Raw genomic sequence first — 52,563 nt, 5'->3', positions numbered from 1 at the left:
TTGACTTCAATATCTTTTGCAACTTTAGCATCTGCTGCACTACCAGTAGTAGCCTCAGAACCGGGATCAAGATTAGCATCTGTTGCTAATTGATTTGCAGCACTTCGTTGAAAACCAGATAAATCAGAATGAGGATTATATTGTTCTACATAGAACGGGAAATTAGCCTTAATCGAATACCACATATCTGACGAGGCTAAATTAGCTAATGCAATTTGATAATCAGCAACATCAACCAAGAGACTATTAGAAATTTCCAAGATAACAAATGGTATCTCTTTGAGTTTAAGCATCTCTAGTCCAGTAACTTCACCCTCTCTACTAAAAAATGTTACTGATACACCCTCGGGAACTACTTCAAGGAGCCTAAAAGTCATAGTATTATCACAAGGTAATCCGAAGATAGGATCAGAAGTATAATTATTATCCTGCAACATTAATTTTAATAACTTTCCTTCAGAGTCATATACCCAAGAAATGATAGACTCAGCAGCATAGAGATAAATATATGGGTGCTTATTCATAGCCTTGACCTGATTAATAGTCAACATTTTACCAAATCTAGCCTTATCTATATACACACCTACTTTACCAATTGAAAGTAATTCAGGCAGAATCAATCTACCAATATAACCAGTCATTGTATTACCAGTAAAGTCTACTCCACCCTTCTCACCTTTGATGGCTAATTGATAATTCTTAGGTCCACCTACCCTTATTACGTCTACCATTCTCTGATAGATTGCATTCTTAATCTCATTAACTGCTGCTTTTGCAAAAGCAGGACAATATGAAATATTCAGTCTATCTGCATAGTCATTAAGATTTTCACGTGTGCTAAACTGGACAACATACTCTTCAATAAATTCTCTACCACCGTGGTAGGTAAAACGAAATTTTTCCCAATCAGAAATATTGGCACAATAATCGGGATGCCTGATCTTAGAAATATCTAACATTGCTGTTTTCATTAGCCTACCTTAATGCTGTAATTGTTTTCCATTGCCATACATAATTTCAAGGCAACTTCTGCATAATTACGAGCATGTCCAAAGTGATCTGGTTCATTGCCTGTCTCATAATGCGAGATAATGTTACCATCCTGATCTTTAGAATACACTTTAACTTGCGCTTTAATCTGTTCACGATAATCAAGTGAAACATCTTTAGGCAACACGATCTTCTTCTTCTTGAATCTGCCTAAAGATATATCTAACCAAGACGTTCTATCAATCGAAATAGTACAAGAGTCCTCATCATAGAACTTAATATCCTTACCTTTAATATCTTTACCATAATAGCAACAATGCACTTTACCCGGCCAACGTTTTGCAAACTCAAGTGATTTACGTCTCTCAGGTTGGATATCTACTGTAGCCGCTTTAATATCAAATCGAAGCATCATATCATCCAATTCTTCAAACTCTAATACTGTTCCTTCAGACAAGACACGGGGAGTAGCAACTAAATTAATATCATTTGCTTCAATATCATGATCAATATACCATTGATCTATTTCATAGTGTAATACCTTACCTACGTCTATTCCCATAGTTATAATCAACCCAGGCTGGGCCTGTTCAACTTTAGTATAATTACCTTTACAGTCTTCAATTTGCTGATCTGTAACCTTAGCACCCTTAACTGCATGTACTTTACCAAGTTTTGAGTTATAAAACTCTTGTTCCTCAGCAGGGTCTATTTGAGACTTAAAGAAATGTTTAACTATTTCGACTGGATTCACCGTCATAGAATAGAGTTGATTGATATTAAATCCACGACAGTCCCTAATTTCAGTATGACTTGGTACCCATATACCCTTAGAAAGATAATCATATTTGGTCTTATGATCTAAAGCATGTTTGCAATTTGTACAGATGAGATGAGACTTATTAACATTTGGGTCCATATAGTCTTGGCCACAAATATTGACACTTTCTGGGAAAGTTAAATTAATAAGCTTACTACAGTGTGGGCATGGGAAGAAGAATTCTTCCATACTTGAAGACTTATAATAGCTATTAATACCCCTATTTGCAATAGTCGGAGTCGAAATCAGAAACGAACGTTTCTCAACCTGTCCTGCCATACGTTCAAATGCCAATGGAATATTATTTACTACCATTTCGTCTACTTCATCCAAGACAACGAAACCAACTGGAATCGATTTTAATTGAGACCTGCTACGAGAGCCGCGTATGTACAGATTACTATTACCTGCACGTTTGTGTCCAAGATTTTTTACGTCTGTAAACATCCTTGTTAAATGCGGAGATAACATTACAGCGGGGTCAAATGCTCGTGCAGAAAAATCGTGTGCATCGGGAGTACTTGCTGGTAACACATAGAGGCAGGAAACTCCTTCTATGTCCATTTTAAAGAAACACTTATTCAAAGCTACTTCAGTAAATCCCATCTGAGCAGCTTTTTGACCCACTACCTGATCACACCAACAATCCAACATTTCTTGGAGCCAAGGGTGATGGTCTGTTTTCCAAGGGCCGGGAAACGGTTGACCCATGATTCTATAAAGTTCAGCCCAACGACTAACAGAGATAATAGATTTCCTTTGCAGCCCTGCCTGCACTTTTAAAGCAAGATGTTGTAATAACTGTTGATTCATTATTTAGACTTTATTTGCCCGATCACCACGCGGTCGGCCACGCCCACCGTAGACGTGAGCATGCGCCCCAGAATGCGGGACTCGTTTCGGACCATTGCGACCAAGACGACAGTGTTCGGCATGGATGCTTCCTTCCCTTGCTTACGAGGTAAACGCTGCAGCCGGTGGCGTGAAGTCAGCGGTGTACCGCGCGCCGTCGGAACCGTCGAAGTGGCAGAGAAACAGGGTATGCGGGTCCCAGCGGAAATGTAATCGTCTATGAAGTGTTTGTTTCATTATGCCGGTTATTCCCATTCAGTAGTAGGCGTAGACGTTTTCTTATACTGAATAAGAACAAACAAAAGTCTTGCTAATTTGTCATAGTCATCAGCTGATTCAATAGCTGCTCGATAAAATTCCCAGTTTACTAAGCTAAGTGCAGCCGGAGTACCTGCAATAGTTAATGCATCAGTTGTATTTGTAGTATTGTTATCACCATCTGTATTATGTGTATCTGTTACAGTTTGTTCAGTACCAAAAGCAGCATCAAGTGCATCACTATCATTTGATGCTTTAGCCCTTGCAGCCCAAACAGCTGAACCAGTACCCCCGGTTTCACCATTTGTCCAAATGAATTTGACACGAACAGTACCACCATCATAATCCTCTGGCATAGCATCTGTAAATTGAACAGCTTGCTCAGTAGCTGTATCAAAATCAAACCCATCAATCATTACATCATTTGTTGCAAGTTCAGTAGTTACTTGTGTAGCACCAGCAGTAGTTCGTGTTACCATTGCTGCGGCAGGAATACGTATGACACCATAATCATTCATCAAAGGTCCAGTAGGACCAGTAATTCCTTGATTACCTGTTACTGCTTGATCACCAGTAATACCCTGATCACCAATAGGACCAGTTGGACCTGTAATTAAATCAGCTGGACCAGTCGGGCCAGTAATATAACTAGTTGGCCCAGTATTACCAGTTGGCCCAGTTACTTCACTCGTTGGACCAGTAAGACCAATATTACCAGTCGGACCTGTAACTAAGTCCGCAGGTCCGGTAAGCCCAGTATTACCAGTTGGACCTGTTATTTCACTTGTCGGACCAGTTGGACCAGTCACAGCTTGGTCACCAGTGACACCCTGATTACCAGTCGGACCAGTCGCCCCATCTGTACCAGTCGGACCAGTCGCCCCATCTGTACCAGTCGGACCAGTCACAGCTTGATTACCAGTGACACCCTGATTACCAGTCGGACCAGTCGCCCCATCTGTACCAGTCGGACCAGTCGCCCCATCTGTACCAGTCGGACCAGTTACAGCTTGGTCACCAGTGACACCCTTATCACCAGTGACACCCTGATCACCAGTAGGGCCAGTTACTTCACTTATCGGGCCAGTAAGACCAGTAGCACCATCGATACCAATGTAACCACTAGGACCAGTTGGCCCAGTAATCAAGTCTGCGGGACCTGTCAAACCAGTATTACCAATTGGTCCCTGATTACCAGTAGGTCCAGTAAATCCATCAGTACCAGTAGGTCCAGTAATACCGGTATCACCTTGATTACCTTTAGATCCAGTCTCGCCACTAGGACCAGTAATACCGATATTCCCAGTGCCACCAGTATTACCAGTGACTCCAGGAGTACCACGATTACCAGTTGGTCCAGTAATCAAGTCTGCAGGCCCAGTCGGACCCGTAACTGTACTTGTCGGACCAGTGATTCCAGAAGGGCCAGTTTGACCAGTAGCTCCAGTCGGACCCGTAACTGTACTTGTCGGACCAGTTTGACCAGAAGGGCCAGTTTGACCAGTAGCTCCAGTAGAACCCATTACTTCACTTGTCGGACCAGTAACACCTTGATTACCAGTTTGGCCAGTCGGACCCGTCGGACCCGTTACTTCACTTGTTGGACCAGTGATTCCAGAAGGGCCAGTTTGGCCAGTCGGACCCGTCGGACCTGTAACTTCACTCGTAGGACCAGTTTGACCACTAGGTCCGGTCTGCCCTGTGATTCCAGTAATAGTACTAGTTGGCCCGGTAGGTCCAGTAATCAAGTCTGCAGGACCTGTGCGTCCAGTCGGACCCGTTACTTCACTTGTCGGACCAGTAACACCTTGATTACCAGTTTGACCAGTCGGACCCGTCGGACCTGTAACTTCACTCGTAGGACCAGTAACACCTTGATTACCAGTTTGGCCAGTCGGACCCGTCGGACCTGTAACTTCACTCGTAGGACCAGTGATTCCCGAAGGTCCAGTTGGACCCGTAACAGTACTTGTCGGACCCGTAACAGTACTTGTCGGACCCGTCGGACCCGTAACAGTACTTGTCGGACCCGTAACAGTACTTGTCGGACCCGTCGGACCCGTAACAGTACTTGTCGGACCCGTCGGACCCGTAATCAAGTCTGCAGGACCAGTTAAGCCAGTTGGGCCAGTAAGATTCCCAGTCGGACCTGTATTTCCAGTAGTGCCAGTAGTTCCACGATTACCAGTCGGCCCTGTTGTATCCCCAGTCGGTCCCGTGATACCCGTGATTCCTTGATCACCCTTAGCACCAGTACCACCAGTATTACCAGAAGGACCAGTAACCGTGCTCGTAGGTCCAGTAATACCAGTAGCACCGTCGATACCAGTTAATCCAGTAGGGCCAGTAAGATTCCCAGTTGGACCTGTGGCACCGATGTCCCCTTGATCACCCTTAGCACCCGCTCCACCAGTAATACCAGAAGGACCAGTAACTGTGCTCGCAGGACCAGTAACGCCTGTATCACCTATATTTCCCTTAGGACCAGTTGGGCCAGAACTACCCGTAGTACCAACACCAGTGACACCAGTATCACCCTGATTACCCTTAGGCCCGGTCTCGCCACTAGGACCAGTCACTTCACTTGTCGGTCCCGTGGCACCAGTATTACCTTGAGAGCCAGCATTACCCGTTAGGCCAGTTTGACCCGTCCCCCCAGTAGGTCCAGTGATACCGATTCCCGTATCTCCACGTGGGCCAGTGCCGCCCGTGACTGTGCTAGCGGGTCCCGTAGGGCCAGTCACGAGATCAGCAGGGCCAGTAGGCCCAGTAACTGTACTTGTCGGACCCGTAGGGCCAGTAACTAAATCAGCTGGACCCGTTTGACCAGTCGAACCCGTTTGACCAGTCTCCCCGACTCCCGGACCTGTAGGACCAGTTACTGTACTAGTTGCACCAGTAGGGCCAGTCGAGCCTGATTCGCCCTTAGCGCCAGTACCACCAGTAGGCCCAGTAACTTCACTTGTCGGACCAGTTGCGCCAGTATTACCTTGGCTACCTGCAGTACCAGTCGGACCAGACGGCCCTGTGATTCCAGTTGGACCTGAGGCTCCCGTAACTCCCTGATTACCAGTAAGCCCAGTTACACCTGCACCCGTCTGACCAGTCGTGCCCGTTTGACCAGTCGTGCCCGTTTGGCCAGAGGCCCCAGTCGGCCCAGTCAGACCTGATGGGCCCGTTTGGCCTGTCGTGCCTGTCGGACCCGTAACTAAATCGGCTGGACCAGTTGGACCAGTAACTGTACTTGTCGGACCCGTAGGACCAGTAACTAAATCCGCTGGCCCAGTGACACCAGTCTGACCAGTCGGGCCTGAGTTACCCGTGATAAGATCGGCTGGACCTGTTGGACCTGTTGAACCATTTTGATTACGGAAGATTTTCATTAGTTCTTCCCCTCAGTATAGGTAATGTTCAATATGCCACTCACGGCAGTAGTGCGAATAGCACGAAAATCCCGCAACTCGTTACGGTTTTCCAAGAGAATCATATCACCGGCACCCACTACATGTCCCAAAGAGGCTGCTTCCGGTAATCCGCCATCTGTACGGAATCTAATAGGTGCGGTATCAACAGTGATCTGGGCACCATCACAGGTATCCTTTTGTGGAATCCCTGTTGCCACGTTCGTTACCGTCTGTGTGTCAAATGATCGTCGCATGGTCTGTCCTTTGCTACCCCACCTTGGTAGCTTCTTCAGACTTACTACTGATCCTGTTGATTACCTCGATCAAGGAATTTGATACACTATCGAGCTTCTCTGGAGGGATCACTTCGGTAATCTGAGTAATCCATTCCTCTGCTACTCGCGTGAGTAAGGTCTTATCGAGAACGGAGCCGGTCTTAGTTTCGAGTGCTTGGCAACTCGCTACAACTTTCTCGACTTTCATAACGAGATCGCTAATATGCTGAGACTGTAGTACGAGGTCTGTTTCAGTCTCGCATCTCTGAATCGTCTCTTCGAGGACCATACGTAGAATACCGATTTCTTCACGAAGTGACTTAACTACTGGGGAATCAGCGTAACCTTGGATTCTTGCTGCCCATTTCGTGAATCTGAAATTCCTGATACTTTCTGCAGCAACCTTGTCATCAGCCTTATTGCCACCGTGAATCGGACAATAAACTGAATTAGGACCATGCTGATGTGGGCACTGTCCACCATGGAATATGGCTTGGCACCTGAGTGGATCTGCATCGTGTGTGATTTTAGTTATTTCAGCCATCGCGTCCCGCGCCTTTTAATCACTGGAAGTGTGATTCCGATTTCTTGTCAGATTTGATAATCAATCCTTATCTATCCGGTGTATATAACGTATTATTCTGGGAAATATCTACTTCACCAAGAAACCGGAATCACATGACCTAGATTCAAGAGGCAAGGACCTTAGAGACAAGAATCTTGGAGACAAGATCCGAGAATTTTAGATTTGATCCTAATTTGACCCTCCGTCCTACGTTAAGTATCGAGATTCTAGATTCGAGATTCTTACAAATTGGGGTTCTAGATTCGAGATTCGAAAATTTTAGATTCGAGAGCCAAGAATTCTAGATTCGAGATTTGAAAATCTTAGATTCGAGATTCGAGAATTTTAGATTTTATAAATTGAGAATCTTAGATTCGAGAGTCTTGGATTCGACCCTTATTTAACCCTCCCACCTGTTTCGAGTAGCGAGAGCCGATAGGGGTAAGGGACTTTTAGCTATTTCCATTTGCTCTCATTTACTATTATAACCCTCCGTCCCCTGTCATTTACTCTCGTCCTGGCTACTAGTATACTATACTACTGTGCCCTTTTGTGCCATATTGTCACTGTGACGTGTCACACTGAGACAACCTGTCCCGATTTGTTCTATTGCGTTAGAACATGGAAACCAACTCACTAGTTGGGTTTCCCTCTCAAATGTGCTTTTCTTCATGCTTTTTGGCGTTTGGCATACGTCCTGCTATATAGGAGGCATGAAACACGATATCACAACAGAGACGCACGAGACGGCACGGCAAGCCTTGTCCCGTCTGTCTCGCGACGTGACGGCTAGACCCGTCGCGTCCGAACGTGGCACCGTCGCCACGTTGGCCAGCCTTGGCACGTGGCGACACGTTGCACAAGACGACGCGCCAATATCAGCATTCAAGACTGCCATACGCCCGCGCGGTGTCAAGGTTCGCGTATTCGAGACGCCGAATGGGCGTGTCATCGACGCGCCTGGAAAACGTCCCATACAGCCTGTAGGCGAACCGTGGCACGCGCCGCGGACGGCGCATGCCGCGGCCAGCCTATGGAGGCTGGCTAAAAAGGGGCGCCTAGTCATTGATCCGAATAGCCCATCTGGCTACTCGACGCCATCGGCGCCAGTAGCCGAAAAACACGGCGGCAAGGTCGCCGTGTCCGAAAAGGTAGATGAGACGAAAATTCTCCGCTCAGAGCGGAGAATTGATTTCTCCGTGCCGGAAAGTCCGGCACGGTACTGGCGTCAAGACACACTACAATGGAGTATGCCTATGGAGTAAACAAGACTACTCTCTTCCAGCCTGTCAGGCTCGACGCGACCCGTTTAGGGAAGCAGGCACCAAGAAGCGGACAGAAAAGTCCAAATACCGAAGGCGGCACGGATGAGTTGGACCGCAACGGACACCGCATACGGTAGGTTACTGAATAGGCAACCTTGCGTTGTACATCCTCCAGGCAGGCACGATAGCTGAGGATAAGGTGTCTAAGAGTATGGCTTGACGGACTAGGCGATATATTCCCTAGCGCTCCGTCCCGGGTTGCATACTGCTAGTGGCTTTCTAGGGGAGTCAAGGCCTTACAGGTAGTCAGCTAACTACTGACATTCTCTAGCTTGGAAGCTAGGGAATATGACTCCTAAGCAAAAGACCGCCGGAAAGAACGTGACCGGCGGTCTAGATGATTCCGATGAAAGCCACTGGTTCCAGAAGAAAGTCACACATGATCTTCAACAGAGAACATCAGTTCGGAAATGATATCACCTGTATTGATCAGAATGGCAATTGGGTAGTCGTGAAGATACCCATAGATGACTTTATTGACATTCGAGTCATTCAGGGGGATTTCTGGGACAAATGCCTGCAGCGTGCAAGCAAGGTTATCGAAATGGCTTGTGACCCGGAACTAGACTCTCATGAGTTCACTGAAATCAAACGGCGACCACAATTCCCCAAGTAACAAGACTCTGGAACCAGTGGTCCCAATGAAAGCCGCTGGCCTAGCGGGAGAAATCCATGAGCATTCGTGAAATCATTGCCGAAGTAAGTCAGGTCGAAATGGCCTGGCTCAAGAAGCGGGACAAAATTGATCAAGCTTACATGAACCAGCCGGGCGATTGGGCTATGAACCTTGTAGCTCAAGACGCCTGGCACAAGCGACAGGCACAAGTTGATAGGGAGTTGAGCAAACGAGTCCGACGGATACGAATGATGATCTAAGAATCTAGGCCAGTGGTTCCGATGAAAGCCACTGGCCTAGAAGGAAGGTCATCATGCACTCACTGAGAGATCTTCTCAATGATCCCAAGATATATGAGCATTTGTCCATGAACAAGGCCGCGAAATGCCCAATAAAGAATTGCAAGTCCAAGGGACCAGCAACGTGCTGGCGGTGTAGGCTAGCGGAGACCGGGAAGCAAAGGAACAAGAAATAACCAATCTAGGCCAGTGGTCCCGATGAAAGCCACTGGTTCCAGAAGAAGGACAAACATGCACACTTGTGGACAACAACTCGTTATGGGTATCAGACGGCATCAAGCTAATGAGATGCTTGATACCATACATGAGTATCTCAGAGGCCAAACTCACGTAGATCGTGGATCACCGTTCTTTGAGCGTTCAATGCCAGTCAAACAGGCCTTGGCTTTAGTTAAGAAGCAACCTTATTGGGAAAACTTAACCAGACATAAGTTACTTCTTGCAATTGCCAGTAATTATGGTCCAGACTGTTGGATTCGATTTGGCGAAAATTGCTTGTATGTAAATGACATCTGTCACCGTCGTTAAGAATCTGGAACCAGTGGTCCCAATGAAAGCCACTGGTTCCAGAAGAAAGGCAAACATGAAAGTCAAAGAACACAAAATCTCTGCGTCCTTGAAAAGAAAAATCTCAGAGAGTCTACTGATAGGTACCTATTTCAGGTTGTCAGCCGGACTCATATCCGGTAGGCAATTGCCACGAGATCCTGATGGAATCTGTCGTGGCAAGCATTTCATAGATTGTAGCTTCCATGCAGAATGTGACCCACAAACCCATCCAGAATTATTTAAGGACTGCACCTTCGAGTAACAACAATCTGGAACCAGTGGTCCCAATGAAAGCCACTAGTTCACTGGCCTATTCGAGGGACTTGGAATCTGTGGTTAGATCATAGGACATTGATCATGCAGATTCACACTTCCAGTATCGTTACGCTCGACGGGTTGAACTTCTCCCGCAATGGCATCTGCTGGTTCGATTCCTTGAACGACTTGAGCAACCTGGCCCATGAGATGATGACGGGCTATCGGGTCGGCGCCGGGTTCGCAGTGGACGGAGTGAAGATGACCAATGATGAGGCAAAGCGCACGGCCAAGAGCCGTGAACTGCTTCGGGATTGGTTGTTCAGCTTCGTTCTGGCCCCGATCAAGGTGAAGGACGAGGATGGCAACATCCAGACCGTTCACCTGGCCTCGATTCGCGAGGCTTGGGATCTCATGTTCAAGAATGACAAGGGCAAGTACATCGAAGCGGTGTACAAGCGCCTGAGCGGCTGTCGCCGGGAAGTTGCCAGCGTGATTGCGTCGGCCTGTCGGCTTCAGATGAGCAAACAGGTCATCACCGATGTGCCGATGATCGAGCACACCGGGCTGAGCCAGGAGCAGGTCGAGCAATTGGCGAGGGACGAGAATGTTCGCAAGAATACGGGCAGCAGGAAGCTGACCGATGCGGACATGATCTTCACTCTCCAGAAGGTCTACCAGATCAAGGGGTCTCAGAGTGCTCTGGAGAAGGCTGGCAACCTGAGTCACGGAACCGGGCAGAAAGTGTTCACGGCGTTCGTCATCGAACGTCGATTCCCGGAATACGGGATGTTGAGCAAGCTTCTGACGGGTGCCCTGACTCTGGGCAACCTGGACATGACCAAGCTCAAGAGTGATGTCCGGGACAACGGGAGCCTGGAGCAGATCAAGGCAGTCATTGAGGCCAAGAAAGAAGGCAACGAGAAGAAGATGGCCAACAAGACCGATATCGTTGCGGGTGCGACTGTGTGCCCGATCGATTTTGGTCGCGGGATCTTTCAGGCTATCATCGATGATAACCTGACTTCGCTCGGTGAAGTGTACATGAAGGCCAAGGAAATCAACGTCTGTGTCAAGGCCATCATGGACGGTGACCCGATCATCTTGGCGGCCATTGCCAAGATCATCAAGGCCAAGGAAGATGCTGAGGAAACTGCAAAGGCGAAGGCAATGGCCGAAACGCTGGCGATGTCGCCTCGCGTTCCCGCGAAGTAGTCTGTTCGAGTCCGAGTCCGAGTCCGAGTCCGAGTCCCGAGTCTCTAACAATGGTCGCGCACCTACGGGTAGCGCCGCCAACTAACCATTGATTACCAAATCCCTCGAATAGGCCAGTGACTAGTAGGAGAACAACATGGACATACAGCGTTGACTGAATTCATTGTCCTAGTGATAGTGGGCTTCGTGATTGGAGCATCCATCGAGATCCTGAAGTGAGTTAGCTAGTCACTGGTCTGTAGGCCAGTGACCTAAGAAAGACAAACATGAACCTTCTCATCCGTACAGTTCCAAGAACCTATGAAGTGTACACAAAGAAACTAGCAGAAAGTCTTGTGAAAAAGATGATTCGCCAGTCTCTGCCATTTCGTATGGAGTACAAGGTTTCCAGGCAAACTCGAATGGGTCTTGACGGTAAAACTCACTTGGAAATGTACAAGTATCCTTTTATCATCTTTGCAGATGATGATAAAACGAATACCTGGCTATTGAGCCAAGTGAAGTAACCAAATCATCTAGGTCACTGGTCTGTAGGCCAGTGACTGGCAGGAGAAAACCATGCACGCTAAGATCAGAATTATCGGAGATGCCTCACGCTTGCAACGAGCGACAAGTATCTTGAACAAACTTGGCTATTCAACTTATGTCCATGGTCGGATACTTGTGAGTCATGTACATGAATCCCGGTTTCGTAGAGTTATGCACGCCTTGCACTTCATTCAGTAAATGATCGAGTTACCAGTCACTGGTCTGTAGGCCAGTGACTTCAAACTGTAATTAATTTAGGTCATTAGTGACTTAAAGACTTTAGTCAATTGGGGAGAACTATCTTCAATCCAATTGAAGGAATTTAGCCTATCACCCAAGTGGAGGGAACTAATCTTTTTTTAATCCCCGAACCTCGATTACAAATCCCCGAACCTCGATTACAAATCCCCGAACCTCGATTACAAATCCCCGAACCTTGATACAAGTAGCGGGAATTTAGATTTGAGAGCCGGGAATATAGATACAATTATCTAGAATGTAGGTTTGAGAGTCGGGAATACAGGTTTGAGAGCCGGGAGCAGGGAATATAAGGTACGAGAGCCGGGAATATAAGGTACGAGAGCCGGGAATATAAGGTACGAGAGCCGGGAATATAAATTTACCTGCTCATTGGATTTGGCTTTCTGCACAGTGGTAAGAAAAGGCCTTTTTCTTGTGTCGGGAATTTGAGGATAAACCAAAAACACCTTTTTTAGGGCAATAACGGGTTCGATTTTGCGTGCCATTTTGACCCTCCTAAATAAGGCAATTCCCGGCTCTCGAACCTCGACACAATAATCCTTTGTCTCTCTCTATAATCCTTTGTCTCTATAATCCTTTAACATGACATTAAATCTATATTCCCGGCTCTCGGCTCTAATAATCCCTTGGCTCTCGACCGTGCCAAATCTGAGAGCCGATGATTCCGATTTCTTGGCGGATTCAATTTGACTGATTCCGCTTTCTTGCCCGTTTATAGAATCACAAATAAGGCTGGTTTGACTGCGACATTTGAAAGCTGTAACCACATACGCAAAAGTTATTGCCGTTGTGCCACGGTCACGTATACCCCATAGGAACTCGAAATTAGGGCATAGTCCGGTTTACCAGAATAGGACTTACTACTATTGTCCCAAGTCTATATCTATATTCCCCCCTCTCTCTCTCTTTATATAATATTTGTTTTTAAAGTAGTAGTAAATAGTATTAGTATTAAGGACATATACGCCCTTAAAAAATATATTTTGAGCACGAAAGTACCTGTGATTCCGCTTTCTTGGCGGTTTTCAGAATCATTGGTACTATTATAGCACCATATCAGTCAGTCAATTTGCTGTTTTAGTCTAATTAATTTATGATAATATTTTAACATGACTAGTACCCCCGATAGCTAACATTTAATAGTGTTCACCAAGAATCCGGAATCATGGGAATAAGCTCACCAAGATTCCGGAATCTCAGAATAAGATTCCACCAAGAAAGCGGAATCAATCAAAGTCAATAATGTTCACCAAGAATCCGGAATCAACCAAAGGACCAGAGGTCAGAATCCGGAATCATGGGAATAAGCTCACCAAGATTCCGGAATCTCAGAATAAGATTCCGCCAAAAAAGCGGAATCGACCGGAGGTCAAAATGACCGGAGGTCAAATGACCAGAGGTCAAATGACCGGAGGTCATCATCGGAAGATAGGATCATCTAGTCCTTCAGGCCAATCGTCTGAATGCATCCTCTTCCAGATCAAAGTAATCAGGTCTCTTAACTGCATCTGTACTGAGCGTTCCACCTGAAATCGGTAACTCGAGATTCTCAGATCACTATACGGGCCGTCCGAACTAGTGATCTGATCAATGCCCATAACAGTCTCAGTGCCAATTGGCTCTCCAAGAATCCAAGAATACATGCAGAGTTGTATGAGCCAGTCTTGTACCGAGCTGCCAAACTGAGGTAGCATTGCGGTGTTCATCCGAATCCCCTGAACTTCGGTCACTTTACAGGTCTTATAACTGCTGCGTTGTCCCCGAAAACGTGTAACAAGGTAGCCCGGTTTCGGGGATGTCGGGTTCATATACCCATTCACTTTGAAATCATAGATAACCTGTGCCCCAGTCTTAGTCACAAAGTAAAGGTCCGGTTTGCCAAGCATCGGTACACCAAACACAGTATCACGTACTTCGAGTTCCATCCGAGGCTCTGCTACAGCCAGGTTCAGTTCAAGCATGAGGTCTGCAAACGCACCCGAATCTCGATACTCTGTCCAGCAATGTTGACCGTAGGGCAAGGCCTCAATAGAATCACCAATGAGCTGATCAAACACATCGGAATACTTCTTCCCAAGAAGCGCCTCCGAGATTCTCGCCTTCACGATGGCATCGAAGCAAGTGCCGATAGCCATAGGCATTGTCTGCTTGGTCTTAGTCTTGTGTCCAAGCACATAGCGGACATAGAACTCGGTCTCATCACGCAAGTAGGTAAGGACACCTGACGGGCTCAAGTAAGGACTGATCATTTTAGTTCTCCTCGAATCTCGACTCCCGACTCTCGAATCTCGGCTCTCGAATCCCGGCTCTCGAATCCCGGCTCTTAATCACCTGTACCAAGATTTGCATAGCGGCAAACATGGTTCTGGAAACCCTTTATCCAATACTCGCTACCCTGCCAAAGACACTCGGCTCTCGGATAAACAGACTGAATCAGGTTCAACATTCTTTCCGTTGTTCGCAAGTATCGGAGTTCTGCATCTTTTTGTTTACCGGAGATGAACTGTACACTCAAATAACTGGTATGCATATTCCTAAGTGCCGTGATTATATCCTCATCGCACATATGCTGGAAAACAAGATGCGCGATTCCGATATCAGTATTTGGATACTCTTTATCAAAGGAAGTCACCATGTCCGAAATCCCCGACACTCGTAACTGAGCCAACGGCGAAATGTCCACAGAGCATACCCAGTAGCCTTGTGATTTTAAGTAGCGCGCCATGCCTCCGGTGCCAATGCCGAAGTCAAGAATCCTGGCTCCGGCGCTCGGCTCGATCTCATGCATCTTGAGAACGGCCTTAGGATCACTGTCAGTGAGCCACTTCAGATTCCGTGATGCATGCATTTGTTCCCAGAATGCTTTCATACCCTAATCTCCAAATCTTAAGATACCGGAGCAATGCCACAATTACTTCATCCTCGAAATAGATCCTAAGATCGTTTTCCTCCTCCCCGTTACTTGCTTTCAGAATCAGGGCATCATATTCATCTCGCTCTGCGTACACGCCATCGCCTAAGTAAGCTTTATCTTTCATATTACAATCTCCTAAGCATCAATTTCTTGGACAAGTAATCCCGCCACTTCAGATTATGAATGTTTCATTCACTAATCCTCGGCTCTCGGCTCTCTACTGATCCCCAAAGTCTAGCAGATTTCCCTAAAGTTCATATGTTCTTGCTTATAATTCTATCCAGTAATGCATTGAATCCAGGAGACCCGAATGGGAGACAGGTTCCCCGATTCCCGAGAACCGACATTATAGCCTGTGCTCCTTTAGGGTATAGCGAATGCACAATGATCATAGACTTACAGTTCTTGCCAACTTGCCAAACAGTATTAGGGCCATCTGATTCCATGTACATTCCGCCACCAAGGAAGATAAAATCAAATTCATTATATCTCAGAATCCCGATTCCCGCAAATGACTAATTCCTTTTGATATATTGCTTTGACAAACCATTCAATTCTGACAGGGATATCCTCAAGTATGAAGATTCTCACGGTAGTTCCATCTCCTTACTAATTCTTCCAGTGACAGGAATATCGGATCATTGGCTTCATTAATATAACATTCAGAATTGTGATAACCCTTGATTTGATAGTGCCCTGCTGGTGTTATCAGAATTCCAACTGGACAACCACAGATTGGACAAGAACATAGTTTTTGAACAGCTTCCTCAATTGTTAGGTTAGCAACTCTTGCATATTTTGGGTCAGTAGACTCAATAACATAGGCCTGTAAAACATCTCGCTTCTTATTAATTTTCTCTGTAATCCTTTTCAATTGAGCCTTTTCTCTATTAGTCAGGTTGGCAATAATATCGACCCATTTGAAAATCAGGTAGTCTGACATTTATTATTCCTTATGTCAAGAGCCTCATGCAACCGTGCAACGAGGTCAAGTTCCGCGTGCACCCTGTGAATCTCTCGAATAGCGATGGACATACAATGTCATGCATTCTTGCTCCCGTGAACCATCGCCCTGCGCTCCTGGTCGTCGAGCCTTGGCATAATTCAACGTACTCTCGAACCTCGAATCCGTCGCCCATGTGATACTTGACCTTGTTGATTCGCTCCTGGTGTGGGGTCACTTCCCGCCGTGTCGCTCGTCATACAGACCGTCCAAGTCGGTTCCGGCAGTGGTGTGCCAGTGCCGTACGGGTAAATCGGGACAGTGATGGGATACGTCACAACGAAGTTTCGCAGGCAGAACATCGCCCGTAGATCTTCATAGAGTTGCCGCGCCTCGGCTTCGGTCAGCGTGACGCGCGTTTTCTTGTCTCCAGACTCGATGGTGAATAGCCATTCAGTTTTCATTCCCATTGTCCTTTCTCAATTCCCGGCTCTCGAACCTCGAATCTCAATTCCAGACTCTCATTACCCACCAACGGATTAACGAACCTTCCCATGGCCAATCAGAAGGATTCCTGATATAAAGAATCCTGAATCCCAAAGAGAGAATCAGGTTCTCCATGGTCTCCAAGTCTCGGAAATAGTGATGGGTCCACTGTCCATCAGATTCATTAATTAATTCTGCGAACTGGAAACTAAAGATTCCCGACTCTCGCAACTTGATTCTGGAAATTAATTGCTTGATATCTGGCAAGTCCATATGCTGAAAAACCAAATGACAAAGAACTAAGTCCCATGGACCATGAACCTGAATCCCCGACTCTCGTATCCCACGACAACCTACCCGAGCAAGTGCAATATCGCTGATGTCTGTACTCCAAACATGGCCTCCGGCCTTTTGTAGAAACCTATGCATTGACCCATCACCAATACCGATGTCTAGAATCTTGGTTCCTGGTTCAGGTATCGGTAGCCCATGAATCTTGAAAACGTTCTCGGGTTTCGAGCAAGTAAGCCACAACTTGCTATTGTCTTGATGAACCTTATCCCAGAACTTTGCCTCGGTCATTCTTCTACCTCTACTTTCATTGCTTCCAAAGCAGCCAGGAATCCCTTTGTGAAACTTCTAATAGAAGTAGTCGTTACTGCATAGTCAGGATTAAATACTGTCAAATAATTAATATAATGCTCCCAAGATAAGATTATGTCCATTGTTGTCTAATGCATCCCGTAATACTTCTTCCCTAATCTTTCTACCATTAAGGATTCTCATGACTTGGCCTCCGGCCTCCGGCTTTTTTGACTGGATTGATTGCCGTTACCTGATTCCAGTCTTTTACATCAAACTCACCATCTTTATACATGATTGTCTTTTGACCACCTGAGTGAGCCCTTACAAGTAAGGCCTCAACTTTGTTCCCGTCTCGGTATGTCCATACTCTAATCATTGAGTAGGTATCCTGAAATAAAAGCACGAAGTCGCGGAGTGTATGAGTCTGTGGAGTAAAGGACTTTAGATTTTAGCATTTTCAATATATTGATTTGTCGTGGTTTCCAAGAATCCCGCATAAATCTCCTTGAACTGTCTCGGTGTCAAGACATGACCATCCCAAATTGTTATTAGCACTCTTGATGCATGTGCATGAACACTAGAAGCTAAGCTCCCGTCACGAGGATCGGGAGCCAGAAGATATTCCTTATAAGTCTCATACCTAAGGAGCGGGTAGATACTCTCGAAGTGGTCATATAGTTCTCTAATTTGATTCTTAGTTAACATGGTGTTCCACCTTCCTTGTTTCAAAGAGCCTTATAGACCAGAAAAGAATTGTTGCTCGTATTGCTCCGATCTTAGGCCAAAGAGATCGGTATAAGAAGAAATCAGCATCCAGTCGGGATATTGTTCCTTCTTGATAAGCTTAAATTCAATCATTCTTTAGCCCAAAAGTTTTATTTTTTGTTCCTTTAGATACTTCTTATCAATAGATACACTACCCGTTGATACACATTGCTTTCCATTAATATCCTTTTCTGGTTGTTTCAATACAATACAACTTTTACAATGTGGGTCAATTAGCCAATTCTTTCCAAATTGATCAAGAATCATACCAGTGAAATCAAAGTTAAATGTAATTGAAGCCCCAGGTAATACTTTAAATCGTTTCATTTCCAACCTTTCAATCAAAGAGTGGTAAGCCTATTAATCTTTGGCTCTTGACTCAAGTAGCCTGAGACAAAAGCCCAAATTTCCTTGACATATGCCTGATAGTATTTGGAGTGATCAACCAAGTATCTCAGAAACTCATCTTCGGGTAAGGTCTCTTTGTCATAACTCATATGCCTCAAGAAGCCTTCATAGCATTCCCGAAACTGATTCGGCGTCAAGAGACACCCATTCCAAGTCGTAATCAAGACACGAGAAGCATGAGCCTGAGCACTCGCAGGATCAGTTTCCTCTAGCCAACGCTTATAAGTGTTATACAAGACTGTTGGATACAATTCTGTAAATAGCTTGTATAGTTCCCGAATCTGGTTCTCAGTCATTCTCCAAACTCCTTGACTAAAACATCATATAGAATCGAATTGTGCATCTCCCCATTAAGGAATTCCCGAGTCATGTCATAGGCCTCATGTGAAATGATTCTTTCATTTGACCATTTAACAATATACTGAGCTATAGTATCCTCGATTCTCGTATCCCATCTCTTGATAGCTAGCTCTGGTGTACCAGATGCTGGTCCCTTTGCACCACAATGAGCACACCAAATAAAATAAGAATTGTCTATTTGAACCCGAACATGTGTACTACCACAGAATGGGCAACGTTTCATTTCATAGCCTCCCGATTCTTGAAACTAGTTCCATACTCCATCAAGACAGGTCTCTGATTCTTTGGCATCAGTCTCGAAGCATTGGAAAACCAGTCACTATACGATTGCCCTTCGACCCAAGAATCAACAAGTGCAGTGGTAAATGTCCCTCCGCTAGAATCTCCGAACGATGACTTCCCATCTGGACAACCTCCGAAGTGTAAGAGATTTCCAGTACTGGGTACGTCGTTGGGCCTGTATCTGACATTAGTTCCGGAATTACAACTATCAGTGACAAAGAAGGTCCGACAATTAGGCCATAACAATTCATCATCTTTAAGCTCGCCATCCCAGAGACAGATAGTTTCATCTTGGCCATCCTCCTCATCATTATTAATATCCTTGATCTGGCCTCCATGACAAGAGATAAAGAATACGAACAAGTCACCCGGTTCAAGATCCTTTGTCAAGCGAGCCATTTGATTCTTGACCGCGGCTCTTGTTGCTTGTGCATTGATTAGTTTGGTTACAGGATACTTGAACTCTTGACAAAGAATCTCAAAGATTCGAGCATCTGTATCCGTACCTGGACATTCACCATGCCATCCAGAATAGCTTCTTGGATCAACTTCCGTGAGTCCGATAACTAGAGCAACACCGTGTGCTTTTGGCTTGTTGGTTACTTGGCAACCCGAGCAAAACAACAAGACAAAAAGTATCCAAGTTCTCATTTCAGATTCTCCTTAATAATTTTCAGCAAATCAATATCTTTTACCTCCACCATCCTCGCCGACTCCGCCGCCTCCGCCGACTCCGCCGCCCACGCCGCCCACGCCGACGCCGCCGCCGACGCCGCCGACGCCGTCGCCGACGCCGTCGCCGACGCCGTCGCCGACGCCGACGCCGTCGCCGACGCCGTCGCCGTCGCCGATTCCCGAGACCTGTCTTTACCACTCAGCCAATTGTCTGCCCAAGTATTCCAAGCCTGGTCTTTGCAAACTTGCTTGGCACAGATGATCGCAATCTTAATCCGATTCTCAGTACTGATCTCGGGTAAGCTAATCCGACGAAGTGTAGTTGCCTTGGTGCAACCCACTTTGAGCCCATGATCATTCTTGATTACTTCGCCCTCGCCTTCCCACAGATGCATGGTCTTTGGATCAAAATCTCCATGAATCGAATTCAGAAACACTGCCAAGAGAGGGTCTAAATACCAGTGAGTGAATCCCGGCCCACAAAGCTCGCCTTTGCCATCAGTCTCATGTGTAATATTCTCGCCCCATTGGCAAGAATTGTGTGTCTGATCATTTTTGTCTGTCAGTTTATAGAGTTTCATTTTAGTTTTCCTGAATCAGTCTCAATAATTCTTCAGCCTCTGGTGTAATCCAGCCAACATATGCTGGTTGTTCTCCATTGTGTTCCCAAGTCTTGTTTTCAGCTTCCATGAACATAGTCTGTTGATTCACAACAGCTGACAATCCGATAACTCTGACTAGATCATTGATCGTGGATACTATCTCCAATTGATTAGTATCTACAATCTCAAGTCTATTGTCCTTAAGCAAGATCATGGCTGCTCCCTCAGGAGTCAAGCCAACGAACCTTACTTCCTGAGAATAACCGTCAACGGTCCAAGTAGTTTTCATCTTTGCAAATAGTCCAATTCTTCTTGATGTCTACGTTTCATTTCTCTAACTTTTTCCTCTAATCCAGCTTTAGCATCCAAGTTGTTCCAAACATCAATTCCTACTAGTATCTTGTCTCCAGTCAATTGGTATAAATCGATGTCAACAACTGGTGTATCTCCCCGAGACTTGCCATGGTCCTCCCAATACTTTTTGCAAACTTCAATAGCTTGTCCACAATTCTCAGCATCAAAGACTCTGAAGTCTTTATTACAAGCTATTGTGTAATCGCAACCTTCACCTCGACCTTTAAATAATGCTACAAATTTCATGGTCTACCAGTCTCCTAGATCATCAATCCTATTCATTACTCTTTGAAATAATTCAGGAGCAAGTTCCTTAGATAAGATACCTATGATATTTAGTTCCCGATTCGTGATCTGAGCACTCGGATCTCCACTGAATTTAATTTCCTTTGTATCTTCTTCTCTTCGGCTCTTGACTCCTAAACTCTCAGAGTTTCCATAACAGATTGGCTCATCGAGATCAATCATACCAGCAGCCAATACCTTACGGCCATCTGCTACATCCTTGTGATTCTCAGCCGTTCCGAAGATTCGGAATCCATTCTCAAAGATGATATATTTAAATGTTCTCATCAAAGATCACCGGTATTAGTTGTCTGAATTGCTCAAGCAAAGGACACATGATCTCGCGCATCTGAGGATGGGCACGATCACTTGTCCTAAGCTTGAAGACGTGTCGCCACTCACGGAAATTTGCTGTCATCACTAATTCAGTCTTTAGACTGTTCGGAAGCACTGATCGTGCCTGCTCAGGCTTCCAACCTTGAAGTCTTAGTGCTTTATATGCATCCTCTGCACTAATCATAGCGTGCATCCACTCATTGGTAGCAACTAAATACTCCCCAGGTTCAATGGAAACCCAAGGTGGAATCACAAATGTTACTTGACTCTTATTATAGTCACAATAACGCGTACTTTCTTGACTATATGAGGCAAGACGATGACGCACGATTTCGTGACTCACGCCTCGATCACAGATAATTCGAACCGTGGCACTAGCATGTTCAAGTACAGATTCATGACCAAGATTTATAATTTTCTCCGCAAACTTGAGGTTAGACTCTTTAGTTATCTTATCCTCACTTTTGTAACATACCCTTCCAGCCAATTCGATGAGATTCAATGAGAAGACCGATACTGCAAGGACTTTAGAACTGGGTTTGATTAAGATCATGGCTTGGACTCCCAATCTATATCAAATTGATAATGACGCTGGTCTTGTTTAAGTTGCTTCTCGATTCTTTTAATCAATTTAATAGAAAGTTTGCCATCTTTCCTATGCTCCTTGATAACGGAAATCAGAAGGTCATCTCGAATTGCTACTGCATTAGACCAGTCTTGTCCATACATCTTAGATAGTCCTTATTCTAGTATCATTTCATTGCTCCCAGAATCTTGTAAATCGCCCAATATTCAGGATTCATGAATCCTGCGTAGATCAAAGGCAACTCAATAAACACTAAACAAGTAACTAATACTAAGAAAAATCCCCAAAGACACTTGCAAACAAAGACCGAAAATCTCATATCATAATAATCAGGATCAGGCATCTTATATTTCCAGATCAGTCTATATGTAACACAGAAGATATCAATTAGAACCAAGATAAATATAACAGCTAGCATAGAATCGATGTATGCCTGTTTCAGTAGGCATTCCCAAAGAATCTCGACACCCACTCCAAGTTTTTGTGCAAGCAGATTCAGTGTTTCATTAATCATTTCAGATTCTCCTTGATAATCTTCAGCAAATCAATATCTTTTACCTCCACCATCCTCGCCGCCCACGCCGCCTCCGCCTCCGACCACGCCGCCCCCGCCGCCGCCGCCCACGCCGCCCACGCCGCCCACGCCGCCGCCGACGCCGACGCCCACGCCGCCGCCGCCGCCGACGCCGACGCCGCCGCCGCCGCCGCCGACGCCGACGCCGCCGCCGCCGACGCCGACGCCGCCGCCGCCGACGCCGACGCCGCCGCCGCCGCCGCCGCCGATTTCCGAGTCCTGTCTTTACCACTCAGCCAATTGTCTGCCCAAGCATTCCAGGCCTGCTCTTTGCAAACTTGCTTGGCACAAAGGATTGCAATCTTAATCCGATTCTCAGTACTGATCTCGGGCAAGCTAATCCGACGAAGTGTAGTTGCCTTGGTGCAACCTACTTTCAACCCGTGATCATTCTTGATTACCTCGCCCTCACCTTCCCACAGATGCATGGTCTTTGGATCAAAATCTCCATGAATTGGATTCAGAAACACAGCTAAAAGAGGGTCAAGATACCAATGTGTGAATCCCGGCCCACAAAGCTTGCCCTCGCCACTCGTCTCATGTGTAATATTCTCGCCCCATTGGCAAGAATTGTGTGTCTGATCATTTTTGTCTGTCAGTTTATAAAGTTTCATTTCACCTTTCTCCAACTTCCATTAGCTTAATTGTTCCTGGTTTGGGCTTCATACACTGATTACTGATAAGTCTATATTCAAATACTATTGGCAAGACTTTCTTTTCCCTTCTTGAATCCAGCAATCTTGGCTCTACCTGTTGCCGAATTGATTCCTTTGGCTACTTCTGTTAATACCATACGACATTGGAAACACACTTCAATTCCTTCAGAACCAAAGACATACAGTTGCAAGTGTACCATTTCTTTTGATTATGTGTGGCATAGTGTGCACTCATTCATCGCATATACCTCGCTTCTTGTGGCACGCCATCTTCACTAGTATCATTGAACTTATAACTCACTTCACTATTCATTGGGAAAGCAACAGCTGTTACTCCTTCTCGAACTGATTTTTTGCATTCGTTAGGTTCACATGTAGAGTCACTAAGTCTACGTTCCTGGTCAGTGAACCCTGAAAGTTCAAGAATCACTGATTTCGGATCATATCCTTCAATATCGACAATGGTCTCAATGACCAAAGCCCCCATCATTCCATAGAATTTACCTTTCCCATAAGTATAACCAATTACCTTTCCCTTGCCAATTTGCCATGGCTTTGCTTTCAAGAGCCTATGACTACGGCAGCATTCGTAACCTACATCAGGACTCCTGAGCATATAGCCTTCAATACCCTGATTCACACAAGCATCAGGCAAAAGCATCTTCTCAATCAGTGGGTAGGCATCAAACTTAGACCAAGGAAGCCTAACTTGATCCACAATCTTAATAAGATTATGCTCATGAAGTTTTTCCTTCATGAGATCAACCTTAGCCCAGAACGGGGTGTTTGGCTTTGGTGAATACCCTATTTTCTGACTCTCTAGTGGTCCAAGCAAAGCTTGTTTACCCCAAGGAAGCATACTTCCATCAAACATCATTTCGTATGCGGGTGTCTCAAAGACCATGTATTTTACTGGTCCCCAGTTTAGATTATCAAGATCCTTGACAATCTTCATCAGAGACTGGCGCTGTCGTCTCCCGATCCAAAGTTCTCCATCCAATGGCATTTGTGGCATAGTATCGAGCCACCAATCGGGAGCATGAAGTACATTGCCCAATCGGGACCAGAGTCCTGTACAAACTTGATAATCTTTATACCGTTCATCCTTGTCTGTATTTGCCCATGGGATATCAATCTTCTTGAGACCACGGGAGATTCCACCGTCCCAATATGCACGCATCCCATTTAACTTCTCAGAACAAAACCAACCACCAATGGGGTCATCAGTGAACTTATGAGCGAGCATCAGGAATTCACGTTTCATATCGTACCGCCTATCTTTGATTCAAGTTTCTTGACTCTCGATTCCAGGTTCGAGATAATATCTTCTGGAGTCTTAGAATCTCGATTCTTAAGCAGTCTATCAATAGTCTGTTTCAGAGTTAGCCCATAGGCATGCTGTTTATGAGACTTGACAAAGACACTAAAGAAATGTTCTTTAACACCTCCTATAAATCTTGTAGTTTCCTGAATAAGTATTCCTGTATATTCAGGAGCAAATTTATTAATTACTTTAATGGCTTGATCAGTTGTCATACTAAGTCTCCAACTAGCAATAGAAGATTTGCAACTTGATAACCACGGTCAGTTAATTTCCAATCAGTCTTAGTTGAGTCAATTAGTCCCTTTCTCAGAAGTATTTGTAAATCTCTTTCCAATGTGCCCAAATGTCTATCTTTACTAAATCCTTGGCAGATATCAAGCAACAAGACTATTTGATTTGTAGTCATACTAGTTACTTACCTCCTCAATAGCAATTTCGGCTTTAGCTAACTCATCTCCTACACTGAAATATGGCATACCACCAGGGAGAATATTCCACATATCTCTTGGTAACAAGATCTTTGCATACTTGATAGCAATGCCAAGAACGAGTAATTGTTCAATATTGATATGTTCACCCCATTGTCTACCTAACCTGTCTACACAGGCATTAAGAAAACTCCAACCACCACCCTTATCCTTCTGGAAATCCTCTGGCAAATCATTGAGCATTGATATGATGTCTTCTCGATGATTTGACAACCTACCAGGATGAAATTTAAAGTTAGTTATTACTCCTTCAACAAACACTGCTTGAGACTTATCCTCATCTTCAGTGAACAAACAGTCTCTGAGCACATCCTCAACATTCTTACTTGTAAGAACCATGACCTTGTCCTTTCGATAACTCGTTTCTCAGTCCTTCGTTGATATACCTAATCATGATAACTGACAATGATTCAGTTAATACTTTATTGATTTTCTGTGCCACTTCGTCAGTAGTCATACGATCATCAATATCAATCTTGACTTGATGATCATGTCCATTTAATGAGAATCGACAAACTAATATAGCACCCTGTATTTCAGGCCGATCAAATAGGTGCCAAGTACATTCGAATCCATTATCCTTAGTTCTGAAACAAGCAAGCAACTCACTTGTTACCTTTTCCTTTAACTCTTTATAAATCCTAATAGAATCATCTGTTGGAGCCTTTATTTCTGTGATTGTCTGAGGATAAGGTGCAGCTTGTTTCGTGACATATGTATCAAACATGAAATTGATTCCTTATTCCACTTTCTAGAGAAGTAATTGTATTTACATTATACAGATAGTTCCAAGGTCTAGGCAACAAGATGCAATTTCCATCATTCTGCTGCCACTGAACACACTCTAGTTCTGAATCATCAATAAGCAAAGTATCTTTATTTACTAAGATACTTTTCATATCGGTCAGAATCAATGGAAATCCAGCGAATTGGCTAGTTTGCCACCAAAGCCATTTACCTGCTGCGCTTGTTTCATTATAAGGCTTAGAGCAAAGAATCACTTTAACATCATAATCACAGATGATATTCATGATTCTCTTAGCATCTAGTGTCATTGGCAACGTAGCCCAGTCATGGATACTCATATCCCTAAGGCAGTTTGTTCCAAGTGTTTTTTCAATATTGTATTCACCCTTGGGCCAATGGAAACTAGTGATACCCTGTTTGTTCAAGATTCCTTGAACAAGGTCTACAATAACACCATCTAAATCAACGTAGATTGTTTTCATTTGGTACCTCGGGCAAGGGCATCCAGTGAGTAACTATATCTACTATGAAGCTAAAGATATAAAATTGTCCTTCTTTGTATCTTGCAGTCAGAACAGATTCTTTGTTTTTATAGTCACAGGTAAGCACATAGGTGCCTTCTTCTGGCATTTTGTCGTTTACTGATATCCATTTAGTCATTTCAGGTTCTCCTAAGCTAATATATTATTCAATCTTTACGCCGCATGGCGAACCATCGGGCTGTTCGTAGTCCTGTAGCAGGAACTCAAGCGCATAGGTTCGATTATCGAACGCCGCATTTTTCCCCGCTGACGTGATCAAATGCACAATCTATGTGCCTTTGTTGCCCTTGCACCTGATCGCTTTGCCTACCGCCTCCGCTGCCGTCCATGGCCGGTACTTCGGCTCGGGCTTGTCCATCGAACGCTGCCATGTATCAATGGATTCTCTCGTCATGTTGTACTGTGCCATCAGAAATTCCAAACGCTCTGTGTCATCTTTATTTGGCTCTACCAACCTTCGTAGTTGTTTTCAATATTATATAATGAGAGACGATTGCATTGATCTGCTATATTGATAAGCCCGTCTCTCAGTTGTTGATTTGTGTTTGACATTTCTTTATTCCTTTGATTGGTGCCCAGAATGGGAGTCGAACCCATACGAGTTTCCTCGACAGATTTTAAGTCTGTTGCGTCTGCCATTCCGCCACCTGGGCATTGATTAATTAAACACGACTTTTCAGATACTGATCAAGACATTCCTGATATGTTGTACCACGATAGTAACGATTGCCCTTAGCAACCCAAAGTGAATAATCTTTGTGATTATTTCTTGGTGTTCCTTCATGGGACCAATATGTTGTTTCCACACAAACTGACACTTCAGATTCTCGCTTCAAGACCTCTGCGATTACTTGTTTTGCTGTCATGGCTTAAGTCCTTTTAAGTTGTAATATAATCTAAATGCACTATTCCAGAGATTGTTTGCTTTTGTTTTATCATTTACTTGATGGATTTCGTACCCAAAGTAATTCTGTATAATTACTTTTGCTTGAAAATCAGATACTAATTGTATATGAATTTGTTCATTGACATCTATACCTTTATTCCAGATAAGTACTGATTTTATATGCCTGTCAACTTGATAATCTAAACAGCTTACGAAGCCAATTCTAAGTAGGTATAGGTATATATTATTATTATATTGAGTGAAAAAATCCCAATCAGCATTGACTTTTCTAAGATAACGGTGGCTACCAGTAAGTTCAAAAGGAGCCTTATATTCTTGAAGTTTTTGTATTATTTTACCAAAGGGTGAGCCAATTACTTCAATATGCACAGTAAACATGTTCAGGCTCCCAATCTAAATGCTTCATGATTCTTGTTGACTATCTTTCCTTCACGTTCCTGCTTCTCGACAATCGCATCTCGAACCCAGTTGAATGTCTCTATGTCTGCTTGGAATCCTTCTACGTTTTTTCCACAGAAACAGTCACATGGATTATTAGCCATAGGATCAATACCCATCCAGGCTAAGTTAATAAGCCTACATGCGTTTTTGATTGCTTGATGCTTTGTCATAATAGTTTCCCTTGTTTATCTTCTCGATTCATGCACATCTGCTCAAAGATTGCTGATTCCCATCCCCGATACGAGTGCCAAGCTACTCCACCTTTGGGACCAAAGACTTCAAGCTGGACACAAGGTATACCTGCCAATTTATCCCGAATCATGTATCCTGCATCTCGTGCCGAAGTACTGATCACCCAAGTGATCCCCTTTAACATATCCTCAGGACACTGTGTATAGCTTGCTTTTTCTCCATATTCGATTTTGACTGGAAACTTCCAGCACTTCTTTCCTTTATAATCATTTATCCGTTTTGCTTGCATTTTAGTTCCATTATCTTGGGTATAGTCTATCATCATTACGGATTAAACAGTCATAGTCATCCCAAGACATTTCCAAATCATCCTTTTCAACATCTTGAAAAAGCAAAGTTTGTGTATCAGCAAACTTGTCCCATTTATTTGTTATACCCTCAGTTACCCGATGCCAACCTATTGGTATCTTTACATGTCTACCTTTTGGTCCGACTTTAATTGTTTGCATGATTTCAAGCTCCTTTTGATAATTTTCAGCAAATCAATATCTTTTACCGCCGACGCCCTCGCCGCCGCCGCCGACGCCCTCGCCGCTGCCGTCGCCGCCCTCGCCGCTGCCGTCGCCGCTGCCTCCGCCGCCGTCGCCTTCGCCGCCGCCGCCGCCGCCGCCTCCGCCGCCCTCGCCGACGCCCTCGCCGCTGCCTCCGCCGCTGCCTCCGCCGCCGCTGCCTCCGCCGCTGCCGCCGCCGCTGCCTCCGCCGCTGCCTCCGCCGCTGCCTCCGCCGCTGCCTCCGCCGCCGCTGCCTCCGCCGCCGCCGCCTCCGCCGCCGACGCCGCCGACGCCGACGCCGCCCACGCCGCCGACGCCGACGCCGCCCACGCCGCTGCCTCCGCCGCCACCCACGTCGCCGCCGTCGCCGATTTCCGAGTCCTGTCTTTACCACTCAGCCAATTGTCTGCCCAAGTATTCCAAGCCTGCTCTTTGCAAACTTGCTTGGCACAGATGATTGCAATCTTAATCCGATTCTCAATACTGATCTCAGGCAAGCTAATTCGACGAAGTGTAGTTGCCTTGGTGCAACCTACTTTCAACCCGTGATCATTCTTGATTACCTCGCCCTTACCTTCCCACAGATGCATGGTCTTTGGATCAAACTTTCCATGAATTGGATTCAGAAACACAGCCAAGAGAGGGTCCAAATACCAGTGTGTGAATCCCGGCCCACAAAGATCGCTCTCGCCACTCGTCTCATGTGTAATGTTCTCGCCCCATTGGCAAGAATTATATGTCTGATCATTGCCATCTGTCAGTTTATAGAGTTTCATTGTTTCAAGCTCCTATAGATTGCACATCCCTCAGTATAACCAAGTTCCTTGAGCTTCTGATACATAAGGATATCAGCTTGCCAACGTCGATGATCAAGAGGTTCTGGAATCTTTGATATCATTTCCATGTCTCTTGTGAACCTAGCCACATCTGCCAGTTTAGTACAGCAGGGGCAAATCGATTGGTCATTGAGTTCACAACCATTAGCTAAAGGAGCATGACCACATTCCTTACTGGAACCATGGCATCCACACCTAAGACATGCGGCCCACTTAACTTCAGATTCCCGTGATTGGTTCTTCTGTACCCAGGCTTGATGCAATTCGTGTAATGTCTGCATACTCTAAGTCTCCTGTGTCTTGATATTTCTTCCGTAGTTCCCGAATCATTTCTCGTTGTTCCTGAGTGAAACAGTGACTGGCTGCTTGATCAAGGTGGCCAATAACTAGAATCCGATCCTCAGGATACCCATTTCTTGTCTCTTCATATAATACGTAAGCTGAACCGAGATGCTTAAATACACATTCATTACATTCTCGTTTGTGGTTCATTAGGTTATTTACCTTCTAACAATTTGGTTTGATCCTCCCAGTATTTATAATTTATGGGACCTACTTTAATTACGTTCATAACCCTAAGTTCAAATGTAAGTCGATCAATAGCTTCAATAAGCATAGACATAGGTTCATCTATTTTAACACCCATACTTTTTTCTAGTTCTCTATTGTTCATTTCAGATTCTCCTTGATAATCTTCAGCAGATCAATAGCTTTTGCCTCCGCTGCCCACGCCGCCCACGCCGCTGCCCACGCCGCCCACGCCGCCGCCGACGCCGACGCCCACGCCGCCGCCGCCGCCGACGCCGCCGCCGCCGCCGCCGCCGACGCCGACGCCGCCGCCGACGCCGCCGTCGCCGATTTCCGAGTCCTGTCTTTACCACTCAGCCAATTGTCTGCCCAAGTATTCCAAGCCTGCTCTTTGCAAACTTGCTTGGTACAAAGGATTGCAATCTTAATCCGATTCTCAGTACTAATCTCGGGCAAGCTAATCCGACGAAGTGTAGTTGCCTTGGTGCAACCCACTTTGAGCCCATGATCATTCTTGACTATTTCTCCCTTGCCTTCCCACAGATGCATGGTCTTTGGATCAAAATCTCCATGAATTGGATTCAGAAACACTGCTAAAAGAGGGTCAAGATACCAGTGAGTGAATCCCGGCCCACAAAATTTGCCTTCACCACTCGTCTCATGTGTAATATTCTCGCCCCATTGGCAAGAATTTTGTGTCTGATCATTTTCGTCTGTCAGCTTATAAAGTTTCATTTTAGTCTTCCTTCAGCATTTTAATAATATCAGTTTCACTCTGATTTCTTTTCATGCTACCTTCCTCATAGAGGACGAAAGCCGATCCCAAATATTTGATAACACATTTATTAGACCGTATCTTACTTTCCTTTTTTGTTTACCTGATTCATAGCAACTACAACACAGTGATTTCCCATTTCCTTCACCTTCGGTGATGCCACCACAAACAAACACCTTTTCATGTTATCTCCTCCCTATCGCTACGTCGTTTTCGTGCATGTCGTGGTCGAAACTTAAATAGCATGATGAACTTGTCTTGGATTCCACGGAATATTTTGCTAACCAATGGAAAGGTATAGCCAGTCAGGTCAGAAATCTCTTGATAAGTATAGCCCATTAGTTTCAATTGAAGAACCTTAATATCCCGCTCATTGAGACCCATCTCAATATATGTACCTTGAAGATCAGACTCTACAAAGTCTCGATGTTCAAGTAGATGGTCAATATCGGTCTCGAATCCAGATGGCAAGATGGTAATTGGCGTAAGTCTAGGAAAGTCTTTAAGTCCCTTACGCACTGTGGCTCTGCCAATGGGTACAAGATGATCATGATTGACAAAATCAAGTATTGCACCCTTGATACAAACTACTAGATAGGGTGTAATATTGTTGTCTCTCAAGATTGGAGTATCTGTTCCGGCTGCCTCATAAATTCGATTTATGGATGCAACAAGTCCTTCCAATCCTGCTGAGAGACATTCCCCACTTCGATACCCAAACTGCAAAGTAGTTTGTCCTGCGAAGTGTGCAGTTAAGGGTATATGATGCAGAATCAATGGCTTCATAGCCGACTCATTATGCTCTCGCAATAGAGATGTCAATCGGTATAGTTCTTCTTCTGAGAGCATGTCAACATGTAAATATTTCTTGAGTTCTATCATCGTGCTAATTCCCAATTTGAGTTGATGTTAGGATTCAATTTGCATCTTGATTTGGCTACGACCTTACCTCCATTCTCTTTCATGAAGTCTTATATTCCCATCCAGAAACAATCTTAGTTCCTCGAATCACATACCACTTGTAGTCTGGATTGTTAATCATACCCAGTTTTCATCCTTATTGGGATCTAATTGATCACAGAGAAGCCTGTGTGCAAACACATCAACCTTATAATTCTCTGACTTGGTAAATGCAATCCAATCTGCATCTTCTTTGTATGCATACCCTCCGAGAATCTTGATTTCGCCATTGTGATTTCGCACTACATACCATTCAAATCTTGGGTTGTTCTTCATGATTTCCGAATCCTCCTTTGCATAATCAAATCAACCTCTATACTGTAGAATGCCCTACTAACCTAATATACACGCTAGCAAACGACATTTCCACCTATTTTGAAAATATATTTTTGGCTTGATTTGATTACTATTCCATCTTCCTAATCAGAAAAAACATAGTCAGGTTATCATATACATCTGACAGGGATTTCATAATCCCATTTGGATCAAGTACGTATGTACCATTCCAAGCCAATGCATGATTCCCTGTTACAAGAAGAGCATCTGTATTAGCCAATAGCTCATGTACATGTGTGTATGTTAATTTAATTGGAATCTGTGCACCCGTGTACGGTAGCGTAGGCGAGAGAAAGATTTCTTTGTAATAACAGATCATTGCCAATTTCATGCTATAGGCTATGTCAATCAATTCAAGAATATGGTAATTGCGATAACAGTGTGGCTCAGGAAGTTCAGGCCAAACTTTCTCATTACCCTTATTCCCGAGTCTCGCTTCTAGTTCCTCTACACTTAGGCCAAGAAGCATGGACATGGAATATACAAGACAATTGTGTTCACCGGCTTTCTGAATCAAGTGTTTCAATTTCTTTTTCTCCAATTAATTCTGATCGGCCATAAATAGAACCATCGAGATTCTTAATATATCGACAAGTATGTATCTCAGTTACCATAGTAACTTCCTTACTTAGTCGATCCTTGAAGAATCTTGAACCACAGACTAAGCATTCATAGACTTGGCGAATCATATTCCAAGCTTTTTCTTCAGTCTCTTGTATTCTTGCAAGTCTTCATTTCTTTCTCTCTTATTAAATACTTCTGTAAGACTATTATAGTAGATTGTGACATGCTCCCATAACTTATCAAGTGCCTCTTGCTCTTCTTTATTCTCTTTAAGATATTCAGCATCGATAGTAATAATACTAGTCTCACCGTGATCACTACATATTGATATTGCAATACTAATTGGATGCCATTTCTGAGGAATCATGCAAACCACCTCTCTAATTCCAGATCTCGGAATCTTGATGCTTCGGCAAAGGGTTATATAAATTCTTAGACAATCTCATCAAGACTCTGGTATCTTCAGCACTTTGTGAATAATTTACCAAAGTAGATATGCTGACTCTAAGAGATGGAAACTTTGGTTTCCTACATTTTTCACAAGGATGTGAATAATGATTCTTGCACCCTGGATGTGTACACTTGGTCATTTTATAAAACCCTTAAATGATTCATTCCATTTTTCTTCATCATCAAGTACAGCTAATACTGATTCATATATTTTATTATAGAGACTTGTACACATCTCTGGCTCCCTCTCCTTGATCTTTGACATAATTTTTTCAGTCAAGTGGCCTGCGTTTGTGTCGGGTGTATTCATATTGTCTTTAGCCTTCTGATTGACTCCTCAACAGTATTATATCTCATACCAGTCAAAGGAAGTTCGCTAAGAAGATGGAGTTCTAACGCCTTAGCAAGTTGAATATTGGTCAACTTACTAAGTCGTTGACTAATCTCAGCATCTCTGAGAAAGGATTGCATAATCCTCGAATCTCGTATCAGGTTTGCAATTTTAAGATTCTTTTTTGTCATTAGCCTTATCCAGTGTTCTTGGCGGCACAAGGTATGGGAATTTACTCGGCTGTGCTTGTAAATCTCGCAAATTAGTTGCAAGATTAAATGCAAGCAGACAGCTTTCAATATAAGCTGCTAACACATAGTCGGGTGTATTAGACTCATTCTCCTTGGAATACCTATTTAGGAGACTCGTCAGTTCCGCAGTGAATTGGTTCATCTTTCTTTTCCTTAGTATCCACCAGCTCCTGACCTTCCATCATCGATTCGGGAATCTCGATCCATTTGGTTGCTACTTCTTTCAAGTCACGTGAGATTCCACAAGCAAGTACCACGAATGTAATACCTCTATTCGTTGCCCACTTAACAACAGGTGTCAAGTCCGAGTCTGCACTGCCAAGGAAAATTGTATCGACACCGACACCTAAACAAATTTGCACAACATCCATTGCAATTCCAACATCCCAATCAGCCTTACGCTTAACTGAGAGTCCACCATCTGGTCCTTCAAATGTCTTAGGACACTTGTATTTTGCTTGGAATCCAAGATGCTCAAGAACAGAAATGAACTTCCTAGCTTCTTCCTTAATCTGAGCACCATAAGCGATTGCCTGGGAAACTTCGCCATATTCCTTAATAAAATCAAGATACGCCCGATAATTCAGTTTTGCCTTGTACTTTTGATTACAGCAATAGTACAAGTTACTAACATCCATGAACACGCCAATTCGCTTACTCATAAATCACCTCATAGGTTTCTTCAAACACATCAGGCTTGCATGGGTATATTTCACCTTTGATACCCTTAATGATCCAATCACCTGGCATTGCCCTCATTGATCCTTCTAATGTATATATTACAAGTGCTATTCGACCTTTGCACATTTTATCGAACCAAACTTCACCAGATTTAATAGCCTTGACAATCCATTCTGGATCTTCAGTCTGATTCTCGTCACCTGTCCACTGAAATGCCTCAACAACAACTGGTTTCTTTTTATATCTCATGATCTTTTATTCCAAAGTTCAGTTGCTTCGACGTCTGGATTGAAACCAGTATCTAGTCTGATTTTAACATGTGGCCCTTTGGCAGAGCATTTATAACAAACGATTCGGTACCCTGTTTCATAACCAATACCTCCGTCTAATTCTAAGTTCAATCCTAATTTACTCCCACAGAAGGGACAAGGTTTCTTTTCCATATTACCCTCTCATGATACTCAGATACCAGTACCAGTTATACTTGCTAAAGAGCTTCTTATACTCTTCCTCAGTAGCTGCAACAAGTACCCAGACACCTGAGCCATTTGCACAGATTTTGGGGAAATCAATTAACTGTGCTCCAGTGAATGAATAGGCCAATGGGTTCTTGACCTCTATCCAACGCTGCCCATAACTAGAGTGACATGCAAAGAGATCTGGGAATCCACTTTGATACATGTTACCATGTGTGGGCTTCACAAACCATCCACGCATCTGGAGAAAGGCAATGATTTCCCGTTGTATCTTATCCTCTGGACCAGACTTTGGTTTTGTGTAGAATGCTTTCATACCATTGGTTGTAAGCCTCCATTAAAATGAAGATAAATGTTCATTTCTCAGGTTCCTGTGACATTGTTCTTAGTTCTGCCATCATCAACAGGATCAGGGCTTTTCGGGGATTCTTCTCCGTTAGGAACTCGATAGCTCGTAGCCGCAGATACTCGGGTGTCGCAATTTTGAATACTTCCTTGAACACTGGGTCCGTCAGTGCCTCGTTTGTCAAGATTCTGAGAAACTTGTTCACTTCGGATTGCTTTTCGTAGGGTTGCAATTTCTTCATGTGTCACCAATCCTTTTCGAATCAGGAGTTCAGTTGCCAAGATACAGTCGCCCATAACCCTATAAAGTGTACCAATTTTTTCTTCATGAGCCTTAAGAGCCAATGAATGTAGGTTAGCTAGCTCTCTTGGTCCCTTTTTCAGTTGATTACCCATCGAATCTTGTCTCCTTCTTTTGTATACTTAATATTAGCCAGATCAAAGATTTCTGCAGTAGTATTGGGCAAGGTATCCAGTTTCTTACCAGTTAGTGCCCAAAGTAGACCAATGACCACTCCTTCGTTTCGATTGATATTGAATGAATTACAGCTTCCTGCAATATGTTCTACCCTGTTGATTATTGCCTCTTGTAGTTCTATCTTAGAAATCATGATTAGTTCCTATAGGTTCCTCGTCCTCGTCCTCGTCCTCGTCCTCGTCCTCGTCCTCGTCCTCGTCCTCGTCCTCGTCCTCGTCCTCGTCCTCGTCCAGCAATTCTTCCTCTTCTTTTTTCTTCTGTTTCCAGATTCTGGCAGATCTAGCAAGTTTTCTTGAGATGTCCACGTCGCATTTCCTTAAGAATCTGTGTTATAGCTTTTGGCTTAAAAAGATCCGGCCTAGTCAAACTCATTAGTGCCCTTTCCAGCAACTCAGCACGCTCCTTGATTAGTTTGACTTCTCTATGATCCTTAAAGTCGGTCTTGAAAGCATCATAAAACTTCCAGATGTCCTCTGACAATAGTTTCCTAATAGAGTACACTGCTAAATATTCATTTTCAAAAATAGCTTTTAGCCATTTTTCTCCTTCATCAACAACACTCTTAGGCAATCGATTCAATACTCTCTTATCTGGCAACTCAGGTCTATTGATATCGACTCGTTTACACATTTCCTCAATAATCAAGTACATACCCTCAAGTGTATGTTTCTTTTTTCTCATTTCTTTCTCTCCAATATGATTGCATTGATTAACGCTGGCACAGATAGTCTACACCAATTTGATATACCTAATTCTTTAGCAACCTCCTTTAGTTGTTGACTACTCATTTCCTCTAGTTCAATAACTGGATTCGTGTTCATCCAGTCTTTCACAAATAAAGCATCGCGGCATTCTAGGTCTTTTAAAAGATTCTCCTTGTCTTGTTCTGTTGAATAATTCCAGATTCTACGAAACTTTACTGTGTTCAATACTGTTAATAGGCTTCTTCGCTTATTTACTTCCTTTACTATAGTCTGCTTGACTAATTCTATTTGTCTGCCCATGTAGCATTACCTTCTTTCCACTCCATTTTCAGAAGAGGAATTATCGATTGGTTTTCTTTGATAAAATCATCTACAATCTTCTTAGTGCTGATAGTCTTGAGCCGAGGACACTGAATCTCATCATGTGAATTCATTGGTTGTACATACCAAGGATTAACACCCTTTGGCTGTACTTCCCAGATCTTACACTGAAGCCCCTTAGTAAGTTGTCCACCAGTACTTTGAATCACATGATTACCAGCAGCTCGCATATTAGCAGCCTGCAATGCAAATGCTGCTCCGAATAATGCTGATTGTAAAGCACCACAAGCTGTTTGAACACGATCACGGCGAATGACATTAATCTTAATCTTTTTCCATGTATCTGGCGGTTTCTCACCCAAATGAAATAATGTTTTGCAAATCAAGTTCTCAAGAGTAAAATAGCGTCTGAATCCTAGCATACTTTCAATATAGTCATGAGGCTCAGCCCAGATAACTTTAGAACCTATACCACCGGGCTGACGCATAGAACAAAACATGTCCATATAACGTTGGCGTTCCTTAGCAAAGACTTTATATCTAGTCAAAAGTCGATTGAATCCAGCCTCTGCTTGCTCTTTACTGATACCTACACGATTCATGAGTGTATGCACTTCACCCATATAAAACAAAGCAAATACCCCGTTCTTGGATTTTGTGTACAAATCACGTTCAGGTTCACTAGCACCCTTAGTAGCTAAGATAGCTTCGTATGTCTTGTCAAAGAAGAATGTACCAAATATTCCGTGAATCTTCTTTGTAACCTTGCCAGTAAACTCACACTCCTTGCAACCAATTCCCTTGCAATCAAAACAGGTATGAAGTTCAGTTATATCCTGATGTAACACTGGATCTTTGTATGCACCGTCTGTGATAGTTACTTCAAAACCATCAAAATCACCACCATCCAAAACGTAATCAGGGCTATCAGCCAAAGTAAAACATTTTCGTACACGTTTTGCTCTTTTAATTCCCTGTGGATTAAGTCCTCCGATTCCTGACATCCTGCTAGACAAAGTACCAATAACGTTATAACCAGCATGAAGGCGTTTAGCCACAATAAGTTTGTCATAGAGTTCTACTTCCTTTTTTGCGTGACGAGCATCGAGAATCTCGTTAGCCCTTATTGCTGCCTTATGTTGGATATCAGAATGAACAAGCCCTTCATCACATTTCTTACAACCAATGCCTTGACATTCATCGCAAACTGCATCGACAGTCCATTTACTGATTTTTTCAAGAACTGCGGATTTAGTCGATCTCTTACCACTATGGGTCAGTGCCAATTTCTCTGTCTCATCCATCACCTGTTCCATGTAAGAGATACATGCACGTGATGAATTAAAGTTAAACAGTTTACGTATTTTGACTGCACGAATCACCGCTTCTTTGCGCAAGTCTCTAACAGCTTGGATATTAACTGAGAATCCATGCCAACGACTCGCGCCTACCATGCAAGTTAGAATCGAGTCATTATCATCAAACTCAGGATCACCAAAGAAATGATAAAGACCCCTTGTATACTTCACATCATCAGATGCGTATATTCTTGCTTGTGTATTATATTCCCAATGACTTGCATGATACTTAATAATCTCGGGCCATTTACCACGCCAATTACTTGGACTCACAGGAAGAATGTAGCCTGTCTTTTTGTCGATTACGTCTGCAGTGGCATATGGAGCGTAACCAAACTCTAATGGATACAGTTTCTTAGGTACTTCAACATCAGTAAAGAGTAAGACTTCATCTTTCTCGAATCCAAGAGCATCCATAGCCAAAGCTTTTAGAGCACTACTTGGTGCAAACTTGAGGACAACATGCTTGAAACTTGGATCAACGTCTCCAAATTCATCCAAGATATCTACTACTTGCCAACGTTTCTTAGGATTCTCTTTCTTAGAGAAATAAATATCTTTAATAGGAATCCTTTTATCTAGTTCATCTGCTAAGATGAAGGCAAGAGGCGTGGGGACACGCTTAATCATGATATCTTTGCGACCCATTGTACTTTGATATGGCCCTTTACGGGCATAGCACATAAGGTCACAAACACTAGAAGGCTTTAGGCAAGGACCGAATCTGCCCTTCTCTTCCATTAGGGCATATTCGGTTATGTGTTCAATTGGAATCCAGTCCATGTCTGGAAACTGGATCAATGTAGTATACATCTGACAAATGTGAAACCAATCAAATTCGAGATTGAACCCAACAATCGGCTCTTGTAGGAATTTCTCGAAAAGGATTATTGTTTCACGAGCAGAAGCATACCAAGGCGAGTGTAATTGAATCTCCCCATCATCTCTTGCATATTGCACAAGAGTGATGGGGCTATGCAGTCCGCAGCATTCTGTATCGAAGAATATCATTATCACTTTCTTAAGATAGCAACCACGGCACTAACAGTAGCAATAATGGCAACAATTGATATAATCAAGTCAAAAGTTGATGAAGACTGGACTAAAACATTTGTAAATCTATGCCAAAGACCCATATGTAATAGAATATGCATATTAATCTACTTTCGCATAAGGGTCAAAATCATTTCTTCAAGGAACTTGATTCTCCAAACTAGACATGCGATAATAACAGGATAGACAAAGAAGACCATACAGAAGATTAATGTTTTCACCAAATTGCAAGGCCTACAACTACAAGACTCGAGATTCCAAGAAAGACACCGAACTTACCCCCGGTAGTCTTAAAGCTTATTGCTCCTAAGATGATTGCCAAAGGAGCAAAGATGATGGGCAACATAATCCAAGCAAGGATGCCCAGTGCTACTGATACCTTATCCATTAAAGGTTCCCCTCAAATTTGATTTGCTCAGTGGGTTTCGTATAATTCTTACCAAGCTTATCAGCTTCTTCCTTGATAGAGTCAAAGAACTCAAAGTCAGTGATTTCGCCACCAGCCCAAGCCAAGGCTCTTGAATGAAGACCAAGACCAATAGTATTATAGATATGATCCATCATTGCAAGAATATCACGCTTATTCCTAAGGCGTTTTGTATTTGGCAGTATCTTATTGGGATTAACAGTAATGTCTTTTAGGCCTTTTTCTTTACCCTCTTTGATGATTCTCACAGCATTCAAAGCTTGATCACGACCATTACCATGATTCCAATAACTATGGACTTCACGAATCTGAGGCTGTGAAAGAACACCAGCAGCTACTTCTTTTTGGATATCCTCAGGAAGGTCAAGAATCATCTTCCTAACTTGGCACCAACCGGAAGACATACCAATATGCGCAGCAATTTCATTGCGTGACAAACCCAATTGTACAAGTTTCTCAATAGCCTTAGCTTCTTGTACAAGATTCAGATTTGCTCTCTTCAGATTCTCACTGAGATTATAGTAACGTTCCTTTGACTCATCAGTAATGTCATCACGAATGATAACAAGAATCATTTCCTTCTTGATAACAACGTGTGCCATATGCCGACGGAATCCGGCAATGAGCTTGAACTCATAGGAGCCATTTTCCCCTGGCTTATATGGTCGCACAACAACAGGCTGAATCAATCCATTCTGTTCAATATCCTTAGCAAGATCAACAACATCAATAGGGGCAATCTTGCCTCGACAATTGAACTCAGGATCAGCAAAGACCAGAGCCATAGGAACTTCTTTTGTCAGATAACTTTGGACTAACATTATTGTTCTCCGTTTTCTTCACACCACATTGCGAATAAGTCCGAAATAGACAAATCTTTTTCTTCGATAAGTTTTAATTTGTCTTCTTCATTTTGCCACCTTTCATAATCCTCTTGGAATCTATGCATTAGTCATGTTTCTTCCTCTTGTTTTGATGCCATGAATTCAGTATACTGATCATACCAACCAAAATCATCTGTATCAAGATTATCTACTTCTTCTTGTTCTGTCTAAATGAGCCTTTTCTTTTTCTACCCATTCTTTAACTGTCATTGCATTGCCTCCAGTAGTTCACCCATACTCATCTTTTGTAGATCTTTTTTGAGTTTCAGATTATTAAGAACAAGTTGGTCTGTAGGCAAATGAATCAAGTCAATAATCCTCAGCCCTCGATTCAAATCCATACCTGCTCGATGCGGTCGATCTTCACTTTGCATACGGGCCTCACCTGAGAAATCATTGCTATAATAAAGCGCCACAGGAGATGCGGTAAGAGTAACGGCAATTCCACCAGCTTTAGGCTGCCCCACATAGGCCACCTTGGGGTATGTTTCGAGAAGCGTGTTATAGTCTTTATGCGAAGAGTCCATTGCATCAAATAATCTGGTAGGATCAATACTCTCGCCCGTACTTGATCTCCCCTCGTGTCCCCGTCCATCCACTCGGAGAGTTGCCCAGCCTTGTTCTCTGGCAATTTTACAAAGCCGATCAACGGTACCCGTGAATCCTCCCCAAACAATGAAACGACCAATATCTTCATATTCATCCAAGAGATCAATATAAATTTGATCTTTTGGGGAATCTACTTCTTTGATAGACCTAGCGTAAGTAGGCATGGACTTACTTCCTTTGCAGAGGGAGCAAGCCATGTTCTCGCCACTGACTGGATGTTTCTCAATTCCAGTAGCTTTGCATAGCGGACAGGGACCAGAGCCTGTTTGGGTTTCCTGATATTGGAATCCATCTGATAACTCCCGCAACAAGGTTAGAGTTTCGATAGCGCGACGACTAGTCTGTGTAATAAGCTTAGCCGTCCTAATGATACTTGGTGTAGACTTAACCTGTATGATTTCGTATCGTTTCTCGGGGAGTTCGAGACAGTCCTTCTTGAACTTAACAAGAACTAGTCCCTTCATTCGTTCATAAAGGTACTGTACTTCATTCTTTGATGATATGAACTCATGATCACTGATTATTTCATCTTGTGTTGCGGCCATAACAAGACTCATGGTATCCTTGCCATGCTGCTCTTTGAGTTTACCACACTTGGCACATTTCTTCTCATCATCGAGCCAAGCAACATGTTTCGCAAAGACTCCACCAGTAATCGAATTTTCTGCTTCCTCAGTTAAAGCTAAACGCCTACGGAGTTTGTTCACATCACCCTCTTTTAAATATCCTGGACAAGCAACTTCACATTGCCAATACCAATCAAGTGGTGATTTCGGAGCCGGTGTCCCAGTCATTAGAACAATATAACCCCGTTCCCCGTATTCCTCTCTGACAGCCTCTGCAAGTGCCATGGCCGCTTGACTACGCTGAGCAGTGGTTGTCTTGATTTTAGAGGATTCGTCGAAGATGACCATACGGGGAGCGGGGAAATCGTGCCAAGTTTTAAGAACCTTTATAAGTTCTTCATACGTAATCATCTTTGGCTTTACTCTGCATTCCCATTTAACTAACTCTCTCTGTACAGCAAAGACACCAGCTTTAGGTCCAATGTACCAACAATCCATTTCATCTTTCAAGCCTGCTTGTTCCATGACTTCAATAGCAGCCAAAGATTTACCTAATCCCATCTCCTCTGCAATGATACAATAATGCCTAGTCAGGATATGCTGAACTGTCTCATGCTGATAATCATACAATGGCCTATGTGTAATGATCTTATCTTTGGGCAAAGGTACATCGAATGGTGCATAGACATTTTCACCACAAAGATACTTGATTTGGAACCAGTTACGCTGGCTTGTCTTTATGCTCCAACATTTTTCAGGTTTTTCTTCATCATAACCATGATACTTAGACCCCTCCATATTCCTGATTTCGTCAATTAAACATTGAGCATAAGGAAATCGGAGTATGATTCGAGACTCTCCAATATCCATTCTAACTTTATATAGATATTTCCCAATTTTGAACTTGACTAACTGTTCCATCAAAATATCTCCTGTACAATTAAACAATCATCTTCAACCATACCTATGATTCCGATAACAGAACCAAGTCCAACTTTTGCTACTTTAGCTAATGCCTCATTATCTAAGACTAATGGATAGTATTCGGAACCACTGGAATGAATGATATATGTGTTGATACCATTCTTTGCATCACCACGTCTTCCCAAGAGTCCGATTATTGTTTCTTGATTATAAATGTTTCATCTCCAAGTTTCTCGCGGCCATAACCTGACCACATAAATCTTAAGCAAGATTGCTGGAAGTATAGATAAATCTTGCCATATAAGAGTCTTGTTCTAAATGGACTAGCTTCAGTCAACTTAGCATTGATGCTAACGAACCATTCATCAAGATTACCTGTGAGAATCAGAATGCCCAGTTCTGGTTCCTTAGTAGACCGAGTATACACAGAAAGTACACTGGTACCAATTAAGATGTCTTTCACAGCCGCATCTTCTACTTCGGCTAGGAAAGACATATTAATTAATTTCCTGACATACAAATCATTAGCTATGGAGTATTGGACTGATTGTTTTTGATTAAAAGCAATAAAGAGTGCTGCTGGATCTTTAATATCCACTCCATCAGAATCAAGTTGCTTGATACCATTATTACCAAAGAATTGGATAAACATTTTCCAATCAATGGTAGGAATAACTAAGGGAATTACATTCAAAATGACTTCCTCCGAATCCCGATACAGGCAATTATATTCCTGCTATCTATGTTCGGGATAACACACGCCTTGCAAACTTCGGGGATTACCCAGTGCACTAGGATTCCCGCTGCACATGCTACAAGGTTCACATGGAAACTATCTTAACGTGCGCGTTCGGTCTTAGCTGATTCCTCTGCTACTTCAATCTCACTCTCAGGAGGATTATTGAACTTCTCCAACTGAGCAGTCATCTTATCTGCATTCGGAGGATCAAGTGGCGTGCTGCAATTGTCCACGAGCGGAGTATACCACTCATACTTCTTGTTACTTGCCAGAATCGACCCAAGTGTAGCACCAAATCCAATACGATTCTTGAGTTTGGCTGCTTCACGTCGTGAGGACTTGCTACCCATAAAGAATGTAGCAAATTGCTTAGAAACCGGTACCCATACAAGAAACTCGGGACCATACATACACTGGCTATCCTTTTCGCCAGATTTATCCATAATCGCCTTAAAGGCTTGATCAGTAACTTCTCCTTCAACCACCTTGGGTCGGAAGAGACTAATAATCTGCTCACCACTCATATCCAATGCCTTGGGTCGGAAACCCAAGACAATGCAATCAACTGATTCGCCGAGGTCTACCATGTTTTGGCCATCAACCAAGGCATAGTGATTAATCGGGAACTTGCCCTTCTTGCATTCCTTACTAGTGGATGTCATAAGTTGCAAGCGTGAAAGCCAATCACCAGCTTTGGTAGATGCTGCAAAGATCTCATCTGATGGGAGCTGATTCGTGGGAATTGTCACAAGTGCAGTTTCATTACTCATGTTCTTACCTTTGCTTTCTTAGTGAAGCCCTATTCATGGCTTGAATGAAATCTACCATAGGCCTGGGCTACTCCCGACTCCGATTTAGCGACTTCGGTGTCCAGAGTCGTTTTAGTCTGGCTAGTTGACTTGTGATGAGCCTTTCGGCCTAGCCAGATAAATTACGGATTAAGACGCTCTTTGGCCTCAGCCGCCAACTTAGCCGCTTCAGCCTGCATCTTAGTGGCCTTCTCAGCCTTCTTCTTGGCCGCTTCAGTCTCACGCTTGGTCTTCGCAACTTCGGCCTCAGCCTTACGCTGATTCTCTTTGTCGACCTGAACCTGAACCGACTTCGGATCCATATGGAGAACCCACGAAATACCAAGAGTGAATCCATCCACGGGAGTCTTGACATCACATTCGCGACACAGAATCTTGCCAATCTCGCCCGAACTCATCTCATTCTTGATATCCCCGACCTTCTGCAAGAAAGCCACGGGCTGGAACACAGCCTCACCAGCATCCTTGCCCTTGCGCTTAGCATCACGGATTTCCTTCGCACGGGCATCTGCCTGCTCACTGAACTCCGGCGGCGGCAACGTGATTGCACGATCAAGCCAAGCAGCCTGTTCCTCAGGCGGGAGCTTAGCAAGAACGTAAGCATTGGTAAGCTTGATCTTACCATCATTGATCATCTTCTGAATCTCAGCATCCTTGATCTTGGTCAAGGAGAGCCGCTGACTCAACCACTCAAACGATTTCCCAAGCTTACCAGCCAGTTCAGCTTCAGTCATCATCGCATTCATCGACAACATGCGAAGCAACTGCTTCGTATAATCGATGGCGCGAGTCTCGACCTTGTGAACATTGGCCATCAACTGAGCTTCGAGGACATTGGCATCATCCATATCCAAGATGTTACAGTTGATTTCCGTGAGTCCAGCGTCCTTGGCTGCATTGAAGCGATGGAGACCATCAATCAGCTCATAGAACTTAGTGCCGGATTCCGAATCAACCTTCTCACGCACCGTAATCGCGCCAAAGAAACCCTTGCTACGAATCGACTCGACCAGTCCGAGATAATCTTCGTTCTCCTTATTGACACTCCGCAACGCCACCGGATTCTCATGAATCTTCCCAACTTCCAGAACCTTGAGGATACTCTTGCCAGCCATGATAATCTCCTTGCAATCAACTGATTTGTTAATCTTTTGACTTGATTGCATAATCAAAAGATTGGGAATCAAATCAACTTAATTTGACTCCATAGAACCTATACATAATATATAACGTATTATTACGTCATTTATCTACACTCTAAGAAAAAAAGTTCTGGCCTATTAGTATTTACTGGACGCGCGCGTGTAAGGAAAATAAATAATTTTATTTACTGTAGATAAATATATTACAACTATTACTTACTACTACTTTCAAAAGGTTAGTAGTAAAGATAAATGGTCCATGTAAATATGTATACTGGACTAAGAAAAAAGTAGTAACTATATTTCTGTAAATAGTAGATAATTACTGACATTATACGTTACATATAATGAGTATGTATTATACTATCTTGTTAAGTTGATTTGATTATCAAATCTTTGATCCTATCTATACCTGATTAGGCAACTATCTTGCCATTTTGATTCCTAGATAGGATTCTGATTATGCCCACTAAGTCCGAGGCCATTCAGCGATTCCTCATCGCTTCAACTTTCCCTGATTTGGCATCACTCTATTCAATCGATATGGAGTGCCAGGTCAATGTTGCCCAAGATGGTGGCACCCGTATAGATGGTGAATACAAGGGGCGTAATTGGCACGGGTATACAGATGGTGCTACTACTTGGAAATCTTTTCGTATACCCTATTCAGCTAATAAAGACCCAAGTTATGATGATTCTGAGATCACTTGGGAATTGCCCTCTCATGTTGAAGCGATAGGAATGACGGGTTGGGATTGGAAGAATCGAGTATCAAGATGGATTGGCTTTGATTTTGATTCGCTAGTTGAACATAAGGCTGGTTTGTCTACTGACGAACTTGACTTGATTAAAGAATCAGTCTGTAAAATTCCTTGGGTTACTGTTCGTAAATCTACATCTGGAAGTGGATTACATGTTTATGTCTTTTTAGACATTGATTCTGAAATCAATACTCACACAGAACATGCTGCCTTAGCTAGGGCAATTCTTGGTCAAATGTCAGCACTATCTGGTTATGATTTCCAAGTCAAAGTGGATGGCTGTGGTAGCATTCTTTGGGTTTGGCATCGTAAAATGAAGGGCACAGATGGCCTTAGGCTTATTAAACAAGGCGAAGTATTAACTGAAGTTCCGATTAACTGGAAAGACCATATTAAGGTTGTAACGGGTACTCGTCGTAAAAATCTTCCTAAAGTTATCGAAGATTCTGGTCATACAGATTTGTTTGACGTGCTTACGTCTCAACGTACACATATCCCTTTGGATGTTGATCATAAGAAATTGATTGACTGGTTAAAGGATAATGATTGTCTCTGGTGGTGGGATTCAGATAATCATCTTCTTGTAACACATACCACGCATCTCCAAGATGCTCATAAGGCTCTTGGTATGCGTGGTTTTTTCTCTACAATTAGTGTTGGTAAAGAAAAAGGGCAAGATCATAATGTCTTTCTTTATCCATTACGACTTGGAGCTTGGTCTGTACGCAGATTTACTTTAGGCGTACAAGAGCACCCTTCTTGGAATCAAGATAAAAATGGTTGGACCTATTGTTATTTGAATCAGGAACCCGATCTTAGTACGGCTGCTAAGGCTAAAGGTGGTCTTGAAGATCCAGCAGGTGGGTATATCTTTCGTGAAGCTGAAGTTGCTTTAGATGCAGCTAGCTTACTTGGGGTACATACCGATATCTCTCTAGCTTTACGTAATCGTAAAACTAAATTGAAAGAACATAAAGATGGCCGATTGATTATTGAGATCGATCATGATCCTCAAGATCGTGCTGATGAAATGCCTAGTTGGTTACCTAATAAAGGTAAATGGACTAAGATCTTTACTACTAATGCTGCGCCTCCAAATGAATCAGATTCAGTGAACTATGATGATTTGCTTAGACACTGTATCACAGAAACTTCAGAAGATTATGGTTGGGTAATCAATGTAAATAGTCAGTGGTGTGAAGAACCTTTGGTTCATGTAAAACTTGCAATGAAATCTTTGGGTTATAATGATAAGGAAGTAACAAGTATCCTTGGTGCTTCGATTTTCAAGTGTTGGAAACTAGTAAACAAGCCTTTTCAACTTGAATACCCTGGCGAACGTGAATGGAATAAGAAAGCAGCACAACTCAAGTATCGGCCTTCTACTGATACTGAGAACCTGACACATCCTACTTGGGATCTAGTATTAAATCATGTTGGAAATGGATTGAATGATGCTGTCAAACTAGATCCGTGGGCACGCTCTAATAATATTTTGACTGGAGCTGATTATCTTCGTTGCTGGATTCACAGCCTTATAACTGAACCCTTAGAACCTTTGCCTTACCTGTTTCTTTATAGTCAGCAACAAATGACAGGTAAATCAGTTTTTCATGAAGCTTTATCTATCCTTTTCACGCGTGGATATAAGAGAGCTGATGCGGCACTAACAAATCCTTCTGGTTTTAATGGTGAACTTGAAGGCGCCGTTCTCTGTGCTATTGAAGAAACTGATTTGCGTCGTAACAAGAATGCATATTCTCTGATTAAGGATTGGGTAACTGCAAGAGAAATACTGATTCATCGGAAGGGTGAAACACCCTATCATATGCGGAATTCAACACACTGGATTCAAACAGCAAATGATCATAACTTTTGTCCAATATTCCCAGGTGATACACGAATCACAATGATATATGTGTCACCTATTAATCCTCTAGACATGATTCAAAAGAAGAAACTTTTGATTATGCTAGAGAAAGAGATTCCTGATTTCCTGGCAAGTATTTTGACTATTGAACCCCCGACTCCCGGTGATCGTCTTAATATACCTGTTATTGCTACTGAAGAAAAGATAGCTGCTCAAGCTTCAAATATGTCGATGCTTGAGATTTTTGTTAATGAAAAATGCCAATTGATTAATGGCAAGAAACTCAAGATTTCTGATTTCTATGATAAGTTCATGGAATGGCTTGATCCAAGTGAAGTGCATAATTGGAGTAAAATACGGCTTGGACGTGAAATGCCTCTTAGTGTAATCAAAGGTCGAGATCACTCTAATGGTCAGTGGCATTATGGTAATATTACTTGGTCTGGCATGTCTGCACAGGCTGAATCCTTTAAGTATATACTTAAAGATGAATACCTTGAGGAACAGACATGATTCGAGAAGTTTTAGATAATTTAGTAGAGCGTGATAGACGTGTACTTTTACACGCCTTTGATACTGATTTGTCTCAGTATATTGAAACATCTAAGGATCGATTTGTGGGCGTGCACATTGATCCCAATAATAAGAAGTTCAAAATCACTGAGTCTGTTGGTGCTTGGTCTATTGGAGAATTGACCCATGAAATGTGATTACTGTGGTGCTGAGATGTTGGTTCCTGCCGGTTCTATTGAGCGAAAACGTGAAGGTAAGATTTTGCAACTTTGCGTAGGTTGCCTTTACAAACGACCCGGAATCAAAATGGCGTTAGTCCAATTAACTGAAACATATGAAAGGAAGGTAAGATGACTTCTGGAATGAAGTTTGATACTGGGAAAGTTGATTGGAGTCTATTGGAACCTCTGATCCCGATTCTCGAATCAACTGTCAAGGTTCTAATGCATGGTGAGAAGAAGTATGCACGAAACAACTGGCAGAGGGTGAAGCCAACTAGGCGTTATTATTCGGCTATGACTCGTCACCTTATTCAGAATAAATCAGAGTATTTGGACCGAGAGTCTGGATTACCTCACTGGGCACATGCTATGTGTGATGCATTGTTCATTGCGTGGCAAGAGGAGCAGAAATGGAAAAAGAAAAACAAACAAAAGAAGTAAAACCCTGTAAAGAAAAGGGTTGTACTAATGATGCCCTGGCTAATCAAGAGTATTGCCGTAAGCATCTAAATGACAAATGGTATGAAGAATACAAGAGCCGGGGTTACACAAATGGAAGATAAATTACAAGAATGGTGGAATGACAATGGAATAAGGTATACAAAACTATTCCTAAATTGTGGTAGTTGGCCAAATGTATCGGATATAACACAAATCAAAGGAGTAATGTTCATAGACAAGGAACAGTTCGAGTATGTAATATTAATGTCCCAAGTTGTGGCCTTCCGATTTATCTATGGCGAAGAGGCCCAAGCTTGGATATTAAACAAGATCAAAGAAACAGTCAATGAAATCAATTTTAAAACAGGACAAAACTAATGTCAAATGATCTATTAAATAGACTATTAGGTATGATGGAGGTACCCAAGAGTGAACAATTACGACCCCCATTTACATACCCTGGCAATAAGGTTAAATCAGCGAATATTATTCTGGAACATCTTCCCTATCGAGAGAAGTATATTGAGCCCTTTGGTGGCAGTGCCGCAATCTTGCTTGCTAGGCGTAAATCAAAACTCGAAGTCTATAATGACCTTAGTTCAGGACTCGTCGCATTTTATCGGTGTGTCCGAGATCAAGCTAAGCTAAATGAATTATGTGAACGTTTGCAATTAACTGTTGATTCTCGTGAAGAATTCTATTGGGCTAAAGATCGGATTGTAACTACACAAGACGAAGTTGAACGTGCAGCCTGTTGGTACTATACAAATACATACTCTGTTTCTACTCTTGGTAGAAACTTTGGAAGATCAGTTAATTCTGCAAGTCAAGCTGGTAGAATTCAACAACGTCTTCCATTATTCCAAGCAATACACGATAGGATTAGTAATGTTCAGATTGAAAATCAGCCTTATCAAGATTGCCTTCAAGATTATGATTCACTCGACGCAGTATTTTATATTGATCCTCCATATCTTGATGCCTATAAAGGTGTTTATAGGCACGAACTCTCAGTCCAAGAACATCGTAATCTAATTTCTCAAATCTTTAGCCTCAAGGGCTTTGCTGCTGTCTCAGGATTCTCGAATCCTCTTTATGATGAACAGCCTTGGGATCGAAAGTTCAGTTGGGAGACACGCAGCACTATGCAACCAATGGGTGAAGAGTTATCAGCAAATAAGAATACTGGTAATGTTAAGGGTGTTCTACAAGAGTGTCTATGGATTAAGGAGTGAAGAATCATGAAAGTTTTCTATCACGGTGATGCTGATGGTGAATGTGCTGCAGCAATATTGTATAATTTCAATCGTGCATGGGTTCTTTCCAAAGAAGATTTCATCGAGATGCAGTATGAGAAACCTGTACCCTTTGAAATCATTTCTAAGGATGAGGATGTCTATATTGTAGATTTCAGTTTTAATCAAACTGACTTTGAGAAACTGCAAACTATTACTAATAATATTGTTTGGATTGATCATCATGCCTCTTGTCTTAAATACCCTTATACAAAAGAATTTGGCAGATCTGATTGGTGTAATTTTCATGATAAAGGTCCTAGTGGCTGTGAACTTACTTGGATGTTCATGGAATATGGTAAATTTCCACCAAGTATTGTTGAAATGATTGGTGATTATGATTCTTGGAGACTACAGATTCCCAATTCTAGTGCCTTACATATCGGCTTAAAGTTGTATGATACACATCCTACTAGTAAGTTCTGGTCAAATATATTTAATGGGATTACTAACCTAGACGAAATTATCATCAAAGGGAATGCTTGCAATCAATATCGAGATGCTTACTGCAAAAATTTGATTAAGGACTTTGGGTTCAAGACTGAGATTCTTGGAATCAAAGCTTTTGCATGTAATCAATATAGATTTGGTTCTCAAGGATTTGGAGACCTTATGAACAAATATCAAGTCTGTATTGCTTTCATATTTAATGGAACGGAATATGTTTATAGCTTGTATTCTACTGACCCTAAGATCAACTGTGCAGAAATCTGTCAAAAGTTTGGTGGTGGTGGACATAAGGGTGCTGCTGGGTTTCATAGCAAAGAACTGGTTATCCTAAGGAGTGAAGAATCATGACACCTGAATCTGAAGCCAAAGAAGATCTTCTAACTAATGTGAATAAGCTTGATAGAGGCATATCATACTATCAACTTATTGCTACTACGTTAGTACGCGCAATGTATGAAGTCAAAAGGAATGATGAACAAGTTTCGTATGTTATTGATCCAGATACCCTTAGAGAAATGGATGTGGACCATATGACACGGGACTTTATTAAATTAATCAAACAGGAGGATTTACATGCAAAAGATAATTCAGTTTCTGTGGTTTGTTCAGAACCTAAAGAAGAAGTATCGGGACAGGGGACTTGATTTTCCTAAATGGCTCCAGATTCTCGATTCTCGAATCCCGATGCCTTATCTAAATGCCTGGCTAGACCTTGGTTTCTTTCAGATTAGGTCAGATATCTTTTGCAAACAGACTGAAGATAGAACATTGACATGGGTTGGATTCCGAGTCACATTCTTCTGGCGATATGGTTTCAATTTCAAGTTGTATACAGTTTAATTTAAAGGAAGTCAACATGACTGCTGAACAAGAACAAGAGATCAAAGAACAAAACGCAATAATCCATGTGCCAATCATCAGGACCATTAAAGCAACAAAACGACCCTGTCCTATTGATGCTAAACAAGTTTTTCTAAGTAAAGAGCACAATTGTATAAAGATCAAAGTAGAGGGGGAAGGCCCAATTTATATCAATATTGATGAACTCAAAGAAATAATCAGGAGTCTCGAAAATGAATGATTATGGTCCCTACTCACCTTTCAAAGCAGCACATATTAGACACTCTAAGAGAATGGAAGCTTTGCTACTTGGCAACTTACCTTCTCCCTCTCAGGTACAATTGATGATTACAAATAGGTGTAATCATAATTGCTCCTTTTGTGCCTATCGATCATCTAGATCGGATTCATCACAGACATTTAACAAACAGGATATGATTCCTACTGAACGATGCCTAAGTCTTTTACAAGAACTTAAAGATACTGGAACATCCGCTATTCAATATACCGGTGGCGGCGAGCCTACTACTCATCCAGAGTTCCATCTTATTCTTGCTAAGGCTCAAGAACTGGGTATGGCAACCGCTTTGGTAACTAACGGTAATCTCTTGCATGATTTGCCAAGCAAATTACTAATGGGTCTTTCTTGGATTCGAATCTCGATGGACGCAGGAACTCCCGAGACTTATAAGAAAATACGACATATAGACTCCTTTGAATTGGTGAAAGAAAACATTATTAAATTGGTAGATGCCAAGAACAGATTTGGTTATGGCCCGATTATTGGTATCGGATTTGTTGTGAATCCAGACAATTGGCAAGAGGTTCAAAAAGCTATCTACTTGGCTGCTGAACTTGGAGCTGATAACATACGAATTTCGGCTGCATTCTTCAAAGACTCAGCAGAAGAACATATGATTTATATGTCTAAAGCTAATGCACTGATTGAAGAGACTAATGTACCTATCAAGGTGTTTAATCTCTTTGGTTCGAGGATCGAGGACTTGATTCAGAAAGGTCCAGCATACAAGAAGTGTATGTATGCTAGACTTGTTCCTTTGATTGGTGCTGATCAGAACGTATATACTTGTTGTTGTCTAGCTTATAATTCTGCTGGGCTTATTGGTAGTATTTCAGATTGTTCCTTTGTGGATTTCTGGGCTACTACTGCCAAACGATTTTTTACTATGCATACAACTAAGAACTGTAATATCTGTATGTTTAACAACAAAAATGCATTCATTTCCTATATGATTGATTATGACTCTGAACACGTGGAGTTCATCTAATGTTCAAGATACCCATCACTGAAAACACAGTACTAGATTTAGGTTGCGGAGACAAGCGACTTAGTAAAATGTATCCACATAAGAAGGTGGTTACAGTTGATGCCTTCCCTGCATGTAACCC

At 42.9% G+C, this 52,563-nt stretch carries 67 protein-coding genes and 1 tRNA gene; 12 read left to right on the top strand and 56 right to left on the bottom strand.

Features of this window, described 5'->3' with window-relative positions:
• The 4 genes from M0R80_13490 to M0R80_13475 form a co-directional block, all read right to left on the bottom strand.
• On the bottom strand, window positions 1-971 hold a 971-nt coding region (locus tag M0R80_13490; GenBank protein MCK9460646.1), incomplete at its 3' end, for a hypothetical protein.
• On the bottom strand, window positions 971-2,623 hold the full coding sequence (locus M0R80_13485) for a phage terminase large subunit family protein (GenBank protein ID MCK9460645.1): 1,653 nt from the start codon (window positions 2,621-2,623) through the stop codon (window positions 971-973). The genes M0R80_13490 and M0R80_13485, both read right to left, overlap by 1 nt.
• 284 nt (window positions 2,624-2,907) lie before the next feature.
• Complete coding sequence (locus M0R80_13480) at window positions 2,908-6,303, bottom strand: collagen-like protein (protein MCK9460644.1); 3,396 nt, start codon at window positions 6,301-6,303, stop codon at window positions 2,908-2,910.
• A gap of 288 nt (window positions 6,304-6,591) precedes the next feature.
• Window positions 6,592-7,143, bottom strand: a complete 552-nt coding sequence (locus M0R80_13475) for a hypothetical protein (protein MCK9460643.1) — start codon at window positions 7,141-7,143, stop codon at window positions 6,592-6,594.
• Between the two features lie 1,683 nt (window positions 7,144-8,826).
• On the opposite strand from M0R80_13475, the gene M0R80_13470 reads away from it, so the two are divergent.
• From M0R80_13470 to M0R80_13460, 3 genes are all read left to right on the top strand, one after another.
• A complete protein-coding gene (locus tag M0R80_13470; protein ID MCK9460642.1) occupies window positions 8,827-9,105 on the top strand; it encodes a hypothetical protein in 279 nt (92 codons plus the stop codon).
• Between the two features lie 56 nt (window positions 9,106-9,161).
• The gene (locus M0R80_13465) at window positions 9,162-9,365 is read left to right on the top strand and encodes a hypothetical protein (protein MCK9460641.1); all 204 of its coding nucleotides are present in this window, start codon (window positions 9,162-9,164) and stop codon (window positions 9,363-9,365) included.
• Window positions 9,366-10,310: 945 nt separating this feature from the next.
• Window positions 10,311-11,423, top strand: a complete 1,113-nt coding sequence (locus M0R80_13460) for a hypothetical protein (GenBank protein ID MCK9460640.1) — start codon at window positions 10,311-10,313, stop codon at window positions 11,421-11,423.
• A 1,019-nt stretch (window positions 11,424-12,442) separates the two neighbouring features.
• Here M0R80_13460 and M0R80_13455 read toward each other — a convergent pair.
• From M0R80_13455 to M0R80_13200, 52 genes are all read right to left on the bottom strand, one after another.
• Entirely contained in the window at window positions 12,443-12,697 is a 255-nt protein-coding gene (locus M0R80_13455) for a hypothetical protein (protein MCK9460639.1), read from the bottom strand.
• Window positions 12,698-13,630: 933 nt separating this feature from the next.
• Window positions 13,631-14,461 carry a hypothetical protein gene (locus tag M0R80_13450; protein ID MCK9460638.1) on the bottom strand — a complete coding sequence of 277 codons (831 nt, stop codon included), beginning with the start codon at window positions 14,459-14,461 and terminating at the stop codon, window positions 13,631-13,633.
• Window positions 14,462-14,535: 74 nt separating this feature from the next.
• Window positions 14,536-15,081: a class I SAM-dependent methyltransferase gene (locus M0R80_13445; GenBank protein ID MCK9460637.1), complete on the bottom strand. Its 546-nt coding sequence runs from the start codon at window positions 15,079-15,081 to the stop codon at window positions 14,536-14,538.
• Window positions 15,026-15,250, bottom strand: coding sequence for a hypothetical protein (locus M0R80_13440; protein ID MCK9460636.1), 225 nt, complete (start codon window positions 15,248-15,250; stop codon window positions 15,026-15,028). Before M0R80_13440 ends, M0R80_13445 begins: the two co-directional genes overlap by 56 nt.
• 447 nt (window positions 15,251-15,697) lie before the next feature.
• Window positions 15,698-16,069 carry a hypothetical protein gene (locus tag M0R80_13435; protein ID MCK9460635.1) on the bottom strand — a complete coding sequence of 124 codons (372 nt, stop codon included), beginning with the start codon at window positions 16,067-16,069 and terminating at the stop codon, window positions 15,698-15,700.
• Between the two features lie 161 nt (window positions 16,070-16,230).
• Window positions 16,231-16,533: a hypothetical protein gene (locus M0R80_13430; GenBank protein ID MCK9460634.1), complete on the bottom strand. Its 303-nt coding sequence runs from the start codon at window positions 16,531-16,533 to the stop codon at window positions 16,231-16,233.
• Between the two features lie 1,468 nt (window positions 16,534-18,001).
• Window positions 18,002-18,232, bottom strand: coding sequence for a hypothetical protein (locus M0R80_13425; protein ID MCK9460633.1), 231 nt, complete (start codon window positions 18,230-18,232; stop codon window positions 18,002-18,004).
• Window positions 18,233-18,605: 373 nt separating this feature from the next.
• On the bottom strand, window positions 18,606-18,896 hold the full coding sequence (locus M0R80_13420; GenBank protein ID MCK9460632.1) for a Lar family restriction alleviation protein: 291 nt from the start codon (window positions 18,894-18,896) through the stop codon (window positions 18,606-18,608).
• A complete protein-coding gene (locus M0R80_13415; protein MCK9460631.1) occupies window positions 18,893-19,606 on the bottom strand; it encodes a caspase family protein in 714 nt (237 codons plus the stop codon). Before M0R80_13415 ends, M0R80_13420 begins: the two co-directional genes overlap by 4 nt.
• Complete coding sequence (locus M0R80_13410) at window positions 19,603-20,211, bottom strand: hypothetical protein (protein MCK9460630.1); 609 nt, start codon at window positions 20,209-20,211, stop codon at window positions 19,603-19,605. Before M0R80_13410 ends, M0R80_13415 begins: the two co-directional genes overlap by 4 nt.
• Before the next feature lies 1 nt (window position 20,212).
• Window positions 20,213-20,521, bottom strand: coding sequence for a hypothetical protein (locus tag M0R80_13405; protein ID MCK9460629.1), 309 nt, complete (start codon window positions 20,519-20,521; stop codon window positions 20,213-20,215).
• The gene (locus tag M0R80_13400) at window positions 20,518-20,832 is read right to left on the bottom strand and encodes a hypothetical protein (protein MCK9460628.1); all 315 of its coding nucleotides are present in this window, start codon (window positions 20,830-20,832) and stop codon (window positions 20,518-20,520) included. The genes M0R80_13405 and M0R80_13400 overlap by 4 nt, the downstream gene beginning before the upstream one ends.
• 3 nt (window positions 20,833-20,835) lie before the next feature.
• Window positions 20,836-21,159 carry a hypothetical protein gene (locus M0R80_13395; GenBank protein ID MCK9460627.1) on the bottom strand — a complete coding sequence of 108 codons (324 nt, stop codon included), beginning with the start codon at window positions 21,157-21,159 and terminating at the stop codon, window positions 20,836-20,838.
• Window positions 21,146-21,760, bottom strand: coding sequence for an FAD-dependent thymidylate synthase (thyX, locus tag M0R80_13390; GenBank protein MCK9460626.1), 615 nt, complete (start codon window positions 21,758-21,760; stop codon window positions 21,146-21,148). The genes M0R80_13395 and thyX overlap by 14 nt, the downstream gene beginning before the upstream one ends.
• Before the next feature lie 199 nt (window positions 21,761-21,959).
• Window positions 21,960-22,307 carry a hypothetical protein gene (locus M0R80_13385; protein MCK9460625.1) on the bottom strand — a complete coding sequence of 116 codons (348 nt, stop codon included), beginning with the start codon at window positions 22,305-22,307 and terminating at the stop codon, window positions 21,960-21,962.
• Window positions 22,304-22,996, bottom strand: a complete 693-nt coding sequence (locus M0R80_13380; GenBank protein ID MCK9460624.1) for a hypothetical protein — start codon at window positions 22,994-22,996, stop codon at window positions 22,304-22,306. Before M0R80_13380 ends, M0R80_13385 begins: the two co-directional genes overlap by 4 nt.
• A gap of 62 nt (window positions 22,997-23,058) precedes the next feature.
• Window positions 23,059-23,223 (bottom strand): hypothetical protein, encoded by a 165-nt coding sequence (locus M0R80_13375; GenBank protein MCK9460623.1) that lies wholly within the window; start codon window positions 23,221-23,223, stop codon window positions 23,059-23,061.
• Window positions 23,224-23,258: 35 nt separating this feature from the next.
• Window positions 23,259-24,287 (bottom strand): hypothetical protein, encoded by a 1,029-nt coding sequence (locus tag M0R80_13370; protein ID MCK9460622.1) that lies wholly within the window; start codon window positions 24,285-24,287, stop codon window positions 23,259-23,261.
• A complete protein-coding gene (locus M0R80_13365; GenBank protein MCK9460621.1) occupies window positions 24,284-24,559 on the bottom strand; it encodes a hypothetical protein in 276 nt (91 codons plus the stop codon). Before M0R80_13365 ends, M0R80_13370 begins: the two co-directional genes overlap by 4 nt.
• On the bottom strand, window positions 24,556-24,753 hold the full coding sequence (locus tag M0R80_13360) for a hypothetical protein (protein MCK9460620.1): 198 nt from the start codon (window positions 24,751-24,753) through the stop codon (window positions 24,556-24,558). Before M0R80_13360 ends, M0R80_13365 begins: the two co-directional genes overlap by 4 nt.
• Window position 24,754: 1 nt before the next feature.
• Complete coding sequence (locus M0R80_13355) at window positions 24,755-25,129, bottom strand: hypothetical protein (GenBank protein ID MCK9460619.1); 375 nt, start codon at window positions 25,127-25,129, stop codon at window positions 24,755-24,757.
• A gap of 28 nt (window positions 25,130-25,157) precedes the next feature.
• Entirely contained in the window at window positions 25,158-25,562 is a 405-nt protein-coding gene (locus M0R80_13350) for a hypothetical protein (protein MCK9460618.1), read from the bottom strand.
• Window positions 25,555-26,064 (bottom strand): hypothetical protein, encoded by a 510-nt coding sequence (locus M0R80_13345; protein ID MCK9460617.1) that lies wholly within the window; start codon window positions 26,062-26,064, stop codon window positions 25,555-25,557. The genes M0R80_13350 and M0R80_13345 overlap by 8 nt, the downstream gene beginning before the upstream one ends.
• Window positions 26,045-26,242, bottom strand: a complete 198-nt coding sequence (locus tag M0R80_13340; GenBank protein MCK9460616.1) for a DUF551 domain-containing protein — start codon at window positions 26,240-26,242, stop codon at window positions 26,045-26,047. Before M0R80_13340 ends, M0R80_13345 begins: the two co-directional genes overlap by 20 nt.
• A gap of 451 nt (window positions 26,243-26,693) precedes the next feature.
• A tRNA-Leu gene (locus tag M0R80_13335) sits at window positions 26,694-26,777 on the bottom strand.
• 209 nt (window positions 26,778-26,986) lie between these two features.
• A complete protein-coding gene (locus M0R80_13330) occupies window positions 26,987-27,409 on the bottom strand; it encodes a hypothetical protein (protein ID MCK9460615.1) in 423 nt (140 codons plus the stop codon).
• A 2-nt stretch (window positions 27,410-27,411) separates the two neighbouring features.
• Complete coding sequence (locus tag M0R80_13325; GenBank protein MCK9460614.1) at window positions 27,412-27,642, bottom strand: hypothetical protein; 231 nt, start codon at window positions 27,640-27,642, stop codon at window positions 27,412-27,414.
• Complete coding sequence (locus M0R80_13320; GenBank protein MCK9460613.1) at window positions 27,639-27,989, bottom strand: hypothetical protein; 351 nt, start codon at window positions 27,987-27,989, stop codon at window positions 27,639-27,641. The genes M0R80_13325 and M0R80_13320 overlap by 4 nt, the downstream gene beginning before the upstream one ends.
• On the bottom strand, window positions 27,964-28,173 hold the full coding sequence (locus tag M0R80_13315) for a hypothetical protein (GenBank protein MCK9460612.1): 210 nt from the start codon (window positions 28,171-28,173) through the stop codon (window positions 27,964-27,966). Before M0R80_13315 ends, M0R80_13320 begins: the two co-directional genes overlap by 26 nt.
• 33 nt (window positions 28,174-28,206) lie before the next feature.
• Entirely contained in the window at window positions 28,207-28,569 is a 363-nt protein-coding gene (locus M0R80_13310) for a hypothetical protein (protein ID MCK9460611.1), read from the bottom strand.
• A gap of 978 nt (window positions 28,570-29,547) precedes the next feature.
• Window positions 29,548-29,724, bottom strand: coding sequence for a hypothetical protein (locus tag M0R80_13305; GenBank protein MCK9460610.1), 177 nt, complete (start codon window positions 29,722-29,724; stop codon window positions 29,548-29,550).
• Window positions 29,721-30,314, bottom strand: a complete 594-nt coding sequence (locus M0R80_13300) for a hypothetical protein (protein ID MCK9460609.1) — start codon at window positions 30,312-30,314, stop codon at window positions 29,721-29,723. The genes M0R80_13305 and M0R80_13300 overlap by 4 nt, the downstream gene beginning before the upstream one ends.
• A gap of 220 nt (window positions 30,315-30,534) precedes the next feature.
• Window positions 30,535-31,236 (bottom strand): hypothetical protein, encoded by a 702-nt coding sequence (locus M0R80_13295; GenBank protein ID MCK9460608.1) that lies wholly within the window; start codon window positions 31,234-31,236, stop codon window positions 30,535-30,537.
• A 156-nt stretch (window positions 31,237-31,392) separates the two neighbouring features.
• On the bottom strand, window positions 31,393-31,590 hold the full coding sequence (locus M0R80_13290) for a hypothetical protein (protein ID MCK9460607.1): 198 nt from the start codon (window positions 31,588-31,590) through the stop codon (window positions 31,393-31,395).
• Window positions 31,591-31,720: 130 nt separating this feature from the next.
• On the bottom strand, window positions 31,721-32,191 hold the full coding sequence (locus M0R80_13285) for a hypothetical protein (protein MCK9460606.1): 471 nt from the start codon (window positions 32,189-32,191) through the stop codon (window positions 31,721-31,723).
• 144 nt (window positions 32,192-32,335) lie between these two features.
• On the bottom strand, window positions 32,336-32,581 hold the full coding sequence (locus M0R80_13280; GenBank protein MCK9460605.1) for a hypothetical protein: 246 nt from the start codon (window positions 32,579-32,581) through the stop codon (window positions 32,336-32,338).
• A 219-nt stretch (window positions 32,582-32,800) separates the two neighbouring features.
• The gene (locus M0R80_13275; GenBank protein MCK9460604.1) at window positions 32,801-32,974 is read right to left on the bottom strand and encodes a hypothetical protein; all 174 of its coding nucleotides are present in this window, start codon (window positions 32,972-32,974) and stop codon (window positions 32,801-32,803) included.
• A gap of 373 nt (window positions 32,975-33,347) precedes the next feature.
• Window positions 33,348-33,908 carry an NYN domain-containing protein gene (locus M0R80_13270; GenBank protein ID MCK9460603.1) on the bottom strand — a complete coding sequence of 187 codons (561 nt, stop codon included), beginning with the start codon at window positions 33,906-33,908 and terminating at the stop codon, window positions 33,348-33,350.
• Window positions 33,901-34,176 carry a hypothetical protein gene (locus tag M0R80_13265; GenBank protein ID MCK9460602.1) on the bottom strand — a complete coding sequence of 92 codons (276 nt, stop codon included), beginning with the start codon at window positions 34,174-34,176 and terminating at the stop codon, window positions 33,901-33,903. The genes M0R80_13270 and M0R80_13265 overlap by 8 nt, the downstream gene beginning before the upstream one ends.
• Before the next feature lie 195 nt (window positions 34,177-34,371).
• The gene (locus M0R80_13260) at window positions 34,372-34,719 is read right to left on the bottom strand and encodes a hypothetical protein (GenBank protein ID MCK9460601.1); all 348 of its coding nucleotides are present in this window, start codon (window positions 34,717-34,719) and stop codon (window positions 34,372-34,374) included.
• Between the two features lie 47 nt (window positions 34,720-34,766).
• Window positions 34,767-35,144, bottom strand: a complete 378-nt coding sequence (locus tag M0R80_13255) for a hypothetical protein (GenBank protein MCK9460600.1) — start codon at window positions 35,142-35,144, stop codon at window positions 34,767-34,769.
• Complete coding sequence (locus M0R80_13250; GenBank protein ID MCK9460599.1) at window positions 35,129-35,359, bottom strand: hypothetical protein; 231 nt, start codon at window positions 35,357-35,359, stop codon at window positions 35,129-35,131. The genes M0R80_13255 and M0R80_13250 overlap by 16 nt, the downstream gene beginning before the upstream one ends.
• Window positions 35,349-35,531 (bottom strand): hypothetical protein, encoded by a 183-nt coding sequence (locus M0R80_13245; GenBank protein ID MCK9460598.1) that lies wholly within the window; start codon window positions 35,529-35,531, stop codon window positions 35,349-35,351. The genes M0R80_13250 and M0R80_13245 overlap by 11 nt, the downstream gene beginning before the upstream one ends.
• Window positions 35,506-35,907, bottom strand: a complete 402-nt coding sequence (locus M0R80_13240; protein MCK9460597.1) for a hypothetical protein — start codon at window positions 35,905-35,907, stop codon at window positions 35,506-35,508. Before M0R80_13240 ends, M0R80_13245 begins: the two co-directional genes overlap by 26 nt.
• Window positions 35,904-36,230 (bottom strand): Rho termination factor N-terminal domain-containing protein, encoded by a 327-nt coding sequence (locus M0R80_13235; GenBank protein ID MCK9460596.1) that lies wholly within the window; start codon window positions 36,228-36,230, stop codon window positions 35,904-35,906. Before M0R80_13235 ends, M0R80_13240 begins: the two co-directional genes overlap by 4 nt.
• On the bottom strand, window positions 36,215-38,620 hold the full coding sequence (locus tag M0R80_13230) for a DNA polymerase (GenBank protein MCK9460595.1): 2,406 nt from the start codon (window positions 38,618-38,620) through the stop codon (window positions 36,215-36,217). Before M0R80_13230 ends, M0R80_13235 begins: the two co-directional genes overlap by 16 nt.
• A 429-nt stretch (window positions 38,621-39,049) precedes the next feature.
• Window positions 39,050-39,910: a ParB/RepB/Spo0J family partition protein gene (locus M0R80_13225; protein MCK9460594.1), complete on the bottom strand. Its 861-nt coding sequence runs from the start codon at window positions 39,908-39,910 to the stop codon at window positions 39,050-39,052.
• A gap of 269 nt (window positions 39,911-40,179) precedes the next feature.
• Window positions 40,180-42,069 carry a hypothetical protein gene (locus M0R80_13220; GenBank protein ID MCK9460593.1) on the bottom strand — a complete coding sequence of 630 codons (1,890 nt, stop codon included), beginning with the start codon at window positions 42,067-42,069 and terminating at the stop codon, window positions 40,180-40,182.
• Window positions 42,069-42,257 (bottom strand): hypothetical protein, encoded by a 189-nt coding sequence (locus M0R80_13215; GenBank protein MCK9460592.1) that lies wholly within the window; start codon window positions 42,255-42,257, stop codon window positions 42,069-42,071. Before M0R80_13215 ends, M0R80_13220 begins: the two co-directional genes overlap by 1 nt.
• Window positions 42,258-42,265: 8 nt before the next feature.
• The gene (locus M0R80_13210; protein MCK9460591.1) at window positions 42,266-42,766 is read right to left on the bottom strand and encodes a hypothetical protein; all 501 of its coding nucleotides are present in this window, start codon (window positions 42,764-42,766) and stop codon (window positions 42,266-42,268) included.
• Window positions 42,767-42,909: 143 nt separating this feature from the next.
• Complete coding sequence (locus tag M0R80_13205; GenBank protein ID MCK9460590.1) at window positions 42,910-43,581, bottom strand: hypothetical protein; 672 nt, start codon at window positions 43,579-43,581, stop codon at window positions 42,910-42,912.
• Between the two features lie 161 nt (window positions 43,582-43,742).
• Window positions 43,743-44,735 carry a ParB/RepB/Spo0J family partition protein gene (locus tag M0R80_13200; GenBank protein ID MCK9460589.1) on the bottom strand — a complete coding sequence of 331 codons (993 nt, stop codon included), beginning with the start codon at window positions 44,733-44,735 and terminating at the stop codon, window positions 43,743-43,745.
• Between the two features lie 489 nt (window positions 44,736-45,224).
• On the opposite strand from M0R80_13200, the gene M0R80_13195 reads away from it, so the two are divergent.
• The 9 genes from M0R80_13195 to M0R80_13155 all read left to right on the top strand — a co-directional run bounded on the left by M0R80_13195 (window position 45,225) and on the right by M0R80_13155 (window position 52,442).
• Complete coding sequence (locus tag M0R80_13195; GenBank protein ID MCK9460588.1) at window positions 45,225-47,906, top strand: DUF5906 domain-containing protein; 2,682 nt, start codon at window positions 45,225-45,227, stop codon at window positions 47,904-47,906.
• Window positions 47,903-48,103, top strand: a complete 201-nt coding sequence (locus M0R80_13190; GenBank protein ID MCK9460587.1) for a hypothetical protein — start codon at window positions 47,903-47,905, stop codon at window positions 48,101-48,103. The genes M0R80_13195 and M0R80_13190 overlap by 4 nt, the downstream gene beginning before the upstream one ends.
• Window positions 48,104-48,537: 434 nt before the next feature.
• The gene (locus M0R80_13185; GenBank protein MCK9460586.1) at window positions 48,538-48,690 is read left to right on the top strand and encodes a hypothetical protein; all 153 of its coding nucleotides are present in this window, start codon (window positions 48,538-48,540) and stop codon (window positions 48,688-48,690) included.
• Window positions 48,680-48,946, top strand: coding sequence for a hypothetical protein (locus tag M0R80_13180; GenBank protein MCK9460585.1), 267 nt, complete (start codon window positions 48,680-48,682; stop codon window positions 48,944-48,946). The genes M0R80_13185 and M0R80_13180 overlap by 11 nt, the downstream gene beginning before the upstream one ends.
• A complete protein-coding gene (locus tag M0R80_13175; protein MCK9460584.1) occupies window positions 48,946-49,803 on the top strand; it encodes a DNA adenine methylase in 858 nt (285 codons plus the stop codon). The genes M0R80_13180 and M0R80_13175 overlap by 1 nt, the downstream gene beginning before the upstream one ends.
• A gap of 6 nt (window positions 49,804-49,809) precedes the next feature.
• On the top strand, window positions 49,810-50,661 hold the full coding sequence (locus tag M0R80_13170; GenBank protein MCK9460583.1) for a hypothetical protein: 852 nt from the start codon (window positions 49,810-49,812) through the stop codon (window positions 50,659-50,661).
• Window positions 50,658-50,957, top strand: a complete 300-nt coding sequence (locus tag M0R80_13165; GenBank protein MCK9460582.1) for a hypothetical protein — start codon at window positions 50,658-50,660, stop codon at window positions 50,955-50,957. The genes M0R80_13170 and M0R80_13165 overlap by 4 nt, the downstream gene beginning before the upstream one ends.
• Window positions 50,958-51,169: 212 nt before the next feature.
• Complete coding sequence (locus tag M0R80_13160) at window positions 51,170-51,394, top strand: hypothetical protein (protein ID MCK9460581.1); 225 nt, start codon at window positions 51,170-51,172, stop codon at window positions 51,392-51,394.
• A complete protein-coding gene (locus tag M0R80_13155) occupies window positions 51,387-52,442 on the top strand; it encodes a radical SAM protein (protein MCK9460580.1) in 1,056 nt (351 codons plus the stop codon). Before M0R80_13160 ends, M0R80_13155 begins: the two co-directional genes overlap by 8 nt.
• Window positions 52,443-52,563: the final 121 nt, after the last annotated feature.

It is taken from the genome of Pseudomonadota bacterium (assembly GCA_023229365.1).
In the GTDB taxonomy this organism is placed as follows: domain Bacteria; phylum Myxococcota_A; class Polyangia; order JAAYKL01; family JAAYKL01; genus JALNZK01.
Note: the sequence above shows the minus strand (reverse complement) of the source record. Positions and strands in the feature narration are given on the sequence as shown.

What these genes read in the sequence shown, in the direction of transcription:
- M0R80_13290 (MCK9460607.1), bottom strand. Translation starts at nt 31,590, where the DNA reads ATGAAGAACAACCCAAGATTTGAATGGTATGTAGTGCGAAATCACAAT.
- M0R80_13350 (MCK9460618.1), bottom strand. Translation starts at nt 25,562, where the DNA reads ATGTTTGATACATATGTCACGAAACAAGCTGCACCTTATCCTCAGACA.
- M0R80_13435 (MCK9460635.1), bottom strand. Translation starts at nt 16,069, where the DNA reads ATGTCAGACTACCTGATTTTCAAATGGGTCGATATTATTGCCAACCTG.
- M0R80_13155 (MCK9460580.1), top strand. Translation starts at nt 51,387, where the DNA reads ATGAATGATTATGGTCCCTACTCACCTTTCAAAGCAGCACATATTAGA.
- M0R80_13255 (MCK9460600.1), bottom strand. Translation starts at nt 35,144, where the DNA reads ATGGGTAATCAACTGAAAAAGGGACCAAGAGAGCTAGCTAACCTACAT.
- M0R80_13305 (MCK9460610.1), bottom strand. Translation starts at nt 29,724, where the DNA reads ATGAACAATAGAGAACTAGAAAAAAGTATGGGTGTTAAAATAGATGAA.
- M0R80_13320 (MCK9460613.1), bottom strand. Translation starts at nt 27,989, where the DNA reads ATGATGATAGACTATACCCAAGATAATGGAACTAAAATGCAAGCAAAA.
- M0R80_13165 (MCK9460582.1), top strand. Translation starts at nt 50,658, where the DNA reads ATGACACCTGAATCTGAAGCCAAAGAAGATCTTCTAACTAATGTGAAT.
- M0R80_13295 (MCK9460608.1), bottom strand. Translation starts at nt 31,236, where the DNA reads ATGATAGAACTCAAGAAATATTTACATGTTGACATGCTCTCAGAAGAA.
- M0R80_13395 (MCK9460627.1), bottom strand. Translation starts at nt 21,159, where the DNA reads ATGAGAACATTTAAATATATCATCTTTGAGAATGGATTCCGAATCTTC.
- M0R80_13440 (MCK9460636.1), bottom strand. Translation starts at nt 15,250, where the DNA reads ATGAAAGATAAAGCTTACTTAGGCGATGGCGTGTACGCAGAGCGAGAT.
- M0R80_13275 (MCK9460604.1), bottom strand. Translation starts at nt 32,974, where the DNA reads ATGAATACACCCGACACAAACGCAGGCCACTTGACTGAAAAAATTATG.
- M0R80_13230 (MCK9460595.1), bottom strand. Translation starts at nt 38,620, where the DNA reads ATGATATTCTTCGATACAGAATGCTGCGGACTGCATAGCCCCATCACT.
- M0R80_13415 (MCK9460631.1), bottom strand. Translation starts at nt 19,606, where the DNA reads ATGAGAACTTGGATACTTTTTGTCTTGTTGTTTTGCTCGGGTTGCCAA.
- M0R80_13410 (MCK9460630.1), bottom strand. Translation starts at nt 20,211, where the DNA reads ATGAAACTCTATAAACTGACAGACAAAAATGATCAGACACACAATTCT.
- thyX (MCK9460626.1), bottom strand. Translation starts at nt 21,760, where the DNA reads ATGATCTTAATCAAACCCAGTTCTAAAGTCCTTGCAGTATCGGTCTTC.
- M0R80_13280 (MCK9460605.1), bottom strand. Translation starts at nt 32,581, where the DNA reads ATGATTCCTCAGAAATGGCATCCAATTAGTATTGCAATATCAATATGT.
- M0R80_13465 (MCK9460641.1), top strand. Translation starts at nt 9,162, where the DNA reads ATGAGCATTCGTGAAATCATTGCCGAAGTAAGTCAGGTCGAAATGGCC.
- M0R80_13235 (MCK9460596.1), bottom strand. Translation starts at nt 36,230, where the DNA reads ATGGGCAGACAAATAGAATTAGTCAAGCAGACTATAGTAAAGGAAGTA.
- M0R80_13220 (MCK9460593.1), bottom strand. Translation starts at nt 42,069, where the DNA reads ATGGAACAGTTAGTCAAGTTCAAAATTGGGAAATATCTATATAAAGTT.
- M0R80_13425 (MCK9460633.1), bottom strand. Translation starts at nt 18,232, where the DNA reads ATGAAACGATTTAAAGTATTACCTGGGGCTTCAATTACATTTAACTTT.
- M0R80_13445 (MCK9460637.1), bottom strand. Translation starts at nt 15,081, where the DNA reads ATGAAAGCATTCTGGGAACAAATGCATGCATCACGGAATCTGAAGTGG.
- M0R80_13360 (MCK9460620.1), bottom strand. Translation starts at nt 24,753, where the DNA reads ATGACTACAAATCAAATAGTCTTGTTGCTTGATATCTGCCAAGGATTT.
- M0R80_13340 (MCK9460616.1), bottom strand. Translation starts at nt 26,242, where the DNA reads ATGACTAAATGGATATCAGTAAACGACAAAATGCCAGAAGAAGGCACC.
- M0R80_13240 (MCK9460597.1), bottom strand. Translation starts at nt 35,907, where the DNA reads ATGAGAAAAAAGAAACATACACTTGAGGGTATGTACTTGATTATTGAG.
- M0R80_13265 (MCK9460602.1), bottom strand. Translation starts at nt 34,176, where the DNA reads ATGAGATATAAAAAGAAACCAGTTGTTGTTGAGGCATTTCAGTGGACA.
- M0R80_13470 (MCK9460642.1), top strand. Translation starts at nt 8,827, where the DNA reads ATGATTCCGATGAAAGCCACTGGTTCCAGAAGAAAGTCACACATGATC.
- M0R80_13300 (MCK9460609.1), bottom strand. Translation starts at nt 30,314, where the DNA reads ATGAAACTTTATAAGCTGACAGACGAAAATGATCAGACACAAAATTCT.
- M0R80_13160 (MCK9460581.1), top strand. Translation starts at nt 51,170, where the DNA reads ATGACTGCTGAACAAGAACAAGAGATCAAAGAACAAAACGCAATAATC.
- M0R80_13330 (MCK9460615.1), bottom strand. Translation starts at nt 27,409, where the DNA reads ATGTTTACTGTGCATATTGAAGTAATTGGCTCACCCTTTGGTAAAATA.
- M0R80_13270 (MCK9460603.1), bottom strand. Translation starts at nt 33,908, where the DNA reads ATGAGTAAGCGAATTGGCGTGTTCATGGATGTTAGTAACTTGTACTAT.
- M0R80_13485 (MCK9460645.1), bottom strand. Translation starts at nt 2,623, where the DNA reads ATGAATCAACAGTTATTACAACATCTTGCTTTAAAAGTGCAGGCAGGG.
- M0R80_13430 (MCK9460634.1), bottom strand. Translation starts at nt 16,533, where the DNA reads ATGAAAACTGAATGGCTATTCACCATCGAGTCTGGAGACAAGAAAACG.
- M0R80_13365 (MCK9460621.1), bottom strand. Translation starts at nt 24,559, where the DNA reads ATGACAACTGATCAAGCCATTAAAGTAATTAATAAATTTGCTCCTGAA.
- M0R80_13375 (MCK9460623.1), bottom strand. Translation starts at nt 23,223, where the DNA reads ATGGTACACTTGCAACTGTATGTCTTTGGTTCTGAAGGAATTGAAGTG.
- M0R80_13475 (MCK9460643.1), bottom strand. Translation starts at nt 7,143, where the DNA reads ATGGCTGAAATAACTAAAATCACACACGATGCAGATCCACTCAGGTGC.
- M0R80_13460 (MCK9460640.1), top strand. Translation starts at nt 10,311, where the DNA reads ATGCAGATTCACACTTCCAGTATCGTTACGCTCGACGGGTTGAACTTC.
- M0R80_13250 (MCK9460599.1), bottom strand. Translation starts at nt 35,359, where the DNA reads ATGATTTCTAAGATAGAACTACAAGAGGCAATAATCAACAGGGTAGAA.
- M0R80_13175 (MCK9460584.1), top strand. Translation starts at nt 48,946, where the DNA reads ATGTCAAATGATCTATTAAATAGACTATTAGGTATGATGGAGGTACCC.
- M0R80_13200 (MCK9460589.1), bottom strand. Translation starts at nt 44,735, where the DNA reads ATGGCTGGCAAGAGTATCCTCAAGGTTCTGGAAGTTGGGAAGATTCAT.
- M0R80_13400 (MCK9460628.1), bottom strand. Translation starts at nt 20,832, where the DNA reads ATGAAATTTGTAGCATTATTTAAAGGTCGAGGTGAAGGTTGCGATTAC.
- M0R80_13385 (MCK9460625.1), bottom strand. Translation starts at nt 22,307, where the DNA reads ATGATTAATGAAACACTGAATCTGCTTGCACAAAAACTTGGAGTGGGT.
- M0R80_13370 (MCK9460622.1), bottom strand. Translation starts at nt 24,287, where the DNA reads ATGAAACGTGAATTCCTGATGCTCGCTCATAAGTTCACTGATGACCCC.
- M0R80_13225 (MCK9460594.1), bottom strand. Translation starts at nt 39,910, where the DNA reads ATGTTAGTCCAAAGTTATCTGACAAAAGAAGTTCCTATGGCTCTGGTC.
- M0R80_13420 (MCK9460632.1), bottom strand. Translation starts at nt 18,896, where the DNA reads ATGAAACGTTGCCCATTCTGTGGTAGTACACATGTTCGGGTTCAAATA.
- M0R80_13405 (MCK9460629.1), bottom strand. Translation starts at nt 20,521, where the DNA reads ATGAAAACTACTTGGACCGTTGACGGTTATTCTCAGGAAGTAAGGTTC.
- M0R80_13180 (MCK9460585.1), top strand. Translation starts at nt 48,680, where the DNA reads ATGGAAGATAAATTACAAGAATGGTGGAATGACAATGGAATAAGGTAT.
- M0R80_13480 (MCK9460644.1), bottom strand. Translation starts at nt 6,303, where the DNA reads ATGAAAATCTTCCGTAATCAAAATGGTTCAACAGGTCCAACAGGTCCA.
- M0R80_13195 (MCK9460588.1), top strand. Translation starts at nt 45,225, where the DNA reads ATGCCCACTAAGTCCGAGGCCATTCAGCGATTCCTCATCGCTTCAACT.
- M0R80_13450 (MCK9460638.1), bottom strand. Translation starts at nt 14,461, where the DNA reads ATGATCAGTCCTTACTTGAGCCCGTCAGGTGTCCTTACCTACTTGCGT.
- M0R80_13455 (MCK9460639.1), bottom strand. Translation starts at nt 12,697, where the DNA reads ATGGCACGCAAAATCGAACCCGTTATTGCCCTAAAAAAGGTGTTTTTG.
- M0R80_13315 (MCK9460612.1), bottom strand. Translation starts at nt 28,173, where the DNA reads ATGCAAACAATTAAAGTCGGACCAAAAGGTAGACATGTAAAGATACCA.
- M0R80_13325 (MCK9460614.1), bottom strand. Translation starts at nt 27,642, where the DNA reads ATGACAAAGCATCAAGCAATCAAAAACGCATGTAGGCTTATTAACTTA.
- M0R80_13345 (MCK9460617.1), bottom strand. Translation starts at nt 26,064, where the DNA reads ATGAAAACAATCTACGTTGATTTAGATGGTGTTATTGTAGACCTTGTT.
- M0R80_13190 (MCK9460587.1), top strand. Translation starts at nt 47,903, where the DNA reads ATGATTCGAGAAGTTTTAGATAATTTAGTAGAGCGTGATAGACGTGTA.
- M0R80_13185 (MCK9460586.1), top strand. Translation starts at nt 48,538, where the DNA reads ATGGAAAAAGAAAAACAAACAAAAGAAGTAAAACCCTGTAAAGAAAAG.
- M0R80_13170 (MCK9460583.1), top strand. Translation starts at nt 49,810, where the DNA reads ATGAAAGTTTTCTATCACGGTGATGCTGATGGTGAATGTGCTGCAGCA.
- M0R80_13205 (MCK9460590.1), bottom strand. Translation starts at nt 43,581, where the DNA reads ATGAGTAATGAAACTGCACTTGTGACAATTCCCACGAATCAGCTCCCA.
- M0R80_13260 (MCK9460601.1), bottom strand. Translation starts at nt 34,719, where the DNA reads ATGAAAGCATTCTACACAAAACCAAAGTCTGGTCCAGAGGATAAGATA.